Source organism: Streptomyces sp. NPDC042364 (assembly GCF_056437585.1).
Genome location: NZ_JBWKAJ010000003.1, coordinates 549,257 through 606,927 on the forward strand (window position 1 = coordinate 549,257; position 57,671 = coordinate 606,927).

Genomic DNA, 57,671 nt, shown 5'->3' on the forward strand with positions numbered 1-57,671 from the left:
GAGCCTCCGTGGGACTCGACGGCTCCGGTGAGCTGGGAGACCGCGGTTCCGCTCGCGGGCACCTCCAGGCGGACCGTCATCGAGTAGGAGACGCTGGGCGCCGTTGCCATGGCCGACTTCCTCTGCTTTCGCTACTGCGTTTGTGCGTTTTGCCGTCCGATCGTCGCACCTACCACCGAGTAGGCGTTAGCCCGGCGGGATTGAGAACGTTTTGTTCTCAACAGAAAGAGGTCCACGTCACAGAGACGTGGACCTCTTCGCGTACCGCTGTGTCCAAGTGGCACCGACCCGCCATGCTCGCCTCGCGGCAAGTGGTCGCTCTGAGCGACGAAGGTTGGGCCCGGGGGCTTGGATCGAGCCGGTGCCACACCCAGGCTAACAGGCGCCCAAGGGTTCCGGGAGTTGGCGGTGCATCGGGGGGTGCGGGTGGTTCGTGGTCGCTCGCGCGCCTCCCCGCGCCCCTGGAAGGCAGGGGCTGCGCCCCGTGCGGCCCGCCTCAGTCCCGCAGCAGGTCCGGCACTCCCGTCGCGTCCGGGTCGTCCCGCTCCGCCGAGACGACCGTCAGCTGCTGGGTCGCCCTGGTGAGGGCCACGTACAGCACCCTCAGGCCGGCCGGTGACTCGTCGGCGATCTCCGCCGGGGAGACGACCACCGTCGCGTCGTACTCCAGGCCCTTCGCCTCCAGGCTGCCGAGCGCCACCACGCGGTCGCCGAGACCGGCGAGCCAGCGCGCGGCCTCCTCGCGGCGGTTCATGGCGACGACGACGCCCACCGTCCCGTCGACGAGGTCCAGCACCCGCGCGGCCTCCGCGCGGACCGTGCGGGCCAGGGTGTCGCGCTGGGCGATGACGAAGCGGGGCTCGACGCCGGTGGAGCGGACCGCGGAGGGGGATTCGGAGCCCGGCATCGCCAGCGCCAGCACCTTCGCGGCCAGTTCGGCGATCTCCGCCGGGTTGCGGTAGTTGACGGTCAGGGTGAAGCGACGGCGGGGCCGGTTGCCGAGCGCCTCGTCCCGCGCCTCGGCCGCCTCGTCCGGGTCCGACCAGGACGACTGCGCGGGGTCGCCGACCACCGTCCAGGTGGCGTGGCGGCCGCGACGGCCGACCATGCGCCACTGCATCGGCGTCAGGTCCTGCGCCTCGTCGACGATGATGTGCGCGTACTCGGTCCGTTCCTGGGCCAGCCGCTCGGCGCGCTCGCGCTGGGTCTCCTCGCGGACGGGCATCAGCTCCTCCAGGCCCGTGAGCTGGTCGAGCGGGTCGAGTTCGCGCTTCTTCCGGGGGCGGGCGGGCAGACCGAGGATCGCCTGGAGCTCGTCCAGCATGGCGACGTCGTGGACCGAGAGGCCGTCCCGCCTGAGGGAGCGGGCGACCCGGCGGACCTCGCCCGGGTTGAGGATGCGCCGGGCCCAGCGGCCGAGCCGGCGCTCGTCGGCCATGGCCGCGAGGACCGCGCGCGGCGTCAGCTCGGGCCACCAGGCGTCGAGGAACCCGGTGAAGTCGTCCTCGCTCGTGATGTCCTCGTCGAAGGAGGAGCGGAGTTCGGCGGCGAGTTCGGGGTCCGTGTGGCGGCCGGCCGCCCCCGAACGGTCCCACAGGGCGTCGAGGAGGAGCTTGCGGGCGCGGGGGCGCAGCAGGTTGACGGGGGCCGTGCCGCCGAGCGCGTTGCGGCGGATGCGGTCCAGGTCCCCGGCCTCCAGCTCCAGCCGGCGGCCGAAGGCGACGACGCGCAGTCGGGTGGGCGCGTCGCCCAGTTCCAGCGCGCCGCGGGCGGCCTTCCGCAGCACCTTCAGCATGCGGGAGGAGCCCTTGGCGCGGGCCACGGCCGGGGAGTCGTACAGGGTGGCCCCGGCCCCGCCTGCGTCTTCGGCGAGTGAGCCGATCGCGCGGATGGCGACCTGGCCCTCCTCGCCGAGGGAGGGCAGGACGCCCTCGGTGTACGCGACGAGCAGCGGGGTCGGGGAGACGATGAGGATGCCGCCCGCGTACCTGCGCCGGTCCTGGTAGAGGAGGTACGCGGCGCGGTGCAGGGCGACGGCCGTCTTGCCGGTGCCGGGCCCGCCCTCGACGTAGGTCACGGAGGCGGCGGGGGCGCGGATCACGAGGTCCTGCTCGGCCTGGATGGAGGCGACGATGTCGCGCATGGTGTGGCTGCGGGCCTGGCCGAGGGCGGCCATGAGGGCGCCGTCGCCGATGACGGGCAGCTCGTGGCCGTCGAGGTAGGCCGTCAGCTCGGGGCGCATCAGGTCGTCCTCGACGCCGAGCACCCTGCGGCCCTTGGAGCGGATGACGCGGCGGCGGACGACGCGGCCGGGGTCGACCGGGGTCGAGCGGTAGAAGGGGGCGGCGGCCGGGGCGCGCCAGTCGATGACCAGCGGCGCGTACTCCGAGTCCAGGACGCCGATACGGCCGATGTGGAGCGTCTCGGCGATGTCGGCGGTGTCGTCGGGGCGGACGGCGCCCTCGGCGGGTTCGACGGCGGTGTACGCGCCGTCCGGGCCCTTCTTGCCGTCCTTGCCGAGGAGGAGGTCGATCCGGCCGAAGAGGAAGTCCTCGAACTCGTTGTTCAGCCGGTTGAGGTGGATGCCCGCGCGGAAGACCTGGGCGTCGCGCTCGGCGAGCGCGCCGGGGGTACCGACCTGGCCGCGCTTGGCCGCGTCGTTCATCAGGAACTCGGCCTCGTGGATCTTCTCCTCGAGACGCCGGTACACCCGGTCCAGATGTTCCTGTTCGACGCCGATCTCCCGCTCGCGGACGGAGTCGTGAGCGGAGTCGAGCGTTTCCTGCTGAACCTGAGCGGCCACCCGGGCCCCCTTCTGACGTGCTGGGCAGCCGTCCACCGTACGCGACGGTAGCCCCCGGGGGGAACAGCCGGTGCCCCGCGCCCCCGGAAGACGGAGGGGACGCGGGGCACCGGTCGGTTACGCCTCGACCTGGACCAGCTTCTTGCCGGAGAAGGTCAGGACCTCGAAGTGGTCGATCTCGTCCGGGGTGAAGGCGGCGCCGCCCTCGACGTAGAGCGGGTTCCTGGCCTGCTCCGTCTTGGCGTTCTTGATGCCGTAACCCCAGTTCGGGACGGACCAGGAAGTGACCGTCTCACGCTCGCCGTTCTTGCCGACGGCGATCAGCGAGCACTTCTCCGGGCCCTTGACGTTCTTCAGCTCCAGGACCGCGTGGGTGCCCCACGCCTTCTCCTGGGTGGCGACCGTCGCGCTGACCTGGCTGGCCGCGTCCGTGGACGAGACCTTGTCCGCGGACTTGATCCCCATGAAGGCGTCCTTGGCGGGGTTGGCGGCCAGCGGTGTGGCCGACTTGCCCTCGTCGCCACCACCGGCCGTCGCGAACACCGCGGTCGGACCCGCGATGATCGCCGCGATACCGGCCGCCAGCATGAAGAAGTTGCGCCGGCTCTTCTTGGCCCGGTGCTGGACGACCTCGCCGACCAGCCGGTCCGAGAGCTTCGGGCTCGGTTTCGCCGCCAGGGACTCGCCGATCGCCGGTGTCCCCTGGGCCGCGGGCAGATCGGCGAGGGCGGCCAGCATCGGTTCCATGCCGGCCAGCTCGTCGAGCTGCTGACCGCACCACTCGCACGTGGCGAGATGTGCTTCGAATTGTGTGGCCTCGGCGTCGTCCAGTATCCCGAGGGCGTACGCGCCGACGGTTTCGTGGATGTTGTCGCCGGAACCTTGGGCTCCTTGCACAGACCCGGGCATTCCCGGTCCATACCCCCCGTAGATGTTGCTCATGCCGTCACCCCGCGCTCCTCCAGAGCCAGCTTCATCGACCGCAGGGCGTAGAACACCCGGGAGCGGACGGTTCCACTGGGGATGCCAAGCGTCTCGGCCGCCTCATTGACCGTACGCCCTTTGAAATAGGTCTCGACCAGGACTTCCCTGTGGGCAGGGGTCAGGTCGTCCAGCGCGTCCGACAGTGTCATCAGCCACAACGCCTTGTCGATCTCGTCCTCCGCGGGGATGACCTCCAGCGGCGACGGGTCGACCTCCTGCGGCCGGGCCTGCCGGCTGCGGTGGCCGTCGATGACGATGCGGCGTGCGACCGTCACCAGCCAGGGGCGTACCGATCCGGTCGCTCGATTGAGCTGACCGGCGTTCTTCCAGGCCCTGATGAGAGTTTCCTGCACAACGTCCTCGGCGCGTTGGCGGTCGCCCGCGACCAGACGCAGCACGTACGCGAGCAAGGGTCCAGCGTGCTCGCGGTACAGCGCGCGCATCAGCTCCTCGTCTGGCTCTGAGGGCTGTGATGCGCGATGTCGTGCCCTGTGCGGGCGGTCATCGGCCACAGCGGAATCCTTGCGCACGGCTACCTCCGGTGTCCGGGGGTTCCCCCAGTCGGTCGCTCACATCGGGATACGTAGGTAACCAGTTGTGTGTTCAGAGTCGAGCCACAACTTTCTCGATTAAACGTGGGGTTGGTGGGGCCCCTGAGGGACAAGCGCACCCAAACCGGTTTCAAAACCGGCACCGGAGGGCGGGAATTGTGAAGATGTGGATCTCAGGGTGTGAAAAACAGCACTGCTGCTTCTTTACGGCTGCGGGGCTGTTGCCCAACTGCTAGGCCCGGCAGGGGACATGGGCAATACGGCGCCAAGTGGGGGGAAGTGGGGCGGAAGGTGCGCGGTCTACGCGCGTGACAGGGCCGCGCGGCGGCGGTGGCGGGCCACGCGTTCGCGGTTGCCGCAGATCTCGCTGGAGCACCAGCGGCGGCGCCGGCCCCGGGACGTGTCGACGTACACGATGGGGCAGTTGTCGCCCGCGCACTGGCGCAGCCCCGCGCAGGCGACGGGATCGGTGAGCAACTCGACGGTGTCGCGGGCGAGGACGGCGAGGAGGGCCGCGCTGTCGGGGGTGTGCGCGAGGGTGCGGGTGAGGGTGCCGGTGTCCGTGCGGACGGCTCGGGGGGCGGGGGGCGCGGCGGTCGCCAGGTCGTTGATCCGGGCGAGGGAGGTGTCGTAGGCGAGGGCGTCGGACCGTGTGTCGGGGGGCGGGGTCGCGGTCGCGGCGGGGTGCACCAACCGGGCTATGTGGTCGCGCAGTTCCCTGAAGGCGGGGAGCCAGTCGGGGGTGATGTGGTCCAGGGGGGTGTCCTCGGGGACGAGGGCGGCGGCGGTGATCCAGCGGCGCAGGTGTGCGGGGGAGGTGAGTTGTTCCTCGGGGTGGATGGTGGCGAGGAGGTCCAGGCAGCGGTGGCCGCAGTCGAAGCGGGGGGTGTAGGACATGGGCCTGTCACCGCCTTGGGGTCACCGCGTCGGGGGGTTCAGGTGTTCGTACCCGTTACGGAGCCGTGTCGCACGTGGCCGCGCGCGGCGCCTGGTGCGGCGGCAGGCAAGAGCACGGGGCGCAGCCCCGGTCGCTTTTCAGGGGCGCGGGGAACTGCGCGGCAAGCCCCCACCACCCGCACCCGCCGAACCACGCGCGCCCCCTGCTACTAGGCGCCCGGCGCCCCGTACTTCGTGTCGGCCGCCGGGTCGAGCGCCAGCCGATAGCCCCGTTTCACCACCGTCTGGATGAGCTTCGGCGCGCCCAGCGCCGTGCGGAGGCGGGCCATCGCCGTCTCCACGGCGTGTTCGTCGCGGCCGGCGCCGGGGAGGGCCTTGAGGAGTTCGGAGCGGGGGACGACCCAGCCGGGGCGGCGGCCCAGGGCGCGGAGCAGGGACATGCCGGCGGGCGGGACGGGGCGCAGCGCGCCGTCGACCAGGACCGCGTGGCCGCGGATCTCCACGCGGTGCCCGGCGATGGGGAGGGTGCGGGCGCGGGCGGGGAGTTCCTGGCAGAGGAGCTGGACGAGGGGACCGAGGCGGAACCGCTCGGGCTGGACGGTGTCGATGCCGTGGGCCTGGAGCGGAAGGGCCGTCACCGGGCCGACACAGGCGGGGAGTACGTCGTGGTTGAGGGCGTTCAGCAGTTCCGGGAGGAGTCCCCTGTCCTCCGCGCGGGACAGCAGCGAGGCCGCCGCGGGCGCGCTGGTGAAGGTGAGGGCGTCGACGCCGCGGCCGACCGTCGCCTCGAGGAGGCGGTCGACCGGGGTGAGGTCCTCCGGCGGCAGCCAGCGGTAGACGGGGACGCCCACGACCTCCGCTCCGGCGGCCCGGAGCGACTCCACGAAGCCGGGCAGGGGTTCGCCGTGGAGCTGGACGGCGATGCGGCGGCCCTCGACACCCTGCTCCAGCAGTCGGTCCAGTACCTCGGCCATCGATTCGGAGGAGGGTGACCACTCCTCGGTGAGGCCGGCGGCGCGCACCGCGCCCTTCACCTTCGGTCCGCGCGCCAGGACTTCGACACCGCGCAGGCGGTCCAGGAGTGCCTCGCCGAGGCCCCAGCCGTCGGCCGCCTCGATCCAGCCGCGGAAACCGATGGCGGTGGTGGCCACCACGATGTCGGGTGCCTGGGCGAGGAGGTCCTTGGTGGCGGCGAGCAGTTCGCTGTCGTCGGAGAGCGGCACGATGCGGAGGGCCGGCGCGTGGAGGACGGACGCTCCGCGACGCTGGAGCAGGGCCCCCAGTTCGTCGGCGCGGCGCGCGGCCGTCACGCCCACCGTGAACCCCGCCAGGGGGCCGTGGTCTGGTCGCTGCTGTTCGTCGTACATGGTTCTCGTCCCGCCCGAGTCGTAGTACCTGGCTCTGGCACCTACATGCCGAACGAGCCTGTCAACGCTGCGTGACAGGCTCGGTTCGGGTTGATGTCGCTGGTGTTACGTCACTCGTGTCACGCCATGGGCGATGTCACACCTCGGCGTAGCTGAGCTGCGGCTTCGCCTCCGTCTCGGCCGCCGCCGTGACCGCCTTGGCCGCCGGGCGGCGAAGGTATACGGCCCAGGTCACCGCGAAGCACACCCCGTAGAAGGCGAGGAAGCTGACGAAGGCGCCGGTGCCGGAGCCGACCGTGAGGAAGGACTGGCGGAAGGCCAGGTTGATGCCGAGGCCGCCGAGCGCGCCCACCGCTCCGATGATGCCCATCGAGGCACCGGAGAGACGGCGTCCGTAGGCCGCGGCCTCCTCGCCCCGGAGCCCCTTGGCGAGGGCCTTCGCCTGGAAGATGCCCGGGATCATCTTGAAGGTGGAGCCGTTGCCGATTCCGGTGAGGACGAAGAGCGCGATGAACGCCGCGGTGAACAGCGGCAGCGACTTCTGCATGGAGGCGACGACGATGACCCCGGTGGCGCCGGCCATGGCGACGTAGTTCCACAGGGTGATCTTGGCGCCGCCGTACCGGTCGGCGAGGGCGCCGCCCACGGGGCGGATCAGCGAGCCGAGCAGCGGGCCGATGAAGGTGACGTACGCGGACTGCAGCGGCGTACGGCCGAACTGGGTCTGCAGGACGAGTCCGAAGGCGAAGCTGTAGCCGATGAAGGAGCCGAAGGTGCCGATGTAGAGGAAGGACATGATCCAGGTGTGAGCCTCCTTCACGGCGTCCTTGGCGGCTCCGGTGTCGTTCTTGACGGACGCGATGTTGTCCATCTTGAGCCAGGCGAGGACCGCGGCGATGACGATGAACGGGATGTAGATCCCGAGCAGGACGCGCGGGCCGCCGCTGGCGCCGATGACGGCGAGACCGATGAGCTGCACGACCGGGACGCCGATGTTGCCGCCGCCCGCGTTGAGGCCGAGCGCCCAGCCCTTCTTCCGCAGCGGGAAGAAGGCGTTGATGTTGGTCATGGAGGAGGCGAAGTTGCCGCCGCCGATACCGGCGAGCATCGCGCAGACCAGGAACGTGTTGAACGAGGTCCCCGGCTCCATCACGACGAAGGCCGCGACGGTCGGGACGAGCAGCAGGCTCGCCGAGACGACCGTCCAGTTGCGGCCGCCGAAGATCGCCACCGCGAAGGTGTACGGGATGCGCACGATGGCGCCGACCAGGGTGGCCATCGACACGATGAAGAACTTGTCGGCCGGGGTGAGCCCGTACTCGGGGCCCATGAAGAGGACCATCACCGACCAGACGGTCCAGATGGAGAAGCCGATGTGCTCGGAGAGGACGGAGAAGATCAGGTTGCGGCGGGCGACCTTCTCGCCGGTCTCGTTCCAGAAGGCCTCGTCCTCCGGATCCCAGTGCTGGATCCAGCGGCCTCCCCTACTGGCAGCGGGGGCTGTGCTCGGGGCTGTCATGACGCCTCCACGGTTCTCCGGGCTCGGATTCTTGCTGGGGGGTGATGGCTTGTGAGTCCCGAAGGTAGGGAGGGCGCGTTTCCGCGCTGTGGCACCGGGTGACCGGAAAGGAACTTTGCTCTCACGATGCCGGGGGCCCGCCGGTGAGGAAAGCGCTCGCACGGGCGGGCCCCGAGGTGGCACCGCTCAGTCGGCGACGACCCCCAGTTCCCCGTCCAGGTAGAGCTTCCGGCAGCCCCGCCGCTGCACCTTCCCGCTGGTGGTACGGGGCAGGGCCCCCCTCCGTATGACCACGACGTCGTCGGCCCTCAGCCGCTGCCCGTCGTACACGGCCGCCCGGACGCGCTCGCGCAGCTCCGCCGCGCCGACCTCGCGGAGCACCCTCCCGTCGGTCTCGACGACCACCACCAGCCGTTCCCGCTCCCCGTCGTCCACGGAGAACGCCGCCGCGCAGTTCGGCCGCAGCCCCGGCACCGCCGACTCCGCGGACAGTTCGATGTCCTGGGGGTAGAAGTTCCGTCCGTTGCGGATGACGACGTCCTTGAGGCGTCCCGCGACGAACAGCTCCCCTTCGTGGAGGAAGCCCAGGTCGCCCGTGCGGAGGTGGGTGCGCGCCCCGCTCTCCCCCGCGATCCGGCCCCCGAACGCCTCCTCGGTCTCCCGCGGGCGTTCCCGGTAGCCGAGGGCGACGCACGGTCCGTGGATCCAGATCTCGCCCAGACGGCCGGGCTGGCGAGGAGTGCGGGTGGCCGGGTCGACCACCCGGACGCGGGTGGTGGCCGACGGGAAGCCGGAGCCGACCAGCGGCCGGGCGCCGGGTGCCGTCTCCCCGACGATCTCCAGGCGGCCTTCCTGGAGGGCCGTCGAGGACACCCACAGCACGGTGGGCGGCCGGTCCGCGGGGCTCGCCGTCGCCTTCAGGGTGTTCTCGGCCAGCCCGTAGCCGGGGGTCATGGCCTCGGGGGCGAACCCGTACGGGGCGAACGTCTCGGTGAAGTCCCGCACCGCCCGCCAGCGCACCGGTTCGGCCCCGTTCGCCGCGACCCGCCACGACGAGAGGTCCAGGTCGGCGTCCTCGGCGCCGCGCAGCGCGCTCACGCACAGCTCGTACGCGAAGCTCGGCGCGGCGGCGTGGGTGCCCCGGTAGGTGGAGAGGGCCTCCAGCCAGCGCAGCGGGCGGCGGATGAAGGCGGCCGGCTCCATGAGGTACGCGGGGATGCCGGAGCAGAGCGGCAGGAGGATGCCGAAGAGCATGCCCATGTCGTGGAAGAGGGGAAGCCAGGAGACGACGACGCCGTCGGGGCCGGTGGGCCAGATGTCCTCGGTCTCGGTGACGTTGGCGAGGAAGTTGGCGTGGGAGACCATCACGCCCTTGGGGTCGCCGGTGGAACCGGAGGTGTACTGGAGCAGGGCGATGTCGTCGGGGAGCGGGGCGGGGCCGGGCCGGTCGGCCGGGGCGGCGGGCAGTGCCTCGGTGTCGATGAGGGTGAGGCCGGCCAGTTCGGGGAGGCCGGCGAACTGCCGCTCCAGGTCGGCCTTGAGTGCCGCGGTGGTGAGGATGGTGGTCGTGCCCGCGTCGTCGGCGATCCGGCGCAGCCGCTGCACGCCGCGCCGGCGGGTGGGGACCTGTACGGGGGCGGCGGCGACCCTGGCGTACATGCAGCCCAGCAGCGACCGGATGAACTCCAGGCCCGAGGGCAGGAGGAGCAGGACGCTGTCGCCCGCTTCGAGGCCGGCGGCGGTCAGGGACGCGGCCCGGGCGCGGGCGTCGGTCTCCAGCTGCCGGTAGGTGAGGGAGCCGTCGGGGGTCTCGCCCTCGCGGAGGTGGATGAACGCGATCTCGTCGGGCTGTTCGACGCTGCGCAGGCGCAGGGCCTCGGTCACCGTGGTGACGGAGGTGGCCCGGGGCGGGGCGAGCGTGCCGGCAAGAGCCATGGTGATGGTCCTTTTCTTCGGTCGTTGATGAGGTGCGACTTCAGGAAGGGACCGCGACGGTGGGGGTCGGGAGGGGGGTGCCGAGGCGTGCGCGGGGAGGGGGCCCGCCCGGCGGCCTGGGGAGCCGCCGGGCAGGCCCGTCGTTCCGGGGTCAGTCGACGAAGGAGGGTTCGCGCTTGCGCTGGTGCGGGATCGCCCCGCGGTGGCCGGTGGCGAGCCTGGCGCCCTCGACGTCCATGTCGGGCAGGACGGCGTTCAGCCAGCGGGGCAGCCACCAGGCGGAGCGGCCGAGGAGGGCGAGGACGGCGGGCACGATGGCCATCCGGACGACGAAGGCGTCGAAGAGGACGGCGACGGCGAGGCCGAAGCCGATCATCTTGACGAAGTCGTTGGCGTCCAGGATGAAGCCGGAGAAGACGCTCGCCATGATGATCGCGGCGGCGGCGACCACCCGGCCGCCGTGCCGGAAGCCGGTGACGACCGCCTCACCGGGCTGCTCGCCGTGGACGAAGGCCTCGCGCATCCGGGTGACGAGGAAGACCTCGTAGTCCATGGCGAGACCGAAGACGACGCCGATCATGAAGATCGGCATGGTGCTCATGATCGGTCCGGGCTGGTCGATGCCGAAGACGTCCTTGAGCCAGCCCCACTGGAAGACGGCGACGACGGCGCCGAGTGCCGCGGTCACCGACAGCAGGAAGCCGAGGGCCGCCTTGAGCGGGACCAGGACCGAGCGGAAGACGAGGACGAGCAGGACGAAGGCGAGGCCGACGACCAGCGCGAGGTACGGGACCATCGCGTCGTCGAGGGTCTGCGAGAAGTCGATGAACAGGGCGGTCTGGCCGGTGACGAGGACGGTCGCGCCGAGTTCCGCCTTGAATCCGGCGGCGGAGTCGCGGATCGAGTGGACCAGCTCCTCGGTCTTCCCCTCGGTCGGGCCGGTCGTCGGGATGACGTTGACCATCGCCGTGTCGCCCGCCTTGTTGACGCTGGCGGGGCTGACGGAGGCGACACCGGGCTTCCCCGCCAGTTCCTTGCCGACCCGGTCGGCGGCGGTCTTGGCGTCCTTGGCCTCGACGGTGAGCAGCAGCGGGCCGTTGAAGCCGGCGCCGAAGGAATCCGACAGCATGTCGTAGGCCTTGCGCTGGGTGGTGTCCTCGGCCATCGTGCCCTCGCCGGGCAGCCCCAGCTCGAGGCTGGCCGCGGGGACGGCGAGGGTGCCGAGGCCGATGACGCCGAGGAGCAGGACGGCGACCGGGTGGCGCAGCACCCAGCCGGCCCAGCGGGAGCCGAGGTTGGGCCGGGCCTTGGCGGCGCGCTTGGCGGCCTTGCGCCGCTGGCGGGCGCTGAGCGGCTTGCCGGAGTACTTCTTGCGCTCACGGCGGGGCAGCGTCTTGAACGGGGCGTAGCCGAGCAGCGCCGGGACGAAGGTGATGGCGATGAGCACGGCGACGGCGACCGTGCCGGCCGCGGCGAGGCCCATCTTGGTGAGCATCGGGATGTTGACGACGGCGAGTCCGGCGAGGGCGACGATGACGGTCAGGCCCGCGAAGACGACGGCGGATCCCGCGGTTCCGATGGCGCGTCCGGCGGCCTCCTCGCGCTCCCGGCCCTCGGCCATCTCGGAGCGGTAGCGGGAGACGATGAACAGGGCGTAGTCGATGCCGACGGCCAGGCCGATCATCAGGGCCAGCGTCGATGTCGTGCTGGACAGGCCGAGGGTGGAGCCGAGCGCGGTGATGCCGCTGATGCCGACGCCGACGCCGATGACGGCGGTCAGCAGGGACATGCCGGCGGCGACCATCGAACCGAAGGTCAGCAGCAGGACGACGGCGGAGACCAGGATGCCGAGGGACTCGGCGTTGTTCTTGGCGGCCTCCACGGCGACGGCGTCACCGCCCGCCTCGACGGTCAGTCCGCTCTTGCGGGCGTCCGCCGTGGCGTCGGTGAGGGCGTCCTTCGCCTTGTCGGTCAGCTCGGTGGCGGCGACCTCGTAGAGGACGGTCGCGTAGGCGGTGGTGCCGTCCTTGCTGACGGCTCCCGCCTGGTAGGGGTCGGCGACGCCCTTGACCAGGGGCGCCTTGGCGAGGTCGGCGAGGAGCTGCTCGACCTTGGCCTTCTGGCCGGGGTCGGAGATCTTGCCCTCGGGGGCGCGGACGACCACGCGGGCGGTGGCGCCGTCCGCGCTCGCGTCGGGGAAGCGCTCCTTGAGCAGGTCGAAGGCTTTCTGTGACTCGGTGCCCGGCATGGAGAAGGTGTCGGCGGGCGGCGCCGGCGCGGCGGAGGCGGCATAGCCCACGCCCACCAGGATCAGCAGCCACAACAGTGTCGTCCGGCCTCGCCGTCGGAAGGCGAGTCGGCCCAGTTTGTAGAGGAACGTAGCCACGGCGAAGGGGACTCCCGTCGGGTTCGCTGGGTGGGGGTCGGAAACTCCGAGAACTCCGAAAACTCGGCCACCTTAACAAACCGCTTGAGCGGTTTGGTCAGTTCAGGGAAGTGCACGGATCGGACACTTGAACATCGGCACGACGTGGGGCAGTTGCCCTTCCCCGCAGATGGCCAGGCCAGGGCGGTGCGGCGGGGCGACCGAGGGGAGCGGAGGGCGAACGACCACTTTTCGCCAATCTGGAAAACCGCGTGAGCGGTTTGTTAGCGTCCCGGCCAACGTCAGCACCGCCCTACCGAACGAGAGGCCCTTCGCCGTGACCACTTCCCTGGACAGACCTCGGCCGGCACCGCCGGTCAGCGCCGTGCCCGGCGCCAAGGAGTCCCCCGTACGGGCCGAGCGGACCTTCGAGCCCGCCGTGGACGGCCTGCGCGCGATCGCGACGCTGATGGTGCTCGTCGCGCACCTCGCGCAGTGGACCGGGGCGCTCATCGACAAGACCGGCAAGCCGGGGCCCTTCGCCCCGGTGATGACGGGCTTCCTGGTGGCGATCCCGATCTTCCTGATCATCAGCGGCTATCTGCTCTACCGCCCGTGGGCCGACGCCGCGCTCGGCGGCCGCAAGCAGCCGAACACGCTGCACTACTACTGGCACCGCGTCCTGCGCATCTTCCCGGCCTACTGGCTGTTCATGGTCACCGCGCTGCTGGTGTTCAACCGGGAGCAGCTCGGCGACGGGTGGCGCACGCTGCGGCTGCTGACCGTGCAGCACGTGCAGAACTGGGAGGACCTGCGCACCGATCCGGGCATGACCAACTGGGCGCAGACCTGGAGCCTCGCCACCGAGGTGCACTACTACATCGCCCTGCCCGCGGCGGCGTTCGTGCTGCACAAGGTGCTGCGCGCGACGAAGAGCCTGAAGCTGGCGGGGGCGCTGCTCACCGCGGTGATCGTGGCCGACTTCACCTGGCTGGTCGCCACCAGCCCGTCGAGCCCGCTGGGCCCGCCGTCGCTGTGGTGGCTGCGCGGCTACCTCGGGTTCCTCGCGGCGGGGATGCTGCTCGCGCTGGTCGCCGCGAAGGCCCGCACCGGGCAGCGGCCGGCGTTCGTGGAGTTCGTCCGCACCTACCCGTGGGCCCTGTGGGGTGCGGCGGCGGTGGCGTTCGCGCTGTCCAACACGGACTGGGCGGGCAGCATCGCGTCGATCGTGCTCACGAAGGACGAGGCCGCGCTCAAGTACGTCTGCCACATGGTGGTCGCGGTGGGGCTCGCGGCGCCGTTGCTGCTGGCGCAGGGCAGCGGGCCCGAGCGGTTGCTGTCCCGGCCGGTGATCGTGTGGCTCGGGCGGAACTCCTGCGGGATGTTCCTGTGGCACCTGATCATCATGCAGGTCACCGTCTGGTACCTGATGGACAGTGACTTCGGGCAGCTGGGGACGGGGGCGTTCTTCGCTCTGCTGCCGTTCGTGCTGGCGCTGTCGGTGCTGGCGGGGTGGCTGTCGTACACCTTCGTCGAGATGCCGCTGCTGCGGCGGTTCCGGATCCGGTCGCACCGGCCGATCGCCGAGCCGGAGAAGCGGACGGCCCGGGTGTGAGCCTGCACCACGACGCCGGGCGCCGGTCCCACAGGGGGACCGGCGCTCGCGTGCCGCGGCCCCGCGGGCCCGGGGGATCACGCCGTCTTCGGGGCCGCCCGCATGCCGATGTACGCGCACTTGGTGCCGTCGGCGAGGGTGGAGAAGACGACCGGCATCCAGTCCTCGGCGAAGGAGGCACCGCCGCCCGCGCCGGCGTAGACCGTGTCGGAGAGGGGGACCAGCTCCATCTCCAGGTCCGGGGAGTAGCCGGCCATGCCGTCGACGAAGGCGTACACCAGGTGGGGCCTGCCGTCGCGCTCGGAGACCGTGATGAGGACGCCCTCGCGCTTGTAGGTGCCGGTCCAGGGGGTGATGTCGACGGCGGGCGGCTGCTCGGCGGGCGCGAACGGGGCCGGCACGGCCACGCCCGCGAGGTCGGCGAGGAGTTCGCGCAGCAGGTCGGCGTAGAGGAGGCGGGAGCCGCCGCCGTTGGTGAGGAGCGCGACGGCGACACCGGCGCCGGGCACCACGCGGAGGTAGGCGTACTGGCCGATGGAGGCGCCGTCGTGGCCGAAGCCGGGCACGCCGTCCCAGTCGTAGAGGGTCCAGCCGAGGCCCCAGCCGTCGGCGCTCACCGTCCACTTGTCGGGCACGTCCGTCTCGCGCTGCTGCATCGCGGCGACCGAGTCGGGGCCGAGGATCGGTGTGCCGTCGGCCGCCCTGCCGCCGTCGAGGTGCAGCTTGGCGAAGCGGACGAGGTCACCGGCGGTGGCGCAGACGCGGGCGGCGGGGCCGGCGGCGCGCGGCATCAGGTCCCAGGCCGGGGCGAGCGTCTGCTCACCGTCCGGCCCGGCGAGATGTCCCATCGCCGCGCGGAACGGCAGGACCTCCTCGGGGAGCGTCATCGTGTGGGTGAGGGCGAGCGGGGTGAGCAGCCGGTCCTTGAGCGCCTGGTCCCAGGTGGTGCCGGTCAGCACCTCGACGATGCGGCCGAGCACCACGTACCCGATACCGCTGTACGACACGGCCGTGCCCGGCGGGCAGTCCATCGCCACGCCCTTGGCGGCCTCGACGTACTTGGCCAGGCTGTCGTCGCCGCGCCCGGTGTCGAGGTGGAAGTCGCAGGTCAGGCCGCTGGTGTGGGACAGGAGCATCCGGGTGGTGATGACCTTGGTGGCCTCCGGGTCGATGGTCGCGAACTCCGGCAGGACGGAGACGACGGGGGCGTCCAGGTCGAGGTCGCCGGACTCGACCAGCTGCATGATCAGTGCGGCCGTGTAGACCTTGGCGATCGAGCCGAGCTGGAAGACGGAGTCGGTGGTGGCCTCCACCCCGGTCTGCCGGTTGAGGACACCGCTGGCCAGCTCCTGCACCTCGTCGTCGACCACGAAGGCGAGGGTCGCGCCGGGCACGTCGTGCTCCTCGCGCAGCTCGTCGAGGCGGCGCTGCCAGTGGCCGAGGTCGATCCGGCGGCCGGTGGCCAGCTCGACCACGTCGGCGACGGGGGCCGGGGTCCCGGCGGTGGCCACGGCGGCCGGGGCGGCCGGTGCCGGATGCGGCCTGCCGAAGGTGTCCTGCGTGGTGTCCCAGGAGCCGGAGGCGCCCTCCATCCGCCAGGTGCCGGTCAGGCCCCAGCTGTCGCTGGCCTCCCAGCTGCCGGTCGCCCTCCAGGTGCGGAGGTCGTTCCACTTCGAGCCCTGCGTCTGCTGCGCCTTCTTCGCCATGGCGTGTCCTTTGGAGGGTTGGGATACCGAGGGCCTTGCTCCGGCCACACGTTGTGCGGCGTGATGAACACTGTACGGAGTGCGTACAGTGTTCGCAAGTCCGCACGGCGTTCATAACCAGCCAAAGAGAAACCGCCCACGGCCGGGACGAGACGCCGTGGACGGTTGGCCGAAAGCCCGGGTCGGGGGGCGCTCAGCCGGTCGCGGCCCCCTTCCGGGGCCCCCGGTCGAGGCGGGACCGGAGGCCGTCCAGGACCCAGTCGAGGCCGTAGCCGAAGTTGTCCACGAGGACCTCGGACGAGCGGCCGCCCTGCTGCGCGGTGTAGCGCCGGCGGAGGTGCGGATAGTCGCGTGTGGCCTGTTCGACGGCCGGCCACACCTTGCGCGTCCAGTCCTCCTGACTCTGCCCGCTGCGGGCGAGCATGGTGAGCCAGGCGGCTTCGCTGGTGGTCATGCCGATCACATAGGCGAAGATGATCCGCACCACGTGGTCGGCCTGTTCCAGGTCGAAGCCCGCCTCCTCCAGCATGGCGAGCATGCCCTCGGTGAGCCGCATCGAGTTCGGCCCCAGGGAGACGCCCACCTCGCCCAGCATCGGGGCGATCCAGGGGTGGCGCAAGATCGTCGAGCGAACACTGTGGGCACAGGCCGACGCCGCCGCCCGCCAGTCCTTCGCCGCGTCCGGACCGGGGACCTCCATCTCGCCGTAGACATGGTCCACGACCAGCTCGATCAGTTCGTCCTTGCTCGCCACGTGCGAGTACATCGAGGTCGCGCCCGCGTTCAGCCGGGTGCCGAGGCGGCGCATGCTCAGCGCGGCGGCGCCCTCCTCGTCCAGCAGGCGTACGGCCTCGGCCACGATGGCGTCCCGGCTCAGCGCGGGCTGCTCGCGCTTCTGGCGGCGCGGGCGGGTCCACACCGACTGGATCACCTGGTTCTCGGACATACGGCCTCCTCGTCTTTCCCGGGTTTCAGGGTAACGGCATCGTGAAACACCGTACGGACCTTGCGAACAGCGTACGCTCCTCGTACGGTGTTCGGCGAGCGCACGCCGTGCGGAGATCTGACGGAGCGACCGACCGGAAGGCGTCCGGTGCGCGCGGCTCGAAGGCGTCCGGCACGGGCGGCGTGAAACCGACTGGATAACAAACCGCGTTGCTGGTTTTATTGAGGTCCGGAGCAGCCCCACATCTCTGTTCGAAAGGTTTCGTCATGGAAGTCGACGTCACGGAGCGTCATCCACGCCGCTGGCTGATCCTGATCGTGTTGTGCCTCAGCACGCTGGTGCTGGTCATCGACAACATGGTGCTGACGGTGGCGGTGCCGCCGATCGCCGAGGACCTCAAGGCGAGCGCCCAGGACATCCAGTGGATCCTGGAGTCGTACATGCTGGTCTTCGCCGGTCTGCTGCTGACCGCGGGAAGCCTGTCCGACCGGTACGGCCGCCGTAAGGTCATGATCATCGGCCTGACGGTGTTCGGGGCCGCCTCCGTACTGGCCACCTGGGCCGGCAGCGCGGAGATGCTGATCTTCGCCCGGGTGCTGATGGGCATCGGCGGCGCTCTGCTGATGCCGAGCACGCTCTCCATCCTCATCACCGTCTTCGACGAGGACGAGCGGCCCAAGGCGATCGGCGCGTGGAGCGCGGTGGCCATGATCGGGCTCGTCGGCGGCCCCGTGTTCGGCGGTGTGCTCATCGCCCACTTCTGGTGGGGCGCGGTCTTCCTCATCAACATCCCGATCGCGGCGCTCGCCATCGTCTCGGCGCTGGTGCTGATGCCGGAGTCCAAGGGGCCGTGGCGCAAGCCGGACCCGGTCGGCACGGTGCTGTCCGTCATCGGTATGACGGCGCTGGTCTGGGCGATCAACGAGTGGCCGAAGGACGGCATCACCCACCCCGCCACGCTGACGGCGGCCGTGGTGGCCGTGGTGGCGCTGGTCTCCTTCGGGGTCTGGGAGACGCGGATCCCGGAGCCGATGATGCCCGTGGCGCTGTTCCGGAACCGGGTGTTCACCGGGTCGAGCTTCTCGCTGGTCCTGCTGACGTTCGCCAACGGCGGTCTGATGCTGGTGCTCACGCAGTACCTCCAGTTCGTGATGGGCTACTCCCCCACGAAGACCGGGCTCGCCTTCATGCCCGCGGCCGTCGCCTCCCTCGTCTTCAACGGGGTCGGCGCCGCGCTCGCCAAGAAGATCGGCAACCGGGCGCTCGCCGTCTCCGGTCTGCTGGTCATCGCCGGCGGGTTCGGCACGCTGTCGACGCTGTCCCCCGGGGACGGTTTCGGGACGCTGTCGGTGGCGATGGTGCTGATGGGCGCCGGTGCGGGTCTGGCGATGCCGGCGGCGATCGCGGCGCTCATGGGGGCCGTTCCGCAGGAGCACGCGGGGGTGGGCTCCGCCCTCAACGACACCATCCAGCAGGCGGGGGCGGCGTTCGGTGTGGCCGTGCTCGGTGCGGTGCTCTCCAGCACGTACACCTCCGAGATGCCGGAGTCCGCGCCGGCCGCCGCGCGGGAGACCATCGGCGAGGGGCTCGCCGTGGCCGCGCAGACCAAGGACGCGGGGCTCGTCTCCACCGTGCACGAGGCGTTCACCGACGCGGTGTCCAGCAGCTTCACCGTGGGGGCCGCGGGTGTCGCGGGAGCGGCGGTGCTGGCTCTGTTCCTGATGAAGGGGGCGGGCAGGGGCGAGGCGACGGCGCCCGCCGGTGAGGAGAAGAAGCCTGAGGTGGTGGGGGTTCACTGAGGCGATGAACGCGTGATGACGGCGGGGCCCCGCGGATCGATGTCCGTGGGGCCCCGCCGCTGTGCGGACGTGCGCCTCAGGAGCGCTCGGCCGCCGTCGCCTCCAGGATGGACGGGAGCCGGTGCACGAAGCGGTCCGCGTCCTCCTCCGACAGGATCAGCGGAGGGGCCAAGCGGATCACGTCCGGGGTCGCCGCGTTCAGGAGGAAGCCCGCCTGCTGGGCCTCCTGCTGGAAGCGCGCGGCCCTCGGCTCCCGCAGGGCGATGCCCAGCAGCAGGCCCGCGCCCCGGACTTCGGCGACCAGGGGGTGGGACAGTGCCTCGATGCCCGTGCGGAGGCGTTCGCCGACCCGTTTGACGTGGGCCAGCAGGCCCTCGTTCTCGATCGTCTCCAGGACCGCCAGTGCCGCCGCGCAGACGATCGGGTTGCCGCTGAACGTGGAGCCGTGGGTGCCGGGGGCGAGGAGGTCGGCCGCGGGGCCGAAGGCGAGGGTCGCGCCGATCGGGAGTCCGCCGCCGAGGCCCTTGGCCAGGGTGACCACGTCCGCCTCCACTCCCTCGGCCTGGGCGGCGAACCAGTGGCCGGTGCGGCCGATGCCGGTCTGCACCTCGTCGAGGACGAGGAGGGTGCCGGTGGCCCCGGTGATCTCGCGGGCCGCCGCCAGATAGCCGGGGGGCGGTACGACCACGCCGTTCTCGCCCTGGATCGGCTCCAGGATCAGCACGGCGGTCTCCCGGGTGACCGTCGCGCGCAGGGCGTCGACATCGCCGTACGGGACGTGGTCCACCGGGCCGGGGAGCGGGGTGAACGGGGTCCGCTTGGCCGGCTGGCCGGTGAGGGAGAGGGCGCCCATGGTGCGGCCGTGGAAGCCCCCTGCGGCGGCGACCATGTGGGGGCGGCCCGTCAGCCGGCCCATCTTGAAGGCGGCCTCGTTGGCCTCGGCACCGGAGTTGGAGAAGTACACGCGGCCGGCGCGGCCGGAGAGTTCCAGGAGGCGTTCGGCGAGGGCGACCGTGGGCTCGGCCACGAAGAAGTTGGAGATGTGGCCGAGACGGGCCGCCTGGCCGGTGAGGGCGCGCAGGATCGCCGGGTGGGCGTGGCCGAGGGAGTTGACCGCGATCCCGGCCAGCAGGTCCAGGTACTCGTTGCCGTCCGCGTCCCGGACACGGGTGCCCTCGCCGCTCACCAACGGCAGCCGCGGGGTGCCGAAGTTGTCCATCATGGCGCCCTGCCAGCGGCGGGTGAGGTCGCCGGACGTGCCGGGGGCGGTGCCGCGCGTGTCGCCGCTCATGCGGCCGCCTCCATTCGGGCCGTGGCTGCCGTGGACTCGGTCTCGTCGGGCACGACCATGGTGCCGATGCCCTCGTTGGTGAAGATCTCCAGCAGGATGGAGTGCTTGACCCGGCCGTCGATGACGCGGGCGGTGCGCACCCCGTTGCTGACGGCGTGCAGGCAGCCCTCCATCTTGGGGATCATGCCGCTGGCCAGGCCCGGCAGCAGATCGCGCAGTTCGCTCGCGCTGAGCCTGGGGATGACCTCCTCGCTGTGCGGCCAGTCGGCGTAGAGGCCCTCGACGTCGGTGAGGATCAGCAGCATCTCGGCGCCGAGCGCGGCGGCCAGGGCGGCGGCCGCGGTGTCCGCGTTGACGTTGAAGACGCCGCCCTCGGCCGCGTCCTTGGCGTCGGAGCTGCGGGCGATGGAGGAGATGACCGGGATGCGGCCGTTGTCGATCAGCGCCTGGACGACTCCGGCGTCGACGGTGGCGACCTCGCCCACGCGGCCGATGTCGACCGGTTTGCCGTCGACGTCGGCGTAGCACTTCACGGCGGTCATCAGCCGGGCGTCCTCGCCGGTCATGCCGACGGCGTGCGGTCCGTGCTCGTTGAGGAGCCCGACCAGTTCGCGCTGGACCTGGCCGGCGAGGACCATGCGGACGACGTCCATGGTCTCGTCGGTGGTGACCCTCAGGCCCCCGGTGAAGTGGGACTTCAGGCCGAGGCGTTCGAGCTGGGCGCTGATCTGCGGGCCGCCGCCGTGCACGACCACGGGGTTCAGGCCGGCGTGCCGCAGGAACAGGATGTCCTGGGCGAAGGCCGCCTTGAGGGACTGGTCGACCATGGCGTTGCCGCCGAACTTGATGACGATGGTCTTGCCCCGGTGGCGGGCCATCCAGGGCAGTGCCTCGACCAGGGCGTGGGCCTTGGGCAGCGCCTTCTGTCTGCGGTCGGCGGCCATGCCGGTGGGGGTGAGATGGCTGTCGGGTCCGGCGTCGCTGCCGGTTCGTATGAATGAGGTCACGACGAGTACTCGCTGTTCTCGTGGACGTACTGGGCGGTCAGGTCGTTGGCCCAGATCACGGCGGACTCGGTGCCGGCGGCGAGGTCGGCGGTGATACGGACCTCGCGGCCGCTCATGTCGACCAGCGAGCGGTCCTCGCCGACCGAGCCGCCCTTGCAGACCCAGACGTCGTTGATGGCGACGTTCAGCCGGTCCGGGTCGAAGACTGCGGAGGTGGTGCCGATCGCGGACAGCACCCGCCCCCAGTTGGGGTCCTCGCCGTGGATGGCGCACTTGAGGAGGTTGTTGCGGGCGATGGTGCGGCCCACCTCGACGGCGTCGGCCTCGCTGTCCGCGCCCGTCACCTCGATGCGGATGTCCTTGCTCGCGCCCTCGGCGTCGCCGATGAGCTGCCGGGCGAGGTCGGCGCAGACGGCCCGTACGGCCTCCGCGAACTCCTCCTCGGCGGGGGCGACTTCGGCGGCGCCGGAGGCGAGCAGCAGGACGGTGTCGTTGGTGGACATGCAGCCGTCGGAGTCGACGCGGTCGAAGGTGGTACGGGTGGCGTCGCGAAGTGCCTTCCCCAGCACGGCACTTGGCAGATCGGCGTCGGTGGTGAGGACGGCCAGCATGGTGGCGAGGCCGGGGGCGAGCATGCCCGCGCCCTTGGCCATGCCGCCGACGGTCCAGCCGTCGCCCTCGTACACGGATGTCTTGTGCACGGTGTCGGTGGTCTTGATGGCGATGGCGGCCTTCTCGCCGCTGTGCTCGGACAGCTGTCCGGCGGCCGTCTCGATGCCCTTGAGCAGCTTGTCCATCGGCAGCCGTACGCCGATCAGGCCGGTCGAGGCGACCGCGATCTCCTCGACGCCGCGGCCGAGCAGCTCCGCGGCCCGCTGGGCGGTGGTGATCGTGTCCTGGTAGCCCTCGGGGCCCGTGCAGGCGTTGGCGCCGCCGGAGTTGAGGACGACCGCTGATACGTGGCCGTCGGCCAGGGCCTCGCGGGACCACTGGACGGGGGCGGCCTGGACGCGGTTGGAGGTGAAGACACCGGCGGCGGCCGACCGCGGCCCGGTGTTGACCACGAGGGCGAGGTCCGGATTGCCGTTCTGTTTGATTCCGGCGGCGACGCCCGCCGCCGTGAACCCTTTCGCTGCGGTGACGCTCATGGTGCGACTCCGATCGTGGAAAGCCCCAGGTCCTCGGGGAGCCCGAGGGCGATGTTCATGCTCTGGACGGCACCCCCCGCGGTGCCCTTGGTGAGGTTGTCGATGGCGCTGATCGCGATGATCCGGCCGGCCGAGGCGTCGAGGGCGACCTGGATCTGTGCGGCGTTCGACCCGTACACGGCGGCGGTGGCGGGCCACCGCCCCTCGGGCAGCAGCCGGACGAACGGTTCGTCGTGCAGTGCCTTCTCGTACGCGGCCCGTACGTCGTCGGCGGTGATCCCGGGCTTCGCCCTGGCGGTGCAGGTGGCGAGGATGCCTCGGGGCATGGGCGCCAGGGTCGGGGTGAAGGAGACGGAGACCGGCTCCCCCGCGGCGGCGCTCAGGTTCTGCATCATCTCAGGGGTGTGCCGGTGTTCACCACCCACGCCGTACGGGCTCATCGACCCCATGACCTCGGAGCCGAGGAGGTGCGGCCTGGCCGCCTTGCCCGCGCCGGAGGTGCCGGACGCGGCGACGACCACGGCCTCGGGTTCGGCGAGACCGGCGGCGTAGGCGGGGAAGAGGGCGAGCGAGACGGCGGTCGGGTAGCAGCCCGGCACCGCGATCCGGTTCGTGCTGCGCAACCCCTCGCGCGCGCCCGGCAGTTCGGGCAGGCCGTAGGGCCAGGTGCCGGCGTGCGGGGAGCCGTAGAAGCGCTCCCAGTCGGCGGCGCTGCGCAGCCGGAAGTCGGCGCCGCAGTCCACGACCAGGACGTCCGGGCCCAGCTCCCGGGCGACGGCCGCCGACTGGCCGTGCGGCAGGGCGAGGAACACGACGTCGTGGCCCCTCAGCACCTCGGTGGCCGTCGGTTCCAGCACCCGGTCCGCCAGGGGCGGCAGATGCGGCTGGAGTCCGCCCAGCGGCTGCCCGGCGTTGGCGTTGCCCGTCAGGGCGCCGATCTCCACCTCCGGATGCCCGATCAGCAGGCGGAGAAGCTCACCTCCCGCATATCCGCTCGCTCCGGCTACGGCTGCTCGCACTGTCATGACCCCTCCCGGATTGGCATGGGTTGCCGTTGTAGCCGGGGCCGGAGGAGCCCAACAAGCCGTTCCGTCATGTTCATGACAACAATGTCGGGCGCTCGGCCCCGGTCGCGCACGGCGAACGGGGCGGCGGCGCCACACGGCACCACCGCCCCGCCGACCGGCGTGCGTCCTCGGCTCAGCTCACCAGCCGCATCGGTCCTCCGTACACCGCCTCGACATGCCCGAACCCCTCCGCGGGCAGGCCGGGCGTCGCGTCGACCGTCTCCGCGTACTGGAGGCGTACGACGTCGTCGGGGACGCGGCGCTCCGGCGGGCGCCGGGCGTTGCGCTCCAGACAGGTCTCCAGCGGGGTGGTCATGATCAGCGCGGCCGCCGGGACCCGGTGCCGGCCGGCGATGTCGAGCAGTTTCGCCCGCACCACGCGGTCGGGGCCGTCGGCGTCGACGACCGTCGTCAGCCGGCGCGCCAGCCGCGCCTCCAGTACCTCGCCGAGGACATGGACCGCCTCGTCCGTGGCGTCCTCGTCGACCGGGTCGTCGCAGATCCGCTCCCGGAACTCGTCCAGCTCCAGCACCGCGCTCGGCGGCCAGGCTCCGGCGAGCGCGCTCTTCCCGCTGCCCGCCGCGCCCAGCAGCACGATCAGAACCGGGTCGGGCAGAACGGCGTCGGCCATGGCTCGTCTCCTCTCGGATCGGGTGGACGAGCCGGGTGCGTACCGCCGAGGAGCCCGTACATGACCGAACGGCCCGCTCCGGGCGGGCCGTTGATCAGGGTGTTCGGGGGTGTACGGGAGGTACGGGGATCGTGTACGGGGATGTCCAAGGGATGCGAACCCGGCCCCCACGTCTGTCCGTCAAGGATCGGCCAGGGGTGGGTGTTCAGTCCAGGTGTTCAGTCCATGGGCGGCCGCGGGAGGAGGCCGGGAGCGATGGGCGGAAGGCGCCACCCGCCGGGGTCAGAGGCGCACCGGGAGCGACACCAGGTGGATGCCGTCGCCCGGCATCGCCACGTACTCCAGCGCCTCGCGGTCCACGGCGAGGGTGAGGCCGTCGTTGCGGACGAACAGGGTCTCCAGGACCACCTCGGCCTGGAGGCGGGCGAGGGCGGCGCCGATGCAGAAGTGCGGGCCGTGGCCGAAGGCCATGTGGCCGACGCCCCGGCCGAGTTCACGGCCGAGGTCGAGCTTGTCGGCGCCGCCCGGGAACTCGCGGGGGTCGTGGTTGACGCCTAGCAGCGCGGCCGTGACCACCTCGCCCTGCTTGACCGGCATACCGGCCAGCTCCAGGTCCTCGGTGGCGTACATGGGGGCGCCGATCGGGACGGGCGTGGTGAAGCGCAGGAGCTCCGGGACCGCGCGGCCGGCGAGCAGCTCGGGCTCCTCGCGCAGCCGGGCGAGCTGGTCGGGGTGGTCCAGCAGGGCGAGGATCGCGTCGGCGATGAAGTGGGCGGGCGGCATGATGCCGGTGTTGATCAGCAGCAGGAAGATCGCGACGATCTCGGTCTCGCCGAAGTCGCCCTCCTCCTGGCTCACCCGGATCAGCTCCGAGATCAGGTCGTCCGAGAGCGCGGCCGTGCGCTCCTCGATGAGCTTCTTGCAGTGCTCGACCATGCCCCTGAGGGCCGGGATGAACCGCTCCGGGTCGCCCGAGATGTAGTCGCGGATCCACGCGCAGATCTGCGGCTGGTCGGCCGCGTCGACGCCGATGAGTTCGCAGACGCCGAAGCCGGCGAGGGGGTGGCTGAGGTCCTCCAGGAGGTCGGCCTCACCCTTGGCGGCCATCGCCGCGTAGAGGTCGTGGGTGATCTTCTCGATCTTCGGGCGCAGGGCGTTGATGCGGCGGGCGGTGAAGGCGCGGGTGATCAGGGTGCGCATCCGGGTGTGGTCCTCGCCGTCGGCCAGGACGAGGATGCCGAGGTAGTCGCGGTACTCCGCGGGCAGCCCGTACGCCTCGATCATCTGGTCGGCGATGCTCGGGCCGTCCTGGCCCGGGAGTCTGCGGTTGTCCCGCACGAAGCGGGGGTCCGTCAGGGCGGCCTTGGCGTCCTCGTAGCGGGTGAGCAGCCATACCGGGGTCTCGACGTCCGGGAGGGTCACCCGGACGAGGGGGGCCTGCTCGCGGAGGCTGGTGAAGCCGCCGGGGGTGCTGACGAACTTCGAGGTCAGGCTGAGGACTTCCTGGGACATGGGGTCTCCGTCCGTGGCTCCGGGCTGCGGGCTGGCGTTGGCTTGACGTTGGCTTGAAACATACCGGGACAGCGGTATGTTTCCTACCGCGTTCAACTGCTCGGGGGTGGGGACGGCGTGGGCATGAGGAAGGGCCGCGCGGCGGGGTTTAGCCTGCGCGGCCCTTCTTGGGGGTGGGTTGCTGGTTCGCGGAAGGGGTCGGGGGGTGGGTGCGTTGGCGACTGCGGGTGGGTGGGGGTTGTTCGCGCCCACGCGGCGGAGCCGCATGTGTCACCGCCCCGCGCCCCTGAAGGAGCGGGCCTGCGGCCCGCCCTTCATCCTGAAAAGCACGGGGCGCAGCCCCGGTCGCATTTCAGGGGCGCGGGGAACTGCGCGACAGACCACGACGCACCCGCACCCGCCGACGAACCGCGCGCCCCCGAGCTATGAGGCGCCCGGTCCCAACTCCAGCGTGCAGGACTTGACCCCTCCGTCCCCCCTCACCAGCTCCGACAGATCCAGCAGCAGCGGGCGGAACCCCCGTTCCCGCAAAGCCGGCGCCACCGCTTCCGCCGTTTCCGGCAGGACCACATGGAGGCCGTCGCTGACCGCGTTGAGCGCCAGGGACCGCGCGGCCGGCTCGTCGACCAGGAGCGCGTCGGGGAAGAGACCGGCCAGCACGTCCCGGCTGACGTCGGTGAACGCCGCCGGGTGGTACATGACCTCGTCGCCGTCCAGGACGGCCAGCGCGGTGTCGAGGTGCTGGAAGCGGGGGTCCGCCAGCTCCAGGCTGATCAGGGGGCGCCGGAAGAAGTCGAGGGCCTCGCGGTGGGCCTCGGGGGCGCTGCCGACCTGGCGGCCGGCGAGGATCCAGCGGTCGGTGGCCAGGACGTCCCGCGCGCCCTCGTTGGCGTGCACGGCGCCCCGTACCTCGGTGAAGCCGTGCGTGCGGAACCAGTCCAGGTACGCCGGCTCCCCCGCCGGACCGCCCCGGCGTGCCCCCAGCACCCGGCCGTCCACGACCGCCGCGGTGGCCGCCGCGCGGACCGCGTCGGGCAGTCCGGGCAGCGGTCCGATCAGCCGGACGTCGTGGCCGAGCGAGAGGTAGAGGCTGTAGAGGCGGCCCCACTGCATCAGGGCCCGCCGGGAGGTCAGGGGCGCCGACGACCGGTCGGTCCAGGGCCGGTCCGCCTCCACCGCGTCGAACGGGTACGGCTGGCACATCAGGAACCGGCGGCGGGTGGCGGTCCGCTCCCCGCGGCGGTACGCCGGCCGGAGGGGGGTCCGGCGGCGTACCGCCGCGCGAGGGCGGGCGAGGACACCCTCGCGGCGGGCGCTCATGCGCCGGCCATCGCCTCGCGGAGGCTCTTGGGGCGCAGGTCGGTCCAGTGCCGCTCGATGTAGTCGAGGCAGTCCTGGCGGCCCGCCTCGCCGAACACCACCCGCCAGCCCGCCGGGACCTGGGTGAAGGTCGGCCACAGCGAGTGCTGCTCCTCGTCGTTGACGAGGACGTGGAAGGTGCCGTTGGCGTCGTCGAACGGGTTGGTGCTCATCGCGGTTCAACTCCCTCTCGTGAAAAGTGGATCGGCCGTGGTGGGACGGCCGGGTGCGGGGTCAGACGGTCGTGTGCCGGCGGGACGCCAGGTCGATGGCGATGGCGTCGGCTATCTCGCCGCTGCGGATGGCGATGTTGGACAGCAGCGAGGAGGCGAGGCCGTGGGTGTGCTCGGTGCCGCCCTGGAGGTAGATGCCGACGTTCAGCTCGGGCCTGGTGACGAGGCGGTAGTCGCGCTCGACCCGCAGGCGGCCCTCGTCGTCGCGCAGGCAGTACGGCGCCAGGTCGCCGAGCAGGGCGGTCGGGTCCATGGAGTCGTAGCCGGTGGCGAAGACGATCGCGTCGACGTCGAGGCCGTACACCGAGTCGTCGCGGACGGAGTGCATGGTGAGCCGGGCCCCGTCGGCCCTCTGGTCGACCCGCTGGACGCGGGACAGGTTGAGCAGGTGGAGGCGCTTGATCCGGGCCACCTCGTCGTCGTACGCGCGCTGGTAGAGGTCGCGGATGACCTCGTCGTCGGCGACGCCGTAGTTGGTGTTGCGGTGGTAGCGCCAGAACGACTCGCGGGTGCGGTCGGTGCCGCCGTAGTAGTCGTCGACGGCGTCGGCGTCGAAGATGCGGTTGGCGTAGGGGGTGTCGTCGGCGATCGAGTAGCCGTACGACGGCATGATCGCGTAGACCTCGGCGTGCGGGACGGTGTCGTAGACGAACCGGGTGATCTCGGCGGCGCTCTGACCGGCGCCGACGACGGCGAACCGGCGGACCCGGCCCTGGTCGAGGGTGTGGAACCGGCCGAGGAACTCGGAGCTGTGCCAGACGCGTTCGCCGCGGTCGATACCGGCGGGCATCTTGGGGACGAGACCGGTGGAGATGACGAGGTTGCGGGCCTCGACGAGACGGGTGGCGCCGCGCGGGCCGTTGTCCCTCACCTCGACGCGGACGGTGTCGACGGGACCGCCGGTGTATCCGTCGGGCAGATGGACCGCGTTCACCTGCGTGTTGTAGGTGACACGGTCCGAGAAACTGGACTCGGCCCATTCGAGATAGTCGTGGAATTCATTCCGGGTGGGGAAGAAGTTCTGGTTGTTCACGAACTGCGCGAGACGGCCGGCGGCGTGCAGATAGGCGATGAAGCTCCACTGGGAAGCGGGGTTGCGGAAGGTCGCCAGATCCTTCAGGAAGGAGATCTGCATCTTGGTGTCGGGAAGCAGCATGTTGCGGTGCCAGCCCAGTGAGGGCTGCTTCTCGAAGAAGGCCGCGGTGAGCTGCTCCTCGTCCTTTCCGCGCTGCTCCTCCAGTGCGATGGCGAGCGAGAGGTTGGCCGGTCCGAAACCTATTCCCACGACCTCGTACGCTTCGGTGTTCGCTTCCATGAATTCTCCCGCAAGTGGTGTGCTGGAAAGGTACGTTGCGTCTTTTTGGGGCGTCAACGGCGGTGCTGGGTGGACAGTTGAACTCAGTGGTGGACCGGGCAGCCCTTGACGGTGCCGGTCTTCTCCATGCGGTCCATGAGTTCGGCCGTCTCGCGGTACTGGCTGGAGTCGCGCAGGGCGAAGTCCGTGCGGACGCGCTCGCGGATCTCCTCGTCCTGTTCCTGGCTGAGCTTGAACATGCCCTCGGCGCCGGTGATCTCGACGCGGAAGGCGCCCACCGCGGGCAGGATCGTCGCGAAGTAGTCGATGGAGCGGGACATGTCCCAGGCCTTGGCGGCGCCGAAGTCGCGCTCGTAGGCCTTGACGGTGTCCTTGCAGACCTCCAGGGAGTCCTCACCGGGGGCGGCGGCCTCGATCTTCTCGAAGACACCGTGGACGTGGACGGAGGTGAAGTCCCAGGTGGGGGCGGCCGGCGTGATGTCGTAGACCGTCGGCGACACATAGGCGTGCGGTCCGGTGAAGGTGATGAGGACGGGGGTGCCGTTCTCCAGGGCCGTCCAGTGCGGGTTCTCCCGGTTCATATGGCCGATGAGACGGCCGCCGGCCAGGTTCTCGGTCCATGCGCCGGTCCACTCCGGGTCGCGGATCACGGGGAGGTGGGTGGCGTAGGGATCGGCGTCGGCGGGGCCGTTGGACACCAGCAGGGCGAAGGGGTTGAGTCGGATCAGCTCGGTCATCCACGAGCCGTCCGGCTCCCGGTACGGATCGGGAACGAACATTCGGACCTACCAATTCTCGGCGCTTCGTGAGGGTTTTTCCGTCCCCGGGGCGTTCCTTGTGGGTGCGCCCCGGGGACGGATGCGCGGGACCGGTGGATAGGGGTCCCGTGCGGGGGTCAGGACGGTTTGCCGTCCCGGGCCTTGTCGAGCTCGTCGAGCTTGTGGCCGATGACTTCCGCCATTCCGGCGGCGTGCGCCGGAAGGCACATCTCGTGGTGGGTGCTGTGGACGTCGTACGCCGTCAGCTCGCCGTCGACGTACGGTGCCCACTGGTCCGTGTAGGGCGCCTCGGGGTTCAGCGTCGCGTTGAAGAACAGGACGTCGCCCTTGAAGACCGGCGGCGTGAAGTCCTTCAGCAGTTCGACGTGGTGGACCACGAACTCCGACGAGGTCTCCAGGAGGCTTTCCCGGTCCGTTCCGCCGGCGTTCCCGCCGAGCTCTCCGACGAATGTGCCGAGGAGGGTGCGCACCTGGGCCAGTTCGAGTTCCGGGTCGTTCGCGAAGTGGCCGCTCGGTGCCGCGTCGAGGAGACCGAGGAGGGCGACTTCGTGGCCCCTGCGCTGGAGTTCCGCGGCCATCGCGTGGACGACCGCCCCGCCGAAGGACCAGCCGATCAGGTGGAACGGTCCCTCGGGCTGAATCGAGAGTATCTCCGTGACGTATTCCGTCACCAGGGATTCCAGGGAATCCGGCAGGGAATTCCGCGGGGAATCCGAGGACGCGGCCGATCCCGTGGAATTCCCGGCGGCCCGGTCCCGCACGGCGGCCCAGGCGGGCGACTGGATGCCGTACGCCGGCCGGTCGGCGGGCAGATGCCCGGCGAAGGACAGATAGGGCCAGGCGAGGCCGCCGGTGAGGTGGACGAACCACAGGGGTTCGCGGTCGCCGCCGGGCCTGATGGTCAGGACGCGGGCGAACGGGTCGGTGTTCTCCCCCGCCGCCTGCACGCCGTGCGCGGCGAGCCCGGCCACCGTGGGCGCCTGGAACACCGCCCGCATGGGCAGCGCCCAGTCGAGTTCCCGGCGGATACGGCTGACGAGCCGGGCCGCGAGGAGGGAGTGGCCGCCCAGGGAGAAGAAGTCGTCGTCGATGCCGACCTTCTCCAGGCCGAGCACCTCCGCGAAGAGGGCCGCCAGGGCCTCCTCCCGGCCGGTGCGCGGCGCCCGGTACGCCTCGCCGGTGAACTCGGGTTCGGGCAGCGCCCGGTGGTCGAGCTTGCCGTTCGGGGCGAGCGGCAGCCGGTCCAGGTGCACGAACGCGGAGGGGACCATGAACTCCGGGAGCAGTCGGGCGGTGTGGGCCCGCAGCTCGTCGGTGTCGAGGTCGGCGCCGGGCACCAGGTAGGCGACGAGTCGCCGGCTGTTCCCGTACGGCTTCGCGACCACCACGGCCCGGTCGACGGCCGGGTGGGCCGTCAGGGCCGCCTCCACCTCGCCGGGTTCGACCCGGAAGCCGCGCACCTTGACCTGGACGTCACCGCGGCCGGCGTACTCCAGTTGCCCGTCGGCGTTCCACCGGGCCAGGTCGCCCGTGCGGTACATCCGGGAGCCGGGCGGGCCGAACGGGTCGGCCACGAACCGGTCGGCGGTCAGCTCGGGCCGTCCCCGGTAGCCGCGTCCGACGTTCCCCGCGACGTACAGCTCCCCCACCGCGCCCGGCGGTACCGGGGTGAGCCCGGGGCCGAGCACGTAGGCCCGCATGTTGGCGAGCGGGGCGCCGATCGGGGCGCTGCCCGTGGTGTCGCCCACCGTGGCGAGGGTGGCGTAGAAGCTCTCCGTCTGGCCGTACGCGTTGATCACGCGCACCTCCGGGAAGGCCTCCCGGACCCGGCGGACGAGCCCGGAGGGCAGGGCCTCGCCCGCGAAGACCAGGGTGTCGACGGTGGTGGTGCCGGCGAGCTGGTCGACGAGTTCGGCGAAGACGGACGGGACGGTGCTGATGACGGAGCCCTGCCAGCCGTCCCGCTCCCCCAGGGCGAGCACGTCGCGGACGATCTCGACGGTGCCGCCGTGGGCGAGGGTGGTGAACAGCTCGAACACCGAGACGTCGAAGTTGACCGAGGTGCCCGCGAGCATCCGGCGGCCGGGGGCCATGCCCACCGGACCGGCCAGCCGCAGCACGCCGTTGACCACGTTGGAGTGCGTGATCGCGACGCCCTTCGGGGTGCCCGTCGAACCGGAGGTGTACATCACGTAGGCGAGGTTGTCCGGGTGGACCGGGCGGCCGAGGTCGGTGTCGTCGGCCGGGAGGACCAGCTCGTCGGCGTACAGCGTGGGCACGGTCGTCGGGGGCAGCACGGAGACGGTCTCCGAGTCGGTGAGGACCAGCTGGGGCCGGGCCTCGCCGAGGATGTACTCCAGGCGGTGGCTCGGGTACCTGGGGTCGATCGGCAGATAGGCGCCGCCCGCCTTCAGCACCGCCAGCAGGGCCACCGCCAGCCCCTCCGTACGGGGCAGGGCCACCGCGACCACGGTCTCCGGGCCGACGCCGTGGGCGACGAGCTCCCGGGCGAGCCGGTTGGCCGCCGCGTTCAGCCCGGCGTACGTGAGCGTCGTGTCGCCGTACTCGACGGCCGGCGCGTCCGGGGTGGCCGCGGCCTGCCGCTCGACCAGCCCGGCGACGGTCAGCGCCGGGGTGGCGGCCGGGGTGCCGCTCAGTTCGGCGAGCCGCTCGTGCTCGGCCGGTTCGAGGAGGTCGACGCGGCCCACCGGCACCGAGGGGTCGGCCGCCATCTGCCGCAGGATCCGCACGAGCCGGCCGCCGAGCGCCTCGACGGTCTCCCGGTCGAAGACGCCCCGCTGGTACTGGAGCACCAGCTGGAGGTGCGGGTCGGCGGCCGCCATCACCGTCAGCGGGTAGTGCGTGCCGGAGAAGGGGCGGATGCCGGTGAAGGCGATCCCGGCGGCGCTGTTGGCGGAGTCGATGCCCTCCTTGTCCACCGGGAACGACTCGAAGACGACGAGGGTGTCGAAGAGGGTGCTCAGCCCGGTCGTCCGGTGGATCTCGCTCAGCCCGTGGTGATGGTGGTCGAGCAGCGCGGCCTGGCGCCGCTGGAGCCCGGTGAGCAGGTCGGCGAGGGTGTCGCCGGGGCCGTACTCGACGCGGACGGGCAGGGTGTTGATGAACAGCCCGACCATCGAGTCCACGTCGGTCACCGCCGGCGGCCGTCCGGAGACGGTCGCGCCGAACACGACGTCCGCGCGGTTGGTCAACCGGCCCAGGACGACCGCCCAGGCGCCCTGCACCAGCGTGTTGACGGTGATGCCGAGTTCGGAGGCGCGGCGGTTGAGGGCGCGGGCCTCGTCGAGCGGCAGCCGCACGTCGAGCTGCCCGACGCCGGGGTCACCGCCGTCCGTGTCCGTGGCGTCCGCGGTGCCCGTCTCCTTGGCCGGGGTGTGCGGGGCGAGGAGCGTGGGCTCCTCCACGCCCGCCAGTTCCGCCGCCCAGGCGCGGGCCGTCTCCGTCTCGTCCTGCCGGGACAGCCAGGTGAGGAAGTCCTTGAAGCCGCGGGTGCGGGGCAGGACGGCCGGGTCGCCGGCGGAGCCGTACAGGTGGAGCAGGTCCTGCATCAGGATCGGGAAGGACCAGCCGTCGAACAGCACGTGGTGGGCCGTGAGGACCAGCTCGGATCGGTCGTCGGTCATCCGGACCAGGGACAGCCGCAGCAGCGGCGGGGCCGCCGGGTCGAAGTGGGCGGTGTGGTCCTCGGCGAGGAACCGCTCGAACGCCTCCTCCCGCTCCTGCTCCGGGAGTTCGCGCAGGTCCACCTCCCGCCAGGGGAGGCGTACGCCGTCCACGACCGCCTGCGCCTGCTGCCCGGCCGAGTCCGTCACGAACGCGACCCGGAGGTTCGGGTAGCGGTCGAGCACGGCCTGGCCCGCGGCCCGCATCCGTGCCGGGTCGATCCGGCCGGAGACATGGAAGGCGATCTGCATCTGGTACGCGTCGTGTGCGGCGCCGTCGTCCAGGAGGGACTGGAAGAGCAGGCCCGACTGGAGCGCGGTGAGCGGCCAGACGTCGGTGAGACCGGGGTAGGTCTCCTCCCACTGCTCGATGTCCCGCTGGGTCACGTCGACGAGGGGGAGGTCGGAGGGGGTGAGCCCGCCGGCCTTCGGGTCCTCGGTGACGTGGGCGGTGATCGCCTTCAAAGCGTCCGCCCAGAGGGACATGAGGTCCTCGACCTCGGTCCGGGTGAGGACGCCGGCCGGGAAGCCGACCGAGGCGTCCAGCTGGGCGCCGAGGTCGGTGTCGATGACCGCCGAGTTGATCTCGATGGTGGTCATGGCGGGCATCTCGCCGAGGTCCGGGGAGAGGGTGACGTCGGGGAGCTGGGTCCAGCCGAGGTCGCGGAGTTCCTCGGGCATGTCGGCGGAGGAGAAGCGGCCGAGGTAGTTGAACCCGATCTGCCCTGCGGCGCCGAGAGCCCCGAGGCCGGCCGCGGTGCCCTCGTTCAGGTGGCGCAGCAGGCCGTAGCCCAGGCCCTTGTCCGGGATCGCGAGGAGTTGCTCCTTGACGGACTTCACCACCGCGCCCGTCGTGCCGCCGCCCTCGAACGCCTCGTCCACGTCGAAGCCCGTCGTGTCCAGGCGGACCGGGTACATGCTGGTGAACCAGCCGATCGTGGAGGAGAGGTCGGCGCCGGGGACCACGTCCTGTTCGCGGCCGTGGCCCTCCAGGCGGATCAGCGTCGACGGCTCGTCCACTCCCCTGCCGCGGCGCCACTTGGTCACCGCCAGGGCCAGCGCTGCGAGCAGACCGTCGTTGACCCCGCCGTGGAAGGCCGCCGGGACCTTCGTCAGGAGGGCCTCGGTGACGGCGACCGGAAGACGGACCGACAGGTGCTGGAGCGTGGAGCGGGTGTCGACCGCCGGGTCCAGCGGGCGGGAGCCGAGGAGGGGGTCGGGGCCGTCGAGGATGCCCCGCCACAGCTCCAGTTCGGCCGTGCGCTCCGGGGAGCCGGCCTCCTCGATCAGGGCGTGCGTCCAGCGGCGTACGGACGTGCCGACCGGCGGGAGTTCCGCGGTGCCGTTCTCCTTCAGCTGCTTCCAGGCCTCGGCGAGGTCGGGGAGCAGGATGCGCCAGGAGACGCCGTCCACGACCAGGTGGTGCAGGGCGATCAGCAGGCGGCCCGGGATCTCCGGGTCGGCCGGGTCGAACCACACGAACCGGGCCATCACGCCGGCCGCCGGGTCCAGTCGGCCGGTGGCCGCGTCGAGTTCGGCGGCGGCCGTGCGCAGCCAGGTCTCGTCCCAGGTCCCGTCGCACGCCACGCGCCGGATCAGTGCGGCGGTGTCGGTGGAGCCCGCCGGGGTGACCTCCAGGCTCGCGCCGGTCAGACGTGACCGGAGCAGGTCGTGGCGGTCGAACACGGCGTCGAGGGTGGCGATGAGGCCGGACCGGTCGATGCCGAGGGGCAGTTCCAGCGGGAGGGACATGGAGAAGCGGTCGAAGTCGCCGCCGAGTTCCAGCATGTACCGGGCGATCGGCAGCAGGGGCAGGGTGCCCGTGCCGCCGCCCTCGAACTCCTCCAGGAGCACGGCGGTGCCGGTGGTGCGGGCCACGCGGGCGAGTTCGGCGACGGTGCGGTGCTCGAAGATCTCGCGCGGACTGACCTCGACGCCCTGGGCGCGGGCCCGGGTGACGACCTGGATGGAGCGGATGGAGTCGCCGCCGACGGCGAAGAAGTCGTCGTCGATGCCGACGCGGGCGTGGCCCAGGACGTCGGCGTACACGGCGGCGAGGATCTCCTCCTGAGGGGTGCGGGGCGCCCGGTACTCGCCGCCGCTGAACTCCGGTTCGGGCAGCGCCTTGGTGTCGAGCTTGCCGTTCGGGGCGAGCGGCAGCCGGTCGATGACCACGAACGCGGCCGGGACCATGAACTCGGGGAGCCGGTCGGAGACGAAGGAGCGCAGGTCGCGTGAGGTGAGGCCGGCGGTGAGGTCGAAGTCGGTGCCGCCGAGCTGCCCGGCGCCGTCCCCGCCCGCCCCCGCGTCCGCCGGGACCACGTATCCGACGAGCTGCCTGGTCTTGCCGTGCTCGCGGACCACGACCGCCGCCCGGGCGACGCCGGGGTGCGCGGTGATGGCGGCCTCGACCTCGCCGGGCTCGATGCGGAAGCCCCGCACCTTGACCTGGGAGTCGGCGCGTCCGGCGTACTCCAGCTGCCCGTCGGCGTTCCAGCGGGCGAGGTCGCCCGTGCGGTACATCCGGGAGCCGGGCGGGCCGAACGGGTCGGCGACGAACCGCTCGGCGGTCAGGTCGGGCCGTCCGCGGTAGCCGCGGCTGACGTCACCGGCGATGTACAGCTCGCCGACCACGCCCACGGGGGCCGGGGTGAAGCCGGGGCCGAGGACATAGGCCCGCATGTTGCCGAGCGGGGTGCCGATGGGGGCGCTGCCGGTGCCGCCGGCCACTCCCGAGCCGTTCGCGGTGTAGGTGGTGGCGTAGAAGGACTCGGTCTGGCCGTAGGCGTTGACGACGCGGACGCCGGGGATCTGCTCCCGCATCCGCTCCACCAGGGTGGTGGGCAGGGCCTCGCCGGCGAAGACGACCGTCTCGACGGAGAGCCGGCCCGCGAGCTGGTCGAGCAGCTCGGTGAAGGCCGACGGCACGGTGGAGATCATCGTGCCGTTCCAGCTGTCGCGTTCGCCGAGGACGAGGACGTCCCGGACGATCTCGGCGCTGCCGCCGACGCTGAGCGTGGTGAACAGTTCGAACACCGACACGTCGAAGTTGATGGAGGTGCCCGCGAGGATCCGCGAGCCCTTCTTGACGCCGACCCTCGGGATCAGCCGCAGCACGCCGTTGACGATGTTGTGGTGGCTGAGGGAGACGCCCTTCGGTACACCGGTCGAGCCCGAGGTGTACATGACGTACGCCAGGTTCTGCGGGTGGGCGGTGACCGGCAGGTTGTCCGGGGAGCGGTCGGTGAGGTCGAGCCGGTCCAGGTACAGCTTCGGGAGGTCCGTCTCGGGAAGCACCGAGACTGTCTCCGTGTCCGTGAGGACGAGGGCCGGTACTGCCTCGCCGAGGATGTGGTCCAGGCGGTGGCTCGGGTACTTGGGGTCGATCGGCAGGTAGGCGCCGCCCGACTTCAGGACGGCGAGCAGGGCGACCGCGAGGTCGGCCGTGCGCGGCAGGGACACCGCGACCAGGGTCTCGGGGCCGACGCCGTGGGCGACGAGTTCGCGGGCGAGCCGGTTGGCGCGGGCGTTCAGCTCCCAGTAGGCGAGGGTGGTGTCGCCGGAGACGACCGCGACCGCGTCCGGGGTGGCGGCGACCTGCTTCTCGACCAGCTCGGCGACCGTGAGGTGCGGGGTCGGCTCGGCGGTGTCGTTGAAGCGGTGGAGCACCTGGTCGCGCTCGGCGTCGTCGAGGAGGTCGACGGCGCCGACGCGGGCCGCCGGGTCGGCGACGAGCTGGCGCAGTACCCGGACGAAACGGTCGGCGACGCGCTCGGCCGTCTCCCGGTCGAACAGGTCGGTGGCGTACTCCAGCAGGCCCTCGACCTCGCGTCCGTCCGGGCCCGTCACCTCGGTGAGGTTGAAGAACAGGTCGAACTTGGCGGTGCCGGTGGGCGTCGGCACGTACGCGACCCTCAGGCCCGGCAGGTCGAAGTCGGCCTGTGCGAAGTTCTGCCAGGCGAACATGACCTGGAACAGCGGGTGGTAGGCCGTGGACCGCTCGGGGTTGAGCAGTTCCACCAGGCGCTCGAAGGGGGCGTCCTGGTTGGCGTACGCGGCGAGGGCCTTGTCGCGGACCTGGGCGATCAGCTCCTCGAAGGTGGGGTTGGCGGACAGTTCGGCGCGCAGCACCCAGGTGTTGACGAAGAACCCGACCAGGTCGGCGAGTGCCTCGTCGGTGCGGCCGGCGATCGGGGAGCCGATCGGGATGTCGTCGCCGCCGCCGAGCTGGTGCAGCAGCACGGCGAGGACGGACTGCATGACCATGGAGACGGTCACGTCGTGCTCGCGGGCCAGCTTCTCGACGGCGACGAGGAGGTCGTCGTCGAGGCGGAAGTCCAACATCTCGCCCCGGTAGCTCGCCTTCGGCGGGCGCGGCCGGTCCACGGGCAGCCTCAGCGGCTGCGGTACGGCGGCCAGTTCGCGCCGCCAGTACGAGGACTGCGCGGCGAGCACGCTGTCCGGGTCGGTGGCGTCGCCGAGCAGGTCCCGCTGCCAGAGCGTGTAGTCGGCGTACTGCACGGGCAGTTCGGCGAACTCGGGCGCGAGGCCCTCGCGGCGGGCCGCGTAGGCGGTGGAGATGTCCCTGATGAGCGGGGCCATGGACTCGCCGTCGCTGGCGATGTGGTGGATGAGCAGGGTCAGGATGTGCTCGCCCGCCCCGACGCGCAGGATGCCCGCCCGTACGGGGATGTCGTGGGCGAGGTCGAAGTGGTGCCGGGCCGCGCGGGCGACCGCGTCCGCCACGTCGTCCGCCGCCACCTCGACGACCGGGACGGCGAGGCTGTACTGGTCCGGCTCCAGGACGACCTGGTAGGCGGTGCCGTCCCCGTCCTCCGCGTACACGGTGCGCAGGCTCTCGTGCCGGGCCACGACGTCCCGGATCGCCTCGGCGAGCGCCTCGGTGTCCAGGTCGCCGGTCAGCCGCAGCGCCATCGGGATGTTGTACGTCGCCGAGGGGCCCTCGAACCGGTCGATGAACCAGAGCCGGCGCTGGGCGAACGACAGCGGCAGCCGCTCGGGGCGGGTGCGCAGACGGCGCAGCGGGGTGCGGACGGTGTCGCCGGAGGACAGTTGGGCGGTCAGCTCGGCGACCGTGGGCGAGCCGAAGACCACCTTGATGGGGATCTCCACGCCCAGTTCGGTGCGGATGCGGCTGATCAGGCGGGTGGCGAGGAGCGAGTGGCCGCCCAGGTTGAAGAAGTTGTCGTCGATGCCGACCTCGTCGACGCCGAGGACCTCGGCGTACAGCCGGGCGAGGATCTCCTCCCGCTTGGTGCGCGGCGCCCGGTAGGGCACGCCGGCGAACTCGGGGGCGGGCAGCGCGGCCCGGTCGAGCTTGCCGTTCGGCATCAGCGGCAGCCGGTCGAGGACGACGTAGGCGGCCGGGACCATGAACTCGGGGAGTTTGCGGGCCGCGTGGGCGCCCAGTTCGTCGGCGTCCACCGCGTCGGGCGCGGTGGGCACGACGTACGCCACGAGGACCTTGCCGGCGTTGGTGCCGCGCCCGTTGCGGGCGATCACCGCGGCCTGCGTCACCCGGGGGTGGGAGGCGAGGGCGGCCTCGACCTCGCCGGGTTCGATGCGGAAGCCGCGCACCTTGACCTGGGTGTCGCCCCGGCCGAGGTACTCGATCTGCCCGTCCGCGGTCCAGCGGGCCAGGTCGCCCGTGCGGTACATCCGGGAGCCGGGCTCGCCGAACGGGTCGGCGACGAACCGGTCGGCGGTCAGGTCGGGCCGTCCGCGGTAGCCGCGGCCCAGGTTCCCGGCGACGTACAGCTCGCCGACGGCGCCCGGCGGCACGGGGGTGAGGCCCGCGCCGAGAACGTACGCCCGCATGTTGGGCAGCGGGGTGCCGACGGGCGCGCTGCCCGCGCCGTCCCAGTCGCCCGCGTCGAACGTGGTGGCGTAGAAGCTCTCCGTCTGCCCGTAGGCGTTGACGATCCGGACGCCGGGGAAGGCCTCGCGGACCCGGGTGACGAGCGTCGACGACAGGGCCTCGCCCGCGAAGACCACCGTGTCCATGGAGGTGCGGTCGGCGATCTGGTCGAGGAGTTCCGCGAACGCGGAGGGCACCGTGCTGACGACGGCCCCGCGCCAGTGGTCGCGCTCGCCGAGGACGAGGACGTCCCGGACGATCTCGGCCGTGCCGCCGTGGACGAGCGTGGTGAACAGCTCGAACGCGGAGACGTCGAAGTTGATCGACGTACCGGCCAGGACCCTGGAGCCGGCCTGGACGCCCATGCGGGCGGCGAGTCCGAGCACGCCGTTGACGATGTTGGCGTGGGTGATGGCGACGCCCTTGGGGGTGCCGGAGGAGCCCGAGGTGTACATCACGTAGGCGAGGTTCTGCGGGCGGACCGGGCGGCCGAGGTCGGTGTCGTCGGCCGGGAGGTCGAGCTGGTCGACGTACAGCTTCGGCGTGCCGGTGTCCGGCAGCACCTGGACCGTCTCCGCGTCCGTGAGGACCAGGGTCGGCCGGGCCTCGCCGAGGATGTACTCCAGGCGGTGACTCGGGTACTTCGGGTCGATCGGCAGATAGGCGCCGCCCGCCTTCAGCACCGCCAGCAGGGCCACCGCCAGGTCGAGGGTGCGGGGCAGGGAGACGGCGACGACCGTCTCCGGGCCCACACCGCGGTCGACGAGGAGCCGGGCGAGCCGGTTGGCGCGGGCGTTGAGCCGCTCGTACGTCATCCGGGCGCCCTCGTGGACGAGCGCGATCGAGTCCGGGGTGGCCGCGGCCTGCTTCTCGATGAGCCGGGTGACGGTCGTGTCGGGCCGGGGCTCGGTGGTGCCGCTCAGCTCCAGCAGACGGTCGTGCTCGGCCGGCTCCAGGAGGTCGACCAGACCGACCGGAACGGTCGGGTCGTCCGCCAGCTGCCGCAGGACCAGGGCGAGCCGGGCCGCGTACGACTCGACGGCCGCGCGGTCCAGGACGTGCTCCTGGTACTGGAGGGCCAGCCGCAGGTGCGGGTCGGCGTCCGCCATCACGGTCAGCGGGTAGTGGGTGCCCGTGGAGGGGCGGATGGTGGTGAAGGCGATCCCGGCCGCCGCGTTGGCCTCGTCGAGGCCGGCCCGGTCCACCGGGTAGGACTCGAAGACGACCAGGGTGTCGAAGAGGGTGCTCAGGCCGGTGCTCTGCTGGATCTCGCTCAGACCCTGGTGGTGGTGGTCGAGCAGCGCGGCCTGCCGCGCCTGGAGTCCGGTGAGGACGTCGGCGAGGGAGTCGCCGGGGGCGTACTCGACGCGGACGGGCAGCGTGTTGATGAACAGGCCCACCATCGAGTCGACGTCCGGCACCGCCGGGGGCCGCCCGGAGACGGTCGCGCCGAACACGACGTCCCGGCGTCCGGTGAGCCGGCCGAGCAGTACCGCCCAGGCGCCCTGCACCAGGGTGTTGACGGTGACGCCCAGCTCCGAGGCGCGCCGGGTGAGCCTGCGCACCTCGTCCAGGGGCAGGGGTACGTCGACGGAGCCGATGCCCTGGCTGCCGGTGGCGGGGGCGCCGCCCCGCACGAGCAGGGTGGGCTCCTCGACGCCCTCCAGTTCGCGGGCCCAGGCCTGCTGCGACGCCTCGTGGTCCTGGCGGTCGAGCCAGGTGAGGAAGTCCTTGAAGCCGCGGACCCGGGGCAGGACCGAGGGGTCGCCGCCGGAGCCGTACAGGTGGAGCAGGTCCTTCATCAGGTGCGGGAAGGACCAGCCGTCGAAGAGGACGTGGTTGGCGGTGAGGACCAGCTCGGAGGTCTCGCCCGTCATCCGCACCAGCGTCATGCGGAGCATCGGCGGGACGGCCGGGTCGAAGGCCCGCGCGTGGTCCTCGGTGAGGAACCGCTCGAAGGACGCCTCGCGCTCCGCCTCGGGGAGGTGGGTCAGGTCGATCTCCCGCCAGGGGAGTTCGGCACCGTCGACGATGACCTGGGCCTGGCGGCCGGCGGAGTCCGTGACGAACGCGGCCCGCAGGTTCGGGTGCCGGTCCAGGACCGCCTGGCCCGCCGTGCGCATCCGCTCCGCGTCGACCTGGCCGGTGACGTGGAACGACATCTGCATCTGGTAGGCGTCCCAGGAGTCGTCGTTCAGCATCGTGTGGAACAGGAGCCCAGACTGGAGGGCGGTGAGCGGCCAGACGTCGGTGAGGCCGGGGTAGGTCTCCTCCCACTGCTCGATGTCCCGCTGGGTGACGTCCACCAGGGGGAGGTCGGAGGGGGTGAGCCCGCCGGCGTTCTCCCGGCGTGTGTGCCGGGCGAGCGCGGTGAGGGCGGTGAACCACAGGTCCACCAGCTCCTCGACGTCCTCCTTCTCGAAGAGGGTCGCCGGGAAGCCGATGCTCGCGTCGAGCCGTGCGCCGTCCTCCGTGTCGACGACCAGGGAGTTGATCTCCAGGGACGACATGGCGGGCATGTCCTCGTCGAGAGGGGCGGAGAGTTCGGAGAGCTGGGTGAAGCCGAGACCCCGGAGGTTCTCGGGCATGTCGGCGGAGGAGAAGCGGCCCAGGTAGTTGAAGCCGATCTGCCCGGCGGAACCGAGATGCCTGAGAACCTCCGCGGTCCCCTCGTTCAGGTAGCGCAGCAAGCCGTGGCCCAGACCCTTGTCCGGGATCGACAGAAGCTGTTCCTTGACGGCCTTCACGGCGGCTCCGGCCGCCTTGCCGCCCTGGAACGCCTCGTCCAGGTCGATGCCCGCCACGTCCAGGCGGACCGGGTACAGGCTGGTGAACCAGCCGATCGTGGAGGAGAGGTCGGCGCCGGGGACCACGTCCTGTTCGCGGCCGTGGCCCTCCAGCTTGATCAGGGTGGAGGACTCGTAGACGCTCCGCGCGCGGCGCCACTTGGTGACGGCCAGGGCGAGGGCCGCGAGGAGGCCGTCGTTGACGCCGCCGTGGAAGGCGGCCGGGACCTTGGTGAGCAGGGCCTCGGTGATGTCGGCCGGGAGCTGGACGCGGACGAAGTCGAGGGAGCCGCGGGTGTCGACGGCGGGGTCCAGCGGACGGTGGGAGAGCAGCGGGTCGGGCCCGTCGAGGACGCGCTTCCAGAGGTCCAGCTCGGCCGTGCGCTCCGGGGAGCGGGCCTCCTCGATCAGGGCGTGCGTCCAGCGGCGTACGGACGTGCCGGTGGCCAGCAGCTTTGCCCGGCCCCGCTCCTTGACCTGCTGCCAGGCGGCGGCGAGGTCGGGCAGGAGGATGCGCCAGGAGACGCCGTCGACGACGAGGTGGTGCAGGGCGATGACCAGGCGGCCGGGGGTCTCCGGGTCGGCCGGGTCGAGCCACACGAACTGGGCCATGACCCCGGCGGCCGGGTCCAGTCGGCCGGTCGCCGCGTTGAGTTCGGCGGCCACCAGCTCGTCCGCGGCCTGCGGGCCCTCGCAGGCGACGCGGCGCAGCAGGGTGCCCGCGTCCACGGTGCCAGGCGCGCCGACGATCATCCGGCGGGCCCCGGCGTCGAGCCGTGAGCGCAGGATGTCGTGGCGGTCGAGGACCGCGTCGAGGGTGGCGACCAGGCCGGCCCGGTCGATGCCGAGCGGGAGTTCGGCGAGGACCGCCATGGAGAAGCGGTCGTGGGAGCCGCCGAGTTCGAGCATGTACTCGGCGATCGGCAGCAGCGGGAACTCTCCGGTGCCGCCGCCCTCGTACTCCTCCAGGACGACGGCGGCCGACGACTGCTCGGAGGCGACGGCGGCCAGCTCCGCGGCCGTCCGGCGCTCGAAGATCTGCCGGGGGGTGACCTCGACGCCCTGGGCGCGGGCGCGGGAGACGACCTGGATGGAGCGGATGGAGTCGCCGCCCACGGCGAAGAAGTCGTCGTCGACGCCGACCCGTTCGAGGCCGAGGACCTCGGCGTACACCTCGGCGAGGATGCGCTCGCGCTCGTTGCCCGGCGCCCGGTAGGCGCCCGTGGTGAACTCCGGCTCGGGCAGGGCCTTGCGGTCCAGCTTGCCGTTCGGGGCGAGCGGCAGGCGGTCGAGGACGACGAACGCGGACGGGACCATGAAGTCCGGGAGCCGCTGTCCCACGAAGGCCCGCAGGTCGGCGGTCTCGACACCGGCGCGCAGGTCGGTGCTGGTGGAGTCGCTGCTGTAGGCGGGGACGACATAGCCGACGAGCTGCTTGGTGGTGCCGTGGGCGCGGGCGACCACGGCGGCCTGGGCGATGCCCGGGTGCGCGGTCAGCGCGGCCTCGACCTCGCCGGGCTCGATGCGGAAGCCGCGCACCTTGACCTGGGTGTCGCCGCGGCCGAGGTACTCCAGCTGCCCGTCCGCGTTCCAGCGGGCGAGGTCGCCCGTGCGGTACATGCGGGAGCCGGGAGGGCCGTAGGGGTCGGCCACGAAGCGGTCGGCGGTCAGCTCGGCGCGGCCGTGGTAGCCGCGTGCCACGTTGCCGGCGACGTACAGCTCGCCCGCCACGCCCTGCGGTACGGGGGTCAGGCCGGGGCCGAGGACGTAGGCGCGCATGTTGCCCAGCGGGGTTCCGATGGGCGCGCTGCCCTCGCCGTGCCGGCGGCGGCTCTCGTCGATGGCGAACGCGGTGGCGTAGAAGCTCTCCGTCTGGCCGTAGGCGTTGACGATCCGTACGTCGGGGAACGCCTCGCGGACCCGGGCGGCGAGCGTCGAGGAGAGCGCCTCACCGGCGAAGACGAGGGTGTCGACGCTGGTGGTGTCGGCGATGTGGTCCACCAGCTCGGCGAAGACGGACGGGACGGTGCTGACGAGGCTGCCGTTCCAGCCCTCGCCGCGGGCCGCGCGCTCGCCGAGGACGAGGACGTCGCGGACGAGCTCGACGGTGCCGCCGTGGGTGAGCGTGGTGAAGATCTCGAAGACCGACACGTCGAAGTTGATGGAGGTGCCCGCGAGGGTCCGCGAGTCCTTGCCCATGTCGACGCGCTCGGCGAGCTGGAGCACACCGTTGACGATGTTGTGGTGGGAGAGGGAGACGCCCTTGGGGGTGCCCGTCGAGCCCGAGGTGTACATGACGTACGCCAGGTTGTGCGGGTGGGTGCCGGTGGCGGGGTTCCCGGCCGGCTCACCGGACAGGTCCAGCTCGTCGACGTAGAGCTTCGGGGCGTCCGTCTCCGGCAGCACCGAGACCGTGTCGGAGTCGGTGAGGACCAGGTGCGGGCGGGCCTCGCCGAGGATGTACTCCAGGCGGTGGCTCGGGTACTTGGGGTCGATCGGCAGATAGGCGCCGCCGGACTTCAGCACCGCGAGCAGGGCCACCACGAGGTCGGGGGAGCGGGGCAGGGACAGCGCGACGACCGTCTCGGGGCCGACGCCGTGCTCGACGAGGATGTGGGCCAGCCGGTTGGCGCGGGCGTTGAGTTCGGCGTACGTCAGGGAGGTGCCCTCGTGGACGACGGCCTCGGCGTCGGGGCTGAGGGCGACCTGGTCCTCGACCAGCCGGGCCAGGGTGACCATCGGGGTCTGCTCGGCGGTGGCGTTCACGTCGACGAGGAAGCGCCGGCGCTCGGCCGGGTCCTGGGTGTCGACGGCGCCGACCGGCAGGGCCGGGTCGGCCATCAGCTGCCGCAGCACGCGGACGAAGCGGGCGCCGATCGACTCGGCGGTGGACCGGTCGAACAGGTCGAGGGCGTACTCGATGGTGCCGCGCGCGCCCTGCCCGTCGTGGTGCCGGGCGATGTTGAACTCCAGGTCGAACTTGGAGGTCTTGGTGTCGAGCTGCTCGAAGTCGAGCCGGGCGTCGAGGCCGGGCAGGTCCAGCTCGGGGCGGGTGATGTTCTGCCAGGCGAACAGCACCTGGAACAGCGGGTTGTAGGCGGTGGAGCGCTCGGGGCTGAGCCGGTCCACCAGCATCTCGAAGGGGGCGTCCTGGTTGTCGTAGGCGTTCAGGGCCCGCTCGCGGACCTGCTCCAGGACGTCCTCGAAGGCGGGGTTGCCGTCCAGGCGGACGCGCAGCACCCAGGTGTTGACGAAGAAGCCGACCAGGTCGGCGAGGTCCTCGTCGCCGCGGCCCGCGATCGGGGAGCCGATCGGGATGTCGTCGCCGCCGCCGAGCTGCTGGAGCAGCACCGCGAGGACGGACTGCAGGACCATCGACACGCTCAGCCCGCGCTCGGTCGCCAGCTCCTCGACCTGGGCGAGGAGTTCCGGCTCCAGCTCGAACTCGACGGTGTCGCCGCGGTGGCTGGCCACCGAGGGGCGGGTGCGGTCCAGGGGCAGCTGGAGCGGCTGGGCCATGCCGGCCAGCTCGCCCTCCCAGTGGGCCAGCTGCCGGGAGACCATGCTGTCGGGGTCGTTCTCGTCGCCGAGCAGCTCGCGCTGCCACAGCACGTAGTCGGCGTACTGGACGGGCAGTTCGGGGAACTCGGGGGCGCGGCCCTCGCGGCGGGCCCGGTAGGCGAGGCTCAGGTCCCGCAGCAGCGGGGCGCCGGACTCGCCGTCGGCGGCGATGTGGTGGAAGAGCAGCAGCAGGACGTGCCGGTCCGGGGCCTGCCGCAGGATGCGGGCGCGGACCGGGATCTCGGCGTACAGGTCGAAGGTGTACGAGACGGCCTCGGCGATCGCCTCGGGGAGCCGCTCGGGCTCGACGTCCACGACGGGGATGTCGGGCCGGATCTCCTCCGGCGGAAGTATTCGCTGGTAGGGGACGCCGTCCTCGTCGTAGAGGATCGTGCGCAGGCTCTCGTGGCGGCCGATCACATCACGGATCGAGGCGGTGAGCGCGCGGGTGTCGAGCTCACCGGTGAGGTGGAGGGCGAGGGGCACGTTGTAGGTGGCAGAGGGGCCCTCGAAGCGGTCGATGAACCAGAGCCGACGCTGGGCAAACGACAACGGGATCACTTCGGACTACTCCTTGTTCATTCTGCGCAGACGGGGCCTGCTCGGGCTGGACGCGGGGGATCCGGCGGATCCGGCGGCCGCGGGGGCGGCCGCGATGTGGTCGGCGAGCTGGGCGACCGTGGGGCTGGAGAAGATCGTCTTGATGGACACCTCGGCACCGAGCTGCTTGCGGATACGGCTCTTGATGCGCGTCGCCAGCAGCGAGGTCACGCCCAGGTTGAAGAAGTTGTCGTGGACGCCGATCCGTTCGGGCTCGGTGCCGAGGACGTCCGCGAACAGGGCGCGCAGGGCCTGCTGGGCCGCGGGGAGGGGGGCGGAGTCGGCGGTGGCCGCCGCCGCGCTGTGCGCCGTGCCGTCGGTGGCGCTGTCCGCCGCGGGGTCCGCCTTGCCGTCCGCCGCGGTCTCCGGCGCGACCAGCGGCTCGCCCAGGTCCAGCGCGCCCACCGGGCGGGCCGGGTCGGCGGCCAGGGTGCGCAGCACCGTGTGGAGGCCGGCGGCGATCCGGTCGGCGGTGGCCTGGTCGAGGACGCCCCGCTGGTACTGGAAGGCGAGCCGCAGCCGGGGCTCGGCCTCGGCGATCAGGGTCAGCGGGTAGTTGGAGCCGCCCAGTGAGCGTGTCCCGTCGAGGGTGAGGCGGGCGGCGGTGGAGGCCTCGGCGAGGGCGGACTCGTCGGCGGGGAACGCCTGGTAGACGAGGAGGGTGTCGAAGAGGGCGCCGAGGCCGGTGGCCTCGTACAGGCCGCTCAGGGACTGGTGGTGATGGTCGAGCAGCTCGGTCTGCCGCTCCTGGAGGCCGGTCAGCAGGGTGCCGAGACCGTCCTCGGGGGTGTACCGCACCCGTACGGGCAGGGTGTTGATGAACAGTCCGACCATCGACTCGACACCGGGCAGCCCCGGTGGCCGGCCGGAGACGGTCGCGCCGAACAGCACGTCGTCGCGTCCGGTGAGCCGGCCGAGGGCCACGGCCCAGGCGCCCTGCACCAGGGTGTTGAGGGTGACGCCCAGTTCCCCGGCCCGCCGGACCAGTCGCGCGGCCTCCTCGTCGGTGAGGGGGACGTCCGTCGTGCCGGTCTCGGAGCCGGACGCCTCGTCGCGGGCGACGGCCGTGCCGGCGAGCAGCGTCGGGCGGTCCACGCCGTCGAGTTCGGCGGCCCAGGCCGCCGCCGCCTCCCGCCGGTCCTGCCGGGCCAGCCACACGAGGTGGTCGCGGAAGCCGCGCACCGGCGGGAGGGGTGCCTGGTGGCCGTGCGAGGCGTACAGGCGGAGCAGGTCCCGGGCGAGGACCGGCTCGGACCAGCCGTCGAGCAGGGCGTGGTGCAGGGTGAGGACGACCGCGGCCTCTTCGGCGCCCAGCCGGACCAGGGCCATCCGCACCAGGGGCGGGGCGGCGAGGTCGAAGGGCACGGCCTGGTCCTCGGCGAGGAACCTCTCGAAGGCCGCCTCCCGCTCCTCGGGCACCAGGGTCCTCAGGTCCAGCTCCTGCCAGGGGAGCCGGACGCCGTCCACGACGAGCTGGACCAGATCGCCGTTGGTGTCCGGGGCGAAGGCGGCGCGCAGCGCGGGGTGCCGGTCGAGCAGGCCCTGCCCGGCCTCCCGCATCCGCGCGGGGTCGACCCGGCCGGAGAGGGCGAACACCGTCTGCATGCGGTACGCGTCGTAGCCGCTGTCGCTGAGCATCGACTCGAACAGCATCCCGGACTGCATCGGCGTCAGGGGCCACACGTCGGACAGGTTCGGGTGGCGCTCCCGGAAGGCGGCCAGGTCCTCGTCGCCGAGCTGGACCAGGGGGCCCGGCACGTCGTCGTACGTCTCGGTGGGGGTGCCCGCGTGCGGGGCGAGCCGCGCCACCGTGCGGTGGGTGAGCACCTGCCGCTGGGTGATCTCCAGGCCCCGGGCGCGGGCCCCGGCGACCACCTTGACCGAGCGGAGGGAGTCACCGCCGAGGGCGAGGAAGTCGTCGTCGGCTCCGACCCGTTCGAGGCCCAGCACCTGGGCGTAGACCTCGGCGAGGATCCGCTCCCGCTCGCCCTCGGGCTCCCGGTACTCGCCGCCGGCGAACACCGGCTCGGGCAGCGCCTTGCGGTCGAGCTTGCCGTTGGGCGACAGCGGAAGCGTGTCGAGGAACATGAACGACGCCGGGACCATGAACTCGGGCAGCCGCTCGGCGGCCAGGGCCTTCAGCTCGTCGGCGGCGACGCCTCCCTCGGCGACCAGGTAGGCGACCAGTTGCCGCCCCTCGTGGGCGACGACCGCGGCCTGCCGTACGGCCGGGTGGGCCAGCAGCACGGACTCGATCTCGCCCAGCTCGATGCGCAGGCCGCGCAGCTTGACCTGGTGGTCGGTGCGGCCGAGGTACTCGACCTCGCCGTCCGCCGTCCACCGCGCGAGGTCGCCCGTGCGGTACATCCGGGTCCCGGCGGGCCCGTACGGGTCGGCGAGGAAGCGGTCGGCGGTGATCTCCGGGCGGCCCAGGTAGGCGCTCGCCAGTTGGACGCCCGCGAGATACAGCTCCCCGGGCTCGCCGACCGCGACCGGCCGCAGCCCGGCGTCGAGGACGTACAGCCGGGTGTTCCACACCGGCTTCCCGATCGGTACGGGGCCGTCGGCGGCGGTGTCGCAGGGGTGGTACGTGACGTCGACGGCGGCCTCGGTCGGCCCGTACAGGTTGTGCAGCGCCACGCCCGGCAGCAGCCGGCCGAACTCCCGCACCGCCTCGCGGGGCAGCGCCTCGCCGGAGCAGAACACCTGGCGCAGCCCGGTGCAGCCGGCGGCCTCGGGGTCGGCGAGGAACACCTGGAGCATCGACGGCACGAAGTGGCAGGTGGTGACGGACTGTTCGCGGATGGTCCGCGCCAGATACGCCGGGTCCTTGTGGCCGCCGGGTTCCGCGACGACGATCGCCGCGCCCTCCCGCAGCGCCCAGAAGAACTCCCACACGGACACGTCGAACCCGGACGGCGTCTTCTGCAGCACCCGGTCGGCGGCGGTGAGCGGGTACTCGGCCTGCATCCACCGCAGCCGGTTGTCGATCGCCGAGTGCGGGACGACGACCCCCTTGGGGCGGCCCGTGGAGCCCGAGGTGAAGATGATGTACGCCGGGTGGGCGGGCGTGACGGCCGGCGTGGGATCGGTGTCCGGGTGGGCGTCGAGGGCGGTCTCGTCGAGGGCGACGACGGCGATGCCGTCCGGCACCGGCACCCGCCCGGCGGTGTCCGCGACCACGCAGGCCGGGCCCGTGTGCTCCAGCATGTAGGCGAGCCGGTCGGCCGGGTAGTCGGGGTCCAGCGGCAGATAGGCGCCGCCCGCCTTCACCACCGCGACCAGGGTGACCAGCAGCTCCAGGGAGCGCGGCACGGCGACCGCGACCGGGGTGCCGGGGGTGACGCCGAGGGCGGTCAGATGGTGGGCGAGCCGGTTGGCGCGGGCGTTGAACCCGGCGTACGTCAGGGTCTCGGAGCCGAAGACCAGGGCCGTCGCGTCCGGGGTGCGCCGGACCTGCTCCTCGATGGGTGCGACGAGTGTGGTGACCGGCAGCTCTCGGCCGGTGTCGTTGAACTCCTCCAGAACCAGGGCGCGTTCGGCGCCGACTGCCTGACGGGCCGACTCCACCTCCGCGGAGCGCTGTTGGCCGGTCAATTTCCACACCTCTTCTCTCACTGGATTGATCCGAACTCCGGGAATTGCGCGAATACGGATGACGAGTCCGCGGATTTCACGAAGGAAAGGGGGATTACAGCGACCCTAGGCGTCGCCGTAATTCACCAACAAGGTTGTTCAACCGACCAATTGGGCTGCTTGGACGGTGAATTCACCGGCGTGGCAGACGCCCGCCCGGGAATCGTTCGCGAGCCGGCGCAGGACGCCCGCGAGGCGGTCGGCGGCATCCCGCGCGGCCTCGGTTCCGAACAGCCCGCGCCGCCCGCGCAGGCGCAGCTCCAGCGGGCCGGGGTCGGCGCGCATCACCAGGGTCAGCGGCGGCTGCCCGTGGTGGATCGCCCGGACCCCGGTGACCGTGACCCGCCCGGCGGTGCCGGGGCCCGGGATGCGGAGGTCGGCGCCGCCGAGCACCACCTCCCGGCGCCCGGCGGAGCCCGCGAGGACGACCGTCCAGGCGCCGCGCACGACCGTCTCCAGGTCGACGCCGAGCCCCAGCGCCCGCAGGGTGAGCCGCCCGGCGTCCGCGGCGGTCAGCGGAACCTCGGTCTCCTCGACCGGCGGTTCACCGCCCCGGGCGCGCACGGCACCGGGACCGGCGTACGACCGCAGCAGGTCCCGCAGCAGCGCGCGCAGGGTCACCTCGTCGAGGTGCGGCTGCCGGGCGGTGAGCACCAGCAGATGCCGCTCCCAGGCGAGCCGGACGAACGCGGCCCGCTCCGGCGGACCGGGGGAACCGACGCTCCCCCGGTCCGCGGCGAGCAGCCCGTCCAGCGCGTCGGTCCGTTCCCCGACGGTCAGCACCCCGAGATCCAGCTCCCGCCAGAACGGCTTCCGCCCCTCCCGGTCGAGCAGCCCCTTGACGGCCGCCCGCATCCGCACGGGATCCACCCACCCGGCCATGTGCACGACGAGCTGCAACGGGCCGGTGTCGGGGGCGGCGAGGAGGGTGGGCGGGGCGCCCGCCGGTGCCGGGGGCGCCGGGACGGCCGCCTGCGGGAACGGCGGCGGTGCCGCCGATCGCCGCGGGGCCGGCGGCGCACCCGCCCGCGTCGGGGCGGCCGGTGAGGCCGTCCCCCGTAAGGGTGCCGGGCCGCGCGGGGTCATCGTGCGGCTCCCGCCGCTGTCGCCGTGACCGCCTCGGTCGTCGCCGTGACCGCCTCGGTCGTCGCCGTGACCGCGGCCACCTTCGCCGCCATGCCCTCGACCGTCGGGTGCTCGTACAGCTCGTGGGTGCTGAGGCGGACGGCGAGTTCGGTGTCGACGCGGGCGAGGAGGCGGGTGGCGCGCAGGGAGTTGCCGCCGAGGTCGAAGAAGGACTCGTCGCGGCCGACGGTCCTCTGCCCGAGGACATCGGACCAGATCGCGGCGATCCGCTGCTCCAGCTCCCCTTCCGGCGGGGTGTGCTTCCGGCTGCCCAGGGCCGCCCGGCGCGGCGCCATGTCGAGCAGCAGCTGGGTCGTGTCGACGGCCCCGCTGCCGTCCTTGGGGATGCGGCTGACCTCGAGCAGCCGTACCGGCACCGGCAGTTCGGCCAGGGCGGGTGCGAGCGCCGCGTGCACGGCGGCCGGGTCGGCGCCCTCCTCCGCGTCGGTGGTGTACGCGACGAGCACCTCGCGCACGCTCAGTTCGTCCGGCGCCAGCTCGCCCACGACGAAGGGGTTCCGCGCGTCGAGGCCGATGAGCTGGTAGTGGTACGGCAGTGCCGTCGCGGTGAGGAAGCAGCGCAGGCCCCGCTCGGGGTCGATCGCCCGGAAGCCGCGCCGGCGGGCGGGCGCCGTGGACTGCCCCTGGCTCATGCCGACGTCGTCCCACATGCTCCAGGCCAGGCAGCGCACATCCCGGCCGCGCTCGTGGTGCCAGTGGTCGGCGAAGCCCACGAGGAACGCGTTGGCGGCGGAGTACGCGCCGAAGGAGTGGCCGCCGAACTCGCCGTTCACCGAGCCGAAGAGGACCAGCGAGGCACCCGGGCGGCTCTCCAGGACGTCCGCGAGGGCGAGCGTGCCGGCGACCTTGGCCGCGTACTGGGCGCGGAAGCCGTCCTCGGACTCCCGGGCCAGCGTGTGCCGTTCGAGGTTCTGCCACTGGTCGGAGACATCGGCGGCGGCCAGGTGCAGGACCCCGTCGAGCGGGCGCCCCCAGCGCTGCTCGGCGGCGGTCACCGCGGCGTTCAGCTGCTCGGGGTCGGTGATGTCGGCCTGGCGGTAGGTGACCTCGCCGAGGTCGGTGAGGTCCCTCAGCCGGGCCGCCTTCGCGCCCTCGGCGGGCGACCGGCCCACCAGCAGCAGCCGGGCGCCGTACGCGGCCAGCAGATATCCGGCGAGGTCGCTCGCGATCCCGCCGAGACCGCCGGTGACCAGGTACAGCCCGCCCGGCACCAGCGGCGGCGCGACCTCGGCCTCGGCCTCGTCGTCGACCGGGCGCAGCCTCGGCTGCCAGCGCAGTCCCTCGCGTGCGGCGACCACCCCGGTGTGGGTGGGGTCGGCGAGCTCGGTGCGTACGGCGCGGGCCCACTGGGCGCGGTCGGCGGGCAGGTCGAGCTGCCGCACGGTGATCAGCGGGTTCTCGGCGGCGGCCGTGCGGATCAGCCCCGGCAGGGCGCACACGCCGAGGTCGACGCGGTCGCCCGGCCGTACGTGGGCGGCGCCTTCGGTGAGGACGAGCAGCAGCGGGGCGCCGAACTCGTCGAGCACCCCCAGCAGCGCGGTGAGCTGGGTGCTGACGGCGGTGACCCGGGCGGCGGGCTCGTCGTCCTTGCCGTCGAGGGGCCAGGCGAACACCACCGAGTCGATGGGCCCGTAGTGCGCGGTGACGTCGGTGAGCACCCGGCGCAGGTCCTCGGGGTCGCCGGGCGCGACCCGGTAGCGGTCGAGGTCGACCTCGGCGAAGGAGCGGCCCCGGCCGACGACCACGGCGGGTTCGTCGTCCAGGCCGAGCGGGGCGAGCTGCTCCTCCTCGGCGAACACCACCCGCGTACCGCAGTCGGCGGAGAACACCAGCCGTGAGGACCCGCTGTCGGCCGGCGCCTGCGCGGCGGGCAGCCGTGACCACTGCCGGCGGAAGAACCACCTGCCGGCGTCCTCGGTGTCCTCCTCGTCGTCGGCGACGCGGTCGGCGAACCGTCCGGCGCGCAGGTCGGCGACGAGCGCGGCCCGCTGGATCTTGCCGCTCGCGGTCTTCGGGAACTCGGCGTCCGTGACCGGCACGACCATGTCGGGGGCGATCCCCGCCTCCCGGACCAGCGCGGCCCGTACGTCCTGGAAGGTGCGGGCGAGCGTCTCGGCGTCCCAGCGCACCGGCACGAAGAAGATCACCAGCCGGTCGGAGCCCTCGCCGGGCTCACGGACCCCGGCCGCCGCCGAGAACGTGACGCGGACACCCTCGACCTGTTCGACGACGCTCTCCAGTTCGTGCGCGACGAAGTTGGCGCCCCGCACGATGATCTGGTCCTTCTTCCGCCCGGCGATGACGAGCGACCCGTCCCGCACGAAGGCGAGGTCCCCGGTCCGGAACCAGCCGTCCTCGGTGAACGCCTCCCGGTTGGCCTCGGCGTTGCCGTGGTAGTGCCGCAGCATCGTCACACCGCGGATCTGGAGTTCCCCGACCCGGTCCTGCGGCAGCGTCCGCCCCTGGTCGTCGACGACCCGGACGGTGACACCGGGGATGGGGCCGCCGACCTCGGTGAAGGCGACGGCGTCGGCGCCCTTGCCGTCGACCGTCTGGTAGACGAGGTCGCCGTCGAGGGACGCCTGCGCGACGACGACGGTCCCCAGCTCCCGGTCGTCGCGGCTCTGCCGGGTGTAGGTGACGCCGGAGCAGGTCTCGGACATCCCCCAGCACGGCACCATGGCGTCGGCGCGCAGCCCGTGCGGGGCGAGGAGTTCGAGGAAGCGGTGGCTGGTGGCGGCGACGACGGGCTCGCCCGCGTTGACGAACTCCCGCATCCGCGACAGGTCCCAGCTCCGCCGGCCGATCTCGTCGGCGCACTCGTTGACCAGGTTGTACGCGAAGTTCGGCGCCCAGGTGTTGGTGACGCCGTACCGGTCGATCCAGTCCAGCCAGAGCAGCGGGTCGCCGAGGACGTCGTCGATGCGCCCGTTGACGTGCCGGCACCGCAGGAACATGTCGCGGACGTTGTAGTAGACCATCGTCACGTGGTCGAGCGGCATCCAGATGAGGCTGACGTCCTCGGCGGTGTAGCCCCGCGCCTGTATCACCGCCCATTCCCGCGCCGCGACGGAGGCGTTGGTGTGCTGCACGCACTTGGGCACGCCGGTGCTGCCCGAGGTGAGCAGGTTGATCACCGGGGAGTCCGGGGTGGTCGCGTACCAGTCGGAGTCCCGCTCGTGGCCCAGCAGTTCACCGACCCGGAGGATCCGCAGGTCCGGCTCGCCCCACAGGGTGTGCAGGGCGCCGAGCGCGGGCGCGGTGGCCTCGTCGGTGAGGATCACGGGCCGGTCGAGCAACTGCCAGGCGTTGTGCAGCTTGCGGGTGGTCTCGTTGTGGCTCTCGTACGTCGTCGCCACGGCCACCGGCGTCGGCACGAACCCGCCGAGCACACAGGCCCAGAAGGCGGTCATGTACGCCCGGTGGTCCCCGAACTGGAAGAGCGCCGCGTCACCGGGGACGAGCCCCGCCGCCCGCAGCCCGGCGAGCATCCGCTCCGCCTCGGCCAGCAGCTCGGCGTACGTCTGCAGATCGGGTTCACTGCCCTTGCGCAGATACAAGGTGCCCTGCCCGGGGGCGAGTTCGGTGGCCTGCCGCAGCCCCTCCTGGAGGGTGGTGGGCGCCCCCTCGGGGATGTGCGGCTCACCACCGAAGGTCTCGGAGGAGGGGCGTCCGGAGGATTCCCCCACGGGCTCACCGGCGGCACCGGGGGCGGGCGCGGGACCGGAAGCGGACCCGGCGGCCGCAGCCGCGCCCGGCGTCCGAGGCGTCTCCTCGCCCGCTCCTCCGCCGTCGACGGTGCGTGCTCCCTGCCGTACGACGACGGCGGCGTCGCGCACGCCCGGTACCGCCCGGGTCGCGGTGGCGAGACGGGCGGCGACGGCGGGGTCGAGGCCCGGGGTGAGGTCGGGTGTGTGGGTCATCGCGCGCTCCCCGCGAGTTCGGGCGCCGGCCGGGAGGGACCGGCGGGGGACTGGCTGCCGTGGGACTGGCTGCCGTGGGACGGACCTCCGACGGCCTGACCTGCGGGCGCCCGGCCGGTGAGGACCTGGCTGAGGTGGGCGACCAGCTCGGTCGGGTCGTGGAGGAAGTAGAAGTGGCCGCCCGGGTAGAACCGGGTGTGGAAGGCTCCGGTGGTGTGCGCGGCCCAGCCGTACAGGGTGTCCTTGGGCGCCCGGGGGTCCGCGTCGCCGCTGAGGACGGTGATCGGGGTGTCCAGCGGCTCCCCCGGCTCCACCCGGTGCCGCTCCCAGAGGGTGAAGTCGGCGCGCAGCGTGGGCAGCAGGCCCTCCATGACCTCCTCGTCCTCGGCGATCTCCGGCTCGATGCCGCCGAGCCGGACGACCTCGGCGCCGAGTTCCTCGTCGGAGAGGGTGTGCATCACCGGGATCCGGCCGACGGTGCCGGGCGCGGGCTGCGCGGACAGGAACAGCCGGCTGGGCCGGGGCCCGCCCTTCTCCCGCAGTGCCTTGGCCACCTCGTACGCCAGCGCGGCGCCGCCCGAGTGCCCGAAGAACGCGAAGTCCCCGTCGAGGACCGGCCGCAGTGCCTGGGCCAGCACCTTCACCAGCGGCCCCACCTCCGTGACCGGGTCCTCGGCGATCCGGTTCTGCCGGCCCGGCAGCTGCACGGCGGCCAGCTCCACCTCCGCCGGCAGCAGCCGCGCCCACTCCCCGTACGCCCCGGCCCCGGCCCCGGCGTGCGGGAAGCAGATGAGCCGCGTCCGGGCCCGGGGCCGCCGGGCCCGCCATATCCAGGGGGTCTCGACGAGAAGATCGGGATGATCAGTCATGGGGTTTCCTCCATAAGAAGGTGCTCTTCGAAAGGGCTCGCCGGAAAAGAGGCGCGCCTGGAATTTCACGCCGCCCGCAGCCATGCCCGAAGGGGCGCGGGGCGCTGACACCATGCGGCTCCGCCGCGTGGGCGCGACCAGCCACGAACAACCCGCACCCGCCCCCGCGAAAGGAACCCCCGCGGCGGCCGTGCGAAAATCTCAACCCCGCCGCATCTCCAGTTCATTGGCCAGCCGCAGCCAGTGGTCGGCACACCTCCGCGCCGCCTGCGCCAGCACCGGCGCCCGATGCCCCGGCACACTCCGCGCGAGCCGCTGCCACTTCGCCTCGTCGCCGATCGAGTGGACGCTGAGCATCTGCAGCAGCATGCGCCCCGCCTCGGTCCGCAACGACGGGTCCTTGCAGATGTTCGGCAGGATCAGCCCGATCGCCGCCGCCGACAGATGCGCGGTTCCGCGACCGCCGCCGGCGGCACCGCCGGGCCCGCGCCCCGGCTCCTCCCGCGGAGCGACCCGCCTGGCGGGCGACGGCTGCGGTACGGGGTCCTGCCCGCGGCGGATGCGGTCCCGTACGTCCTTCGCCGTGGCGGTGGCGATACCGGCCCGCTCGGCGATCTCGCGGAGCGACGCCGTGGGGTTCGCGGCGATGACCTGGCTGGCCCGCAGCCGCCCCTCGGTCGCCTGCAACGGCCGTACCCGGCCGTCCCGGCCGACGCGGGGCGCGTTCAACTGGTCGGTTCGGCTCGTTGAACGGCGCCGGATCGCCGCGACCGTGCTCGGCGCGAGCCCCGCGCTGGAGGCGATACGACGGTCGGACCAGTACGGGTGGGTGGTGAGGATGCGCTCGGCGGCGGCCGCGCGGTCGGCCTGGGACAGGGGCAGGCCGTGCGCGATGTTCAGCTCGACGGACAGGGCGAAGACCTCGTCCTCGTCGCCGTCGAAGTACTCGACCTCGATGGTCGTGGCTCCGCGCATCCGGGCGGCGGCGAGCCGGTGCATCCCGTCGATGACCCGCATCGTCGGGTGGTGGACCAGGATCGGCGGCAGCGGTTCCTCCTGCTCGGCGAGGGTCCGCACATGGTCGCGGTTCTCGCCGCCGAGCCGGGGGGAGTCGGACGCGCGGAGCGAGTCGATGTCCACGACGCCCGTCCGCCGCGCCCGGCCTCGGTCGCCGGCCGGTCCGCCGCGGTCCCCGGCGGGAGCGGCGCCGGGCTGCGGCGCCTCGGCGCCCGCCGCGACGGCCAGGCGCAGGCCCGGCCGGGGCCCTTTCCGGCGATCAGTGGTTTCGACGTGAGCGCCTGAGACGTTCATGACGTGTTCGCTCCTCCCCGTACGGGCGGGCCACAGCTCTGCTTTCCCCCGTGGCCCTCTCAACCGTCGCTAGAAACATACCAGGGGCGCGGATTTTTTTACCCCCCTCGTTGGCCGGTTTTCTCTCGACCGCGAGCAATCCATAAGTGACAAATAGGCATGAAAACGGCCCACAGCCGTGCCCCGGGGGATGTAGGCACGGCTGCGGGAGTCTGTTTCGGCGCGAAGACGGGCGATTTCCTTGGAGGTTCGCCCTCCGCCCGACGCTTCCTCTCGATGAAAACATACCGGGGTGCTGGTTTGCAATGCTGGGGCAGCGCACCCTCACCGAGACGTAGCTGAATGCACGCTTCCGCTCAACCGGTCACCGTCCGGACGTCCCGGTTGCCGGGATCGCACCGATAAGGCGGAGTAGAAAAGAGACCGCATGGTTGGTTTCATGTTCCGCGGGCCGTCTGGTCCCGACCCCGCCCAGAACCGACGCCGCCGCGACGGTCGACAAGGCCACCGGAGGAGCCGCCGTGCTGAAACAGGAACGCGCCCTGCACACCCGCCACTCCCTCGTCCGCTCGGCGGCGGAGGTCTTCGAGCGGCACGGGTACGTCCAGGCGAGGCTGGCGGAGATCAGCGCCGGCGCGGGAGTGAGCCCCGGAGCGCTGCACTTCCACTTCGAGAACAAGGCTGCCGTGGCCGCGACCGTTCAGGCGGCGGCCGCCGAGAACCTGCGCCGGGCGGCCCGCACCGCGACCCGGCGGCCCGGCGTCGACCCGCTGCAACGCCTCACCGACGCCTCGCACGCCCTGGCCGACCGGCTCCGCCACGACGTGGTCGCCCGGGCCGGCTCACGGCTGAGCGGCGACGAGGCGTGCCGGACGGATGTGGACCTGCATGCGGAGTGGCGGGCCTGTGTCCGCCGGCTGCTCACCGAGGCGGCGTCCCGGAACCTGCTCGCCGACGACGTCTCGCGCGCCGACGCCACGGCTTCCGTGGTGGCGGCAACCACGGGCCTGGAGGTCCTCGGCCGCACCGATCCCGACTGGCTCTCCCCCACCACCCTCACCCGCTTCTGGCGCGTCACCCTCCCCCGCCTGGCGACCCCGCGGGCCTTGAGCCACCTGTCGCCGGGCGGCACGAGGTGGGCGAGGCCGGACTCGGGGCGCCCATGAAGTCGGCGGTGCGGGCGATGCGGGCGGGTGCGGGTGCGTGGGGGTTGTTCGCGCGGTTCCCCGCGCTCCTGAAGGATCGGGCCTGCGCCCCGCCCTCCACATGAGAAGCACGGGGCGCGGCCCCGGCCCGCTGTTCAGGGGCGCGGGGCGGTGACACATGCGGCTCCGCCGCGTGGGCGCGGGAAACCACGAACCGCCCGCACCCGCCGGAACCACCCGCACCCCGGATTCACAGGCGCCCCGGGTGCCGCCCCGCCCTCGTCCCGGACGGCACCAACGTACG

The 57,671-nt window shown here is 72.3% G+C and carries 30 protein-coding genes and 1 pseudogene (2 of these 31 running past the window's edge); 3 read left to right on the forward strand and 28 right to left on the reverse strand.

Annotated features, from left to right (window positions below):
• The 9 genes from AC067N_RS08985 to AC067N_RS09025 form a co-directional block, all read right to left on the reverse strand.
• Positions 1 to 110 carry the start of an NAD-dependent malic enzyme gene (locus tag AC067N_RS08985; protein ID WP_478678195.1) on the reverse strand. 1,306 nt of this gene lie to the left of the window's left edge, so only the first 110 of its 1,416 coding nucleotides appear in the window; the start codon lies at positions 108 to 110; its stop codon lies beyond the left edge, outside the window.
• A 386-nt stretch (positions 111 to 496) separates the two neighbouring features.
• Entirely contained in the window at positions 497 to 2,803 is a 2,307-nt protein-coding gene (locus AC067N_RS08990) for a HelD family protein (RefSeq protein ID WP_478678196.1), read from the reverse strand.
• Positions 2,804 to 2,920: 117 nt separating this feature from the next.
• The gene (locus AC067N_RS08995; protein WP_478678197.1) at positions 2,921 to 3,745 is read right to left on the reverse strand and encodes a zf-HC2 domain-containing protein; all 825 of its coding nucleotides are present in this window, start codon (positions 3,743 to 3,745) and stop codon (positions 2,921 to 2,923) included.
• Positions 3,742 to 4,317, reverse strand: coding sequence for a sigma-70 family RNA polymerase sigma factor (locus AC067N_RS09000; RefSeq protein ID WP_079049401.1), 576 nt, complete (start codon positions 4,315 to 4,317; stop codon positions 3,742 to 3,744). The genes AC067N_RS08995 and AC067N_RS09000 overlap by 4 nt, the downstream gene beginning before the upstream one ends.
• Before the next feature lie 321 nt (positions 4,318 to 4,638).
• Positions 4,639 to 5,235, reverse strand: coding sequence for a CGNR zinc finger domain-containing protein (locus AC067N_RS09005; RefSeq protein WP_478678198.1), 597 nt, complete (start codon positions 5,233 to 5,235; stop codon positions 4,639 to 4,641).
• A gap of 209 nt (positions 5,236 to 5,444) precedes the next feature.
• Positions 5,445 to 6,602 carry a uroporphyrinogen-III synthase gene (locus AC067N_RS09010; protein ID WP_478678199.1) on the reverse strand — a complete coding sequence of 386 codons (1,158 nt, stop codon included), beginning with the start codon at positions 6,600 to 6,602 and terminating at the stop codon, positions 5,445 to 5,447.
• Positions 6,603 to 6,738: 136 nt separating this feature from the next.
• Positions 6,739 to 8,121: a nitrate/nitrite transporter gene (locus AC067N_RS09015; RefSeq protein WP_478678200.1), complete on the reverse strand. Its 1,383-nt coding sequence runs from the start codon at positions 8,119 to 8,121 to the stop codon at positions 6,739 to 6,741.
• 186 nt (positions 8,122 to 8,307) lie between these two features.
• Entirely contained in the window at positions 8,308 to 10,056 is a 1,749-nt protein-coding gene (locus AC067N_RS09020) for a fatty acyl-AMP ligase (RefSeq protein ID WP_478678201.1), read from the reverse strand.
• Between the two features lie 151 nt (positions 10,057 to 10,207).
• Positions 10,208 to 12,442, reverse strand: a complete 2,235-nt coding sequence (locus tag AC067N_RS09025; protein WP_478678202.1) for an MMPL family transporter — start codon at positions 12,440 to 12,442, stop codon at positions 10,208 to 10,210.
• 316 nt (positions 12,443 to 12,758) lie between these two features.
• On the opposite strand from AC067N_RS09025, the gene AC067N_RS09030 reads away from it, so the two are divergent.
• Complete coding sequence (locus tag AC067N_RS09030) at positions 12,759 to 14,036, forward strand: acyltransferase family protein (protein ID WP_478678203.1); 1,278 nt, start codon at positions 12,759 to 12,761, stop codon at positions 14,034 to 14,036.
• 77 nt (positions 14,037 to 14,113) lie between these two features.
• Here the strand turns inward: AC067N_RS09030 and AC067N_RS09035 are convergent, their stop codons facing one another.
• Entirely contained in the window at positions 14,114 to 15,742 is a 1,629-nt protein-coding gene (locus AC067N_RS09035) for a serine hydrolase domain-containing protein (protein ID WP_478678204.1), read from the reverse strand.
• 193 nt (positions 15,743 to 15,935) lie between these two features.
• The gene (locus AC067N_RS09040; protein WP_478678205.1) at positions 15,936 to 16,688 is read right to left on the reverse strand and encodes a TetR/AcrR family transcriptional regulator; all 753 of its coding nucleotides are present in this window, start codon (positions 16,686 to 16,688) and stop codon (positions 15,936 to 15,938) included.
• Positions 16,689 to 16,954: 266 nt separating this feature from the next.
• Here AC067N_RS09040 and AC067N_RS09045 point away from each other — a divergent pair, with 266 nt between their 5' ends.
• On the forward strand, positions 16,955 to 18,487 hold the full coding sequence (locus AC067N_RS09045) for an MFS transporter (RefSeq protein ID WP_478678206.1): 1,533 nt from the start codon (positions 16,955 to 16,957) through the stop codon (positions 18,485 to 18,487).
• Between the two features lie 76 nt (positions 18,488 to 18,563).
• Here AC067N_RS09045 and AC067N_RS09050 read toward each other — a convergent pair whose 3' ends face one another.
• The 16 genes and pseudogenes from AC067N_RS09050 to AC067N_RS09125 all read right to left on the reverse strand — a co-directional run bounded on the left by AC067N_RS09050 (position 18,564) and on the right by AC067N_RS09125 (position 56,222).
• Complete coding sequence (locus AC067N_RS09050; RefSeq protein WP_478678207.1) at positions 18,564 to 19,778, reverse strand: acetylornithine transaminase; 1,215 nt, start codon at positions 19,776 to 19,778, stop codon at positions 18,564 to 18,566.
• Positions 19,775 to 20,722: an acetylglutamate kinase gene (gene argB / locus AC067N_RS09055; RefSeq protein WP_478678311.1), complete on the reverse strand. Its 948-nt coding sequence runs from the start codon at positions 20,720 to 20,722 to the stop codon at positions 19,775 to 19,777. The genes AC067N_RS09050 and argB overlap by 4 nt, the downstream gene beginning before the upstream one ends.
• Before the next feature lie 59 nt (positions 20,723 to 20,781).
• The gene (gene argJ, locus AC067N_RS09060; RefSeq protein WP_478678208.1) at positions 20,782 to 21,933 is read right to left on the reverse strand and encodes a bifunctional glutamate N-acetyltransferase/amino-acid acetyltransferase ArgJ; all 1,152 of its coding nucleotides are present in this window, start codon (positions 21,931 to 21,933) and stop codon (positions 20,782 to 20,784) included.
• The gene (argC, locus tag AC067N_RS09065) at positions 21,930 to 22,958 is read right to left on the reverse strand and encodes an N-acetyl-gamma-glutamyl-phosphate reductase (RefSeq protein WP_478678209.1); all 1,029 of its coding nucleotides are present in this window, start codon (positions 22,956 to 22,958) and stop codon (positions 21,930 to 21,932) included. The genes argJ and argC overlap by 4 nt, the downstream gene beginning before the upstream one ends.
• Positions 22,959 to 23,133: 175 nt before the next feature.
• Positions 23,134 to 23,631 (reverse strand): AAA family ATPase, encoded by a 498-nt coding sequence (locus AC067N_RS09070; RefSeq protein ID WP_478678210.1) that lies wholly within the window; start codon positions 23,629 to 23,631, stop codon positions 23,134 to 23,136.
• Positions 23,632 to 23,913: 282 nt separating this feature from the next.
• Entirely contained in the window at positions 23,914 to 25,143 is a 1,230-nt protein-coding gene (locus AC067N_RS09075; protein ID WP_478678211.1) for a cytochrome P450, read from the reverse strand.
• Positions 25,144 to 25,566: 423 nt separating this feature from the next.
• Positions 25,567 to 26,463, reverse strand: a complete 897-nt coding sequence (locus AC067N_RS09080; RefSeq protein WP_478678212.1) for a dimethylarginine dimethylaminohydrolase family protein — start codon at positions 26,461 to 26,463, stop codon at positions 25,567 to 25,569.
• Positions 26,460 to 26,675 carry an MbtH family protein gene (locus tag AC067N_RS09085; RefSeq protein ID WP_478678213.1) on the reverse strand — a complete coding sequence of 72 codons (216 nt, stop codon included), beginning with the start codon at positions 26,673 to 26,675 and terminating at the stop codon, positions 26,460 to 26,462. The genes AC067N_RS09080 and AC067N_RS09085 overlap by 4 nt, the downstream gene beginning before the upstream one ends.
• Positions 26,676 to 26,736: 61 nt before the next feature.
• The gene (locus AC067N_RS09090) at positions 26,737 to 28,050 is read right to left on the reverse strand and encodes a lysine N(6)-hydroxylase/L-ornithine N(5)-oxygenase family protein (protein ID WP_478678214.1); all 1,314 of its coding nucleotides are present in this window, start codon (positions 28,048 to 28,050) and stop codon (positions 26,737 to 26,739) included.
• Positions 28,051 to 28,133: 83 nt separating this feature from the next.
• A complete protein-coding gene (locus AC067N_RS09095) occupies positions 28,134 to 28,829 on the reverse strand; it encodes an FMN-binding negative transcriptional regulator (RefSeq protein WP_478678215.1) in 696 nt (231 codons plus the stop codon).
• 116 nt (positions 28,830 to 28,945) lie between these two features.
• On the reverse strand, positions 28,946 to 45,298 hold the full coding sequence (locus AC067N_RS09100; protein WP_478678216.1) for an amino acid adenylation domain-containing protein: 16,353 nt from the start codon (positions 45,296 to 45,298) through the stop codon (positions 28,946 to 28,948).
• A gap of 6 nt (positions 45,299 to 45,304) precedes the next feature.
• A pseudogene (locus AC067N_RS09105) lies at positions 45,305 to 48,934 on the reverse strand (acyl carrier protein); the annotation flags it as partial.
• Between the two features lie 138 nt (positions 48,935 to 49,072).
• Entirely contained in the window at positions 49,073 to 50,059 is a 987-nt protein-coding gene (locus AC067N_RS09110; RefSeq protein WP_478678217.1) for a condensation domain-containing protein, read from the reverse strand.
• Positions 50,056 to 54,042: an SDR family NAD(P)-dependent oxidoreductase gene (locus AC067N_RS09115; protein WP_478678218.1), complete on the reverse strand. Its 3,987-nt coding sequence runs from the start codon at positions 54,040 to 54,042 to the stop codon at positions 50,056 to 50,058. The genes AC067N_RS09110 and AC067N_RS09115 overlap by 4 nt, the downstream gene beginning before the upstream one ends.
• Positions 54,039 to 54,911, reverse strand: a complete 873-nt coding sequence (locus AC067N_RS09120; protein ID WP_478678219.1) for a thioesterase II family protein — start codon at positions 54,909 to 54,911, stop codon at positions 54,039 to 54,041. Before AC067N_RS09120 ends, AC067N_RS09115 begins: the two co-directional genes overlap by 4 nt.
• 201 nt (positions 54,912 to 55,112) lie before the next feature.
• Complete coding sequence (locus AC067N_RS09125; protein ID WP_478678220.1) at positions 55,113 to 56,222, reverse strand: ParB/RepB/Spo0J family partition protein; 1,110 nt, start codon at positions 56,220 to 56,222, stop codon at positions 55,113 to 55,115.
• Between the two features lie 521 nt (positions 56,223 to 56,743).
• Here AC067N_RS09125 and AC067N_RS09130 point away from each other — a divergent pair.
• Positions 56,744 to 57,388: a ScbR family autoregulator-binding transcription factor gene (locus AC067N_RS09130; protein WP_478678221.1), complete on the forward strand. Its 645-nt coding sequence runs from the start codon at positions 56,744 to 56,746 to the stop codon at positions 57,386 to 57,388.
• Positions 57,389 to 57,617: 229 nt separating this feature from the next.
• Here the strand turns inward: AC067N_RS09130 and AC067N_RS09135 are convergent, their stop codons facing one another.
• Positions 57,618 to 57,671 carry the final stretch of a ScbR family autoregulator-binding transcription factor gene (locus AC067N_RS09135; RefSeq protein WP_478678222.1) on the reverse strand. It continues 579 nt past the right edge of the window, so the window shows 54 of its 633 coding nt (coding positions 580–633); its start codon lies off the right edge, out of view — the gene reads right to left on this strand; it ends in the stop codon at positions 57,618 to 57,620.

Excerpts from the sequence above, each read along its gene's own strand:
- AC067N_RS09110 (WP_478678217.1), bottom strand. The coding sequence starts at position 50,059 with ATGACCCCGCGCGGCCCGGCACCCTTACGGGGGACGGCCTCACCGGCC.
- AC067N_RS08995 (WP_478678197.1), bottom strand. The coding sequence starts at position 3,745 with ATGAGCAACATCTACGGGGGGTATGGACCGGGAATGCCCGGGTCTGTG.
- argB (WP_478678311.1), bottom strand. The coding sequence starts at position 20,722 with ATGGCCGCCGACCGCAGACAGAAGGCGCTGCCCAAGGCCCACGCCCTG.
- AC067N_RS09045 (WP_478678206.1), top strand. The coding sequence starts at position 16,955 with ATGGAAGTCGACGTCACGGAGCGTCATCCACGCCGCTGGCTGATCCTG.
- AC067N_RS09020 (WP_478678201.1), bottom strand. The coding sequence starts at position 10,056 with ATGGCTCTTGCCGGCACGCTCGCCCCGCCCCGGGCCACCTCCGTCACC.
- argJ (WP_478678208.1), bottom strand. The coding sequence starts at position 21,933 with ATGAGCGTCACCGCAGCGAAAGGGTTCACGGCGGCGGGCGTCGCCGCC.
- AC067N_RS09125 (WP_478678220.1), bottom strand. The coding sequence starts at position 56,222 with ATGAACGTCTCAGGCGCTCACGTCGAAACCACTGATCGCCGGAAAGGG.
- AC067N_RS09015 (WP_478678200.1), bottom strand. The coding sequence starts at position 8,121 with ATGACAGCCCCGAGCACAGCCCCCGCTGCCAGTAGGGGAGGCCGCTGG.
- AC067N_RS09005 (WP_478678198.1), bottom strand. The coding sequence starts at position 5,235 with ATGTCCTACACCCCCCGCTTCGACTGCGGCCACCGCTGCCTGGACCTC.
- AC067N_RS09010 (WP_478678199.1), bottom strand. The coding sequence starts at position 6,602 with ATGTACGACGAACAGCAGCGACCAGACCACGGCCCCCTGGCGGGGTTC.
- AC067N_RS09070 (WP_478678210.1), bottom strand. The coding sequence starts at position 23,631 with ATGGCCGACGCCGTTCTGCCCGACCCGGTTCTGATCGTGCTGCTGGGC.
- AC067N_RS09040 (WP_478678205.1), bottom strand. The coding sequence starts at position 16,688 with ATGTCCGAGAACCAGGTGATCCAGTCGGTGTGGACCCGCCCGCGCCGC.
- argC (WP_478678209.1), bottom strand. The coding sequence starts at position 22,958 with ATGACAGTGCGAGCAGCCGTAGCCGGAGCGAGCGGATATGCGGGAGGT.
- AC067N_RS09085 (WP_478678213.1), bottom strand. The coding sequence starts at position 26,675 with ATGAGCACCAACCCGTTCGACGACGCCAACGGCACCTTCCACGTCCTC.
- AC067N_RS09080 (WP_478678212.1), bottom strand. The coding sequence starts at position 26,463 with ATGAGCGCCCGCCGCGAGGGTGTCCTCGCCCGCCCTCGCGCGGCGGTA.
- AC067N_RS09050 (WP_478678207.1), bottom strand. The coding sequence starts at position 19,778 with ATGAGCGGCGACACGCGCGGCACCGCCCCCGGCACGTCCGGCGACCTC.
- AC067N_RS09035 (WP_478678204.1), bottom strand. The coding sequence starts at position 15,742 with ATGGCGAAGAAGGCGCAGCAGACGCAGGGCTCGAAGTGGAACGACCTC.
- AC067N_RS09120 (WP_478678219.1), bottom strand. The coding sequence starts at position 54,911 with ATGACTGATCATCCCGATCTTCTCGTCGAGACCCCCTGGATATGGCGG.
- AC067N_RS09115 (WP_478678218.1), bottom strand. The coding sequence starts at position 54,042 with ATGACCCACACACCCGACCTCACCCCGGGCCTCGACCCCGCCGTCGCC.
- AC067N_RS09075 (WP_478678211.1), bottom strand. The coding sequence starts at position 25,143 with ATGTCCCAGGAAGTCCTCAGCCTGACCTCGAAGTTCGTCAGCACCCCC.
- AC067N_RS09095 (WP_478678215.1), bottom strand. The coding sequence starts at position 28,829 with ATGTTCGTTCCCGATCCGTACCGGGAGCCGGACGGCTCGTGGATGACC.
- AC067N_RS09090 (WP_478678214.1), bottom strand. The coding sequence starts at position 28,050 with ATGGAAGCGAACACCGAAGCGTACGAGGTCGTGGGAATAGGTTTCGGA.